At 73.7% G+C, this 54111-nt stretch carries 53 protein-coding genes and 1 tRNA gene (2 of these 54 running past the window's edge); 31 read left to right on the top strand and 23 right to left on the bottom strand.

Features of this window, described 5'->3' with window-relative positions:
- The 3 genes from ACE3UN_RS04535 to ACE3UN_RS04545 all read right to left on the bottom strand — a co-directional run.
- Positions 1-719, bottom strand: the 5' portion of a protein-coding gene (locus ACE3UN_RS04535) for an exodeoxyribonuclease III (RefSeq protein ID WP_374673729.1). The gene continues 94 nt to the left of window position 1, outside the view; only the first 719 of its 813 coding nucleotides appear in the window; the start codon lies at positions 717-719; the stop codon falls past the left edge of the window.
- A 4-nt stretch (positions 720-723) separates the two neighbouring features.
- Positions 724-909, bottom strand: coding sequence for a DUF3606 domain-containing protein (locus ACE3UN_RS04540; protein ID WP_374673730.1), 186 nt, complete (start codon positions 907-909; stop codon positions 724-726).
- 188 nt (positions 910-1097) lie between these two features.
- A tRNA-Ala gene (locus tag ACE3UN_RS04545) sits at positions 1098-1173 on the bottom strand.
- Between the two features lie 101 nt (positions 1174-1274).
- Between ACE3UN_RS04545 and ACE3UN_RS04550 the strand changes: the two genes are divergently transcribed.
- Both ACE3UN_RS04550 and ACE3UN_RS04555 read left to right on the top strand, forming a co-directional pair.
- Complete coding sequence (locus tag ACE3UN_RS04550; RefSeq protein WP_374673731.1) at positions 1275-2123, top strand: alpha/beta hydrolase; 849 nt, start codon at positions 1275-1277, stop codon at positions 2121-2123.
- A 93-nt stretch (positions 2124-2216) separates the two neighbouring features.
- Positions 2217-2801, top strand: a complete 585-nt coding sequence (locus tag ACE3UN_RS04555; RefSeq protein WP_374673732.1) for a DUF3501 family protein — start codon at positions 2217-2219, stop codon at positions 2799-2801.
- Between the two features lie 9 nt (positions 2802-2810).
- On the opposite strand, the gene rarD is transcribed toward ACE3UN_RS04555, so the two are convergent.
- Positions 2811-3701: an EamA family transporter RarD gene (rarD, locus tag ACE3UN_RS04560; RefSeq protein ID WP_374673733.1), complete on the bottom strand. Its 891-nt coding sequence runs from the start codon at positions 3699-3701 to the stop codon at positions 2811-2813.
- A gap of 149 nt (positions 3702-3850) precedes the next feature.
- Here rarD and ACE3UN_RS04565 point away from each other — a divergent pair, with 149 nt between their 5' ends.
- Together ACE3UN_RS04565 and ACE3UN_RS04570 are read left to right on the top strand one after the other, a co-directional pair.
- Positions 3851-4120, top strand: a complete 270-nt coding sequence (locus ACE3UN_RS04565) for a MoaD/ThiS family protein (RefSeq protein WP_374673734.1) — start codon at positions 3851-3853, stop codon at positions 4118-4120.
- Positions 4121-4122: 2 nt separating this feature from the next.
- Positions 4123-5229, top strand: coding sequence for a WD40/YVTN/BNR-like repeat-containing protein (locus ACE3UN_RS04570; RefSeq protein WP_374673735.1), 1107 nt, complete (start codon positions 4123-4125; stop codon positions 5227-5229).
- A gap of 21 nt (positions 5230-5250) precedes the next feature.
- Here ACE3UN_RS04570 and ACE3UN_RS04575 read toward each other — a convergent pair whose 3' ends face one another.
- Positions 5251-5679: a DUF1801 domain-containing protein gene (locus ACE3UN_RS04575; RefSeq protein WP_374673736.1), complete on the bottom strand. Its 429-nt coding sequence runs from the start codon at positions 5677-5679 to the stop codon at positions 5251-5253.
- 192 nt (positions 5680-5871) lie between these two features.
- Between ACE3UN_RS04575 and ACE3UN_RS04580 the strand changes: the two genes are divergently transcribed.
- Positions 5872-6069 carry a hypothetical protein gene (locus tag ACE3UN_RS04580; RefSeq protein ID WP_374673737.1) on the top strand — a complete coding sequence of 66 codons (198 nt, stop codon included), beginning with the start codon at positions 5872-5874 and terminating at the stop codon, positions 6067-6069.
- Between the two features lie 21 nt (positions 6070-6090).
- Here ACE3UN_RS04580 and ACE3UN_RS04585 read toward each other — a convergent pair whose 3' ends face one another.
- Together ACE3UN_RS04585 and ACE3UN_RS04590 are read right to left on the bottom strand one after the other, a co-directional pair.
- Positions 6091-6435: a hypothetical protein gene (locus ACE3UN_RS04585; RefSeq protein ID WP_374673738.1), complete on the bottom strand. Its 345-nt coding sequence runs from the start codon at positions 6433-6435 to the stop codon at positions 6091-6093.
- A gap of 17 nt (positions 6436-6452) precedes the next feature.
- The gene (locus tag ACE3UN_RS04590) at positions 6453-7214 is read right to left on the bottom strand and encodes a pseudouridine synthase (protein ID WP_374673739.1); all 762 of its coding nucleotides are present in this window, start codon (positions 7212-7214) and stop codon (positions 6453-6455) included.
- A gap of 121 nt (positions 7215-7335) precedes the next feature.
- Here ACE3UN_RS04590 and ACE3UN_RS04595 point away from each other — a divergent pair, with 121 nt between their 5' ends.
- Positions 7336-7860 carry a hypothetical protein gene (locus ACE3UN_RS04595; protein WP_374673740.1) on the top strand — a complete coding sequence of 175 codons (525 nt, stop codon included), beginning with the start codon at positions 7336-7338 and terminating at the stop codon, positions 7858-7860.
- Positions 7861-7882: 22 nt separating this feature from the next.
- On the opposite strand, the gene ACE3UN_RS04600 is transcribed toward ACE3UN_RS04595, so the two are convergent.
- Positions 7883-8926 carry a histone deacetylase family protein gene (locus tag ACE3UN_RS04600; protein ID WP_374673741.1) on the bottom strand — a complete coding sequence of 348 codons (1044 nt, stop codon included), beginning with the start codon at positions 8924-8926 and terminating at the stop codon, positions 7883-7885.
- A gap of 7 nt (positions 8927-8933) precedes the next feature.
- Complete coding sequence (locus tag ACE3UN_RS04605; RefSeq protein ID WP_374673742.1) at positions 8934-9419, bottom strand: YchJ family metal-binding protein; 486 nt, start codon at positions 9417-9419, stop codon at positions 8934-8936.
- Between the two features lie 94 nt (positions 9420-9513).
- Between ACE3UN_RS04605 and imuA the strand changes: the two genes are divergently transcribed.
- Together imuA and ACE3UN_RS04615 are read left to right on the top strand one after the other, a co-directional pair.
- Positions 9514-10398, top strand: a complete 885-nt coding sequence (gene imuA, locus ACE3UN_RS04610) for a translesion DNA synthesis-associated protein ImuA (RefSeq protein WP_374673743.1) — start codon at positions 9514-9516, stop codon at positions 10396-10398.
- Positions 10399-10415: 17 nt separating this feature from the next.
- A complete protein-coding gene (locus tag ACE3UN_RS04615; RefSeq protein WP_374673744.1) occupies positions 10416-12008 on the top strand; it encodes a DNA polymerase Y family protein in 1593 nt (530 codons plus the stop codon).
- Between the two features lie 174 nt (positions 12009-12182).
- Here ACE3UN_RS04615 and ACE3UN_RS04620 read toward each other — a convergent pair whose 3' ends face one another.
- Entirely contained in the window at positions 12183-15095 is a 2913-nt protein-coding gene (locus tag ACE3UN_RS04620) for a C1 family peptidase (protein WP_374673745.1), read from the bottom strand.
- A gap of 248 nt (positions 15096-15343) precedes the next feature.
- Between ACE3UN_RS04620 and ACE3UN_RS04625 the strand changes: the two genes are divergently transcribed.
- Genes ACE3UN_RS04625 through ACE3UN_RS04640 form a run of 4 tightly spaced genes read left to right on the top strand, consistent with a single transcriptional unit; the run spans position 15344 to position 18333 of the window.
- Positions 15344-15841, top strand: a complete 498-nt coding sequence (locus tag ACE3UN_RS04625; protein ID WP_374673746.1) for a Spy/CpxP family protein refolding chaperone — start codon at positions 15344-15346, stop codon at positions 15839-15841.
- Between the two features lie 59 nt (positions 15842-15900).
- A complete protein-coding gene (locus tag ACE3UN_RS04630; RefSeq protein ID WP_374673747.1) occupies positions 15901-16224 on the top strand; it encodes a hypothetical protein in 324 nt (107 codons plus the stop codon).
- A gap of 25 nt (positions 16225-16249) precedes the next feature.
- Positions 16250-16960: a response regulator transcription factor gene (locus ACE3UN_RS04635; protein ID WP_374673748.1), complete on the top strand. Its 711-nt coding sequence runs from the start codon at positions 16250-16252 to the stop codon at positions 16958-16960.
- Positions 16957-18333 carry an ATP-binding protein gene (locus ACE3UN_RS04640; protein WP_374673749.1) on the top strand — a complete coding sequence of 459 codons (1377 nt, stop codon included), beginning with the start codon at positions 16957-16959 and terminating at the stop codon, positions 18331-18333. Before ACE3UN_RS04635 ends, ACE3UN_RS04640 begins: the two co-directional genes overlap by 4 nt.
- Here the strand turns inward: ACE3UN_RS04640 and ACE3UN_RS04645 are convergent.
- The gene (locus ACE3UN_RS04645; RefSeq protein WP_374673750.1) at positions 18287-20284 is read right to left on the bottom strand and encodes a PAS domain-containing protein; all 1998 of its coding nucleotides are present in this window, start codon (positions 20282-20284) and stop codon (positions 18287-18289) included. The genes ACE3UN_RS04640 and ACE3UN_RS04645 overlap by 47 nt on opposite strands.
- A gap of 104 nt (positions 20285-20388) precedes the next feature.
- On the opposite strand from ACE3UN_RS04645, the gene ACE3UN_RS04650 reads away from it, so the two are divergent.
- The 5 genes from ACE3UN_RS04650 to ACE3UN_RS04670 all read left to right on the top strand — a co-directional run bounded on the left by ACE3UN_RS04650 (position 20389) and on the right by ACE3UN_RS04670 (position 26723).
- Complete coding sequence (locus ACE3UN_RS04650; RefSeq protein ID WP_374673751.1) at positions 20389-22218, top strand: carboxyl transferase domain-containing protein; 1830 nt, start codon at positions 20389-20391, stop codon at positions 22216-22218.
- A gap of 57 nt (positions 22219-22275) precedes the next feature.
- On the top strand, positions 22276-23019 hold the full coding sequence (locus tag ACE3UN_RS04655; RefSeq protein WP_374673752.1) for a 2OG-Fe dioxygenase family protein: 744 nt from the start codon (positions 22276-22278) through the stop codon (positions 23017-23019).
- Positions 23020-23039: 20 nt separating this feature from the next.
- The gene (locus ACE3UN_RS04660) at positions 23040-24590 is read left to right on the top strand and encodes a S10 family peptidase (RefSeq protein ID WP_374673753.1); all 1551 of its coding nucleotides are present in this window, start codon (positions 23040-23042) and stop codon (positions 24588-24590) included.
- A gap of 26 nt (positions 24591-24616) precedes the next feature.
- Complete coding sequence (locus ACE3UN_RS04665; protein ID WP_374673754.1) at positions 24617-25687, top strand: 6-phosphofructokinase; 1071 nt, start codon at positions 24617-24619, stop codon at positions 25685-25687.
- A gap of 316 nt (positions 25688-26003) precedes the next feature.
- Positions 26004-26723, top strand: a complete 720-nt coding sequence (locus ACE3UN_RS04670) for a LuxR C-terminal-related transcriptional regulator (protein ID WP_374673755.1) — start codon at positions 26004-26006, stop codon at positions 26721-26723.
- A gap of 424 nt (positions 26724-27147) precedes the next feature.
- On the opposite strand, the gene ACE3UN_RS04675 is transcribed toward ACE3UN_RS04670, so the two are convergent.
- Both ACE3UN_RS04675 and ACE3UN_RS04680 read right to left on the bottom strand, forming a co-directional pair.
- Positions 27148-28989 carry an ABC transporter ATP-binding protein gene (locus ACE3UN_RS04675; protein WP_374673756.1) on the bottom strand — a complete coding sequence of 614 codons (1842 nt, stop codon included), beginning with the start codon at positions 28987-28989 and terminating at the stop codon, positions 27148-27150.
- Entirely contained in the window at positions 28976-30727 is a 1752-nt protein-coding gene (locus ACE3UN_RS04680; RefSeq protein ID WP_374673757.1) for an ABC transporter ATP-binding protein, read from the bottom strand. Before ACE3UN_RS04680 ends, ACE3UN_RS04675 begins: the two co-directional genes overlap by 14 nt.
- A 116-nt stretch (positions 30728-30843) precedes the next feature.
- Here ACE3UN_RS04680 and ACE3UN_RS04685 point away from each other — a divergent pair, with 116 nt between their 5' ends.
- From ACE3UN_RS04685 to ACE3UN_RS04700, 4 genes are all read left to right on the top strand, one after another.
- A complete protein-coding gene (locus ACE3UN_RS04685) occupies positions 30844-32769 on the top strand; it encodes a PhoX family phosphatase (RefSeq protein ID WP_374673908.1) in 1926 nt (641 codons plus the stop codon).
- Positions 32770-32897: 128 nt separating this feature from the next.
- Positions 32898-33356 (top strand): Hsp20/alpha crystallin family protein, encoded by a 459-nt coding sequence (locus ACE3UN_RS04690; RefSeq protein ID WP_374673758.1) that lies wholly within the window; start codon positions 32898-32900, stop codon positions 33354-33356.
- Between the two features lie 68 nt (positions 33357-33424).
- Positions 33425-33841 (top strand): Hsp20/alpha crystallin family protein, encoded by a 417-nt coding sequence (locus ACE3UN_RS04695; RefSeq protein WP_374673759.1) that lies wholly within the window; start codon positions 33425-33427, stop codon positions 33839-33841.
- The gene (locus ACE3UN_RS04700; RefSeq protein WP_374673760.1) at positions 33841-34968 is read left to right on the top strand and encodes a S1C family serine protease; all 1128 of its coding nucleotides are present in this window, start codon (positions 33841-33843) and stop codon (positions 34966-34968) included. Before ACE3UN_RS04695 ends, ACE3UN_RS04700 begins: the two co-directional genes overlap by 1 nt.
- 42 nt (positions 34969-35010) lie before the next feature.
- On the opposite strand, the gene ACE3UN_RS04705 is transcribed toward ACE3UN_RS04700, so the two are convergent.
- The gene (locus tag ACE3UN_RS04705; RefSeq protein ID WP_374673761.1) at positions 35011-36696 is read right to left on the bottom strand and encodes a 4Fe-4S dicluster domain-containing protein; all 1686 of its coding nucleotides are present in this window, start codon (positions 36694-36696) and stop codon (positions 35011-35013) included.
- A 257-nt stretch (positions 36697-36953) separates the two neighbouring features.
- On the opposite strand from ACE3UN_RS04705, the gene ACE3UN_RS04710 reads away from it, so the two are divergent.
- The 3 genes from ACE3UN_RS04710 to ACE3UN_RS04720 all read left to right on the top strand — a co-directional run bounded on the left by ACE3UN_RS04710 (position 36954) and on the right by ACE3UN_RS04720 (position 38932).
- A complete protein-coding gene (locus ACE3UN_RS04710; protein WP_374673762.1) occupies positions 36954-37736 on the top strand; it encodes an SDR family oxidoreductase in 783 nt (260 codons plus the stop codon).
- Positions 37737-37862: 126 nt separating this feature from the next.
- Positions 37863-38510, top strand: coding sequence for a YceH family protein (locus ACE3UN_RS04715; protein WP_374673763.1), 648 nt, complete (start codon positions 37863-37865; stop codon positions 38508-38510).
- A gap of 2 nt (positions 38511-38512) precedes the next feature.
- On the top strand, positions 38513-38932 hold the full coding sequence (locus ACE3UN_RS04720) for an acyl-CoA thioesterase (protein WP_374673764.1): 420 nt from the start codon (positions 38513-38515) through the stop codon (positions 38930-38932).
- Here the strand turns inward: ACE3UN_RS04720 and ACE3UN_RS04725 are convergent.
- Positions 38922-39848 (bottom strand): LytTR family DNA-binding domain-containing protein, encoded by a 927-nt coding sequence (locus ACE3UN_RS04725; protein ID WP_374673765.1) that lies wholly within the window; start codon positions 39846-39848, stop codon positions 38922-38924. The two genes, ACE3UN_RS04720 and ACE3UN_RS04725, sit on opposite strands and share 11 nt — an antisense overlap.
- Positions 39849-39963: 115 nt before the next feature.
- Between ACE3UN_RS04725 and ACE3UN_RS04730 the strand changes: the two genes are divergently transcribed.
- Positions 39964-41238, top strand: coding sequence for a hypothetical protein (locus ACE3UN_RS04730; RefSeq protein WP_374673766.1), 1275 nt, complete (start codon positions 39964-39966; stop codon positions 41236-41238).
- Here ACE3UN_RS04730 and ACE3UN_RS04735 read toward each other — a convergent pair.
- Positions 41141-41692: a LuxR C-terminal-related transcriptional regulator gene (locus tag ACE3UN_RS04735; protein WP_374673767.1), complete on the bottom strand. Its 552-nt coding sequence runs from the start codon at positions 41690-41692 to the stop codon at positions 41141-41143. The two genes, ACE3UN_RS04730 and ACE3UN_RS04735, sit on opposite strands and share 98 nt — an antisense overlap.
- 7 nt (positions 41693-41699) lie before the next feature.
- A complete protein-coding gene (locus ACE3UN_RS04740) occupies positions 41700-42137 on the bottom strand; it encodes a PaaI family thioesterase (RefSeq protein ID WP_374673768.1) in 438 nt (145 codons plus the stop codon).
- Between the two features lie 93 nt (positions 42138-42230).
- On the opposite strand from ACE3UN_RS04740, the gene ACE3UN_RS04745 reads away from it, so the two are divergent.
- Together ACE3UN_RS04745 and ACE3UN_RS04750 are read left to right on the top strand one after the other, a co-directional pair.
- Entirely contained in the window at positions 42231-42929 is a 699-nt protein-coding gene (locus tag ACE3UN_RS04745) for a CoA transferase subunit A (protein ID WP_374673769.1), read from the top strand.
- Between the two features lie 17 nt (positions 42930-42946).
- A complete protein-coding gene (locus tag ACE3UN_RS04750) occupies positions 42947-43585 on the top strand; it encodes a CoA transferase subunit B (protein WP_374673770.1) in 639 nt (212 codons plus the stop codon).
- 9 nt (positions 43586-43594) lie between these two features.
- Here ACE3UN_RS04750 and ACE3UN_RS04755 read toward each other — a convergent pair whose 3' ends face one another.
- Both ACE3UN_RS04755 and ACE3UN_RS04760 read right to left on the bottom strand, forming a co-directional pair.
- Positions 43595-44248, bottom strand: coding sequence for a mechanosensitive ion channel family protein (locus ACE3UN_RS04755; RefSeq protein ID WP_374673909.1), 654 nt, complete (start codon positions 44246-44248; stop codon positions 43595-43597).
- Between the two features lie 29 nt (positions 44249-44277).
- Entirely contained in the window at positions 44278-45129 is an 852-nt protein-coding gene (locus ACE3UN_RS04760; protein ID WP_374673771.1) for a hypothetical protein, read from the bottom strand.
- 321 nt (positions 45130-45450) lie between these two features.
- Here ACE3UN_RS04760 and ACE3UN_RS04765 point away from each other — a divergent pair, with 321 nt between their 5' ends.
- The gene (locus ACE3UN_RS04765) at positions 45451-47307 is read left to right on the top strand and encodes a gamma-glutamyltransferase family protein (RefSeq protein WP_374673772.1); all 1857 of its coding nucleotides are present in this window, start codon (positions 45451-45453) and stop codon (positions 47305-47307) included.
- On the opposite strand, the gene ACE3UN_RS04770 is transcribed toward ACE3UN_RS04765, so the two are convergent.
- A complete protein-coding gene (locus ACE3UN_RS04770; protein ID WP_374673773.1) occupies positions 47253-48293 on the bottom strand; it encodes a quinone-dependent dihydroorotate dehydrogenase in 1041 nt (346 codons plus the stop codon). The genes ACE3UN_RS04765 and ACE3UN_RS04770 overlap by 55 nt on opposite strands.
- Positions 48294-48346: 53 nt before the next feature.
- Here ACE3UN_RS04770 and rpiA point away from each other — a divergent pair, with 53 nt between their 5' ends.
- Both rpiA and ACE3UN_RS04780 read left to right on the top strand, forming a co-directional pair.
- Positions 48347-49009 carry a ribose-5-phosphate isomerase RpiA gene (rpiA, locus tag ACE3UN_RS04775; protein ID WP_374673774.1) on the top strand — a complete coding sequence of 221 codons (663 nt, stop codon included), beginning with the start codon at positions 48347-48349 and terminating at the stop codon, positions 49007-49009.
- A 99-nt stretch (positions 49010-49108) separates the two neighbouring features.
- A complete protein-coding gene (locus tag ACE3UN_RS04780) occupies positions 49109-49321 on the top strand; it encodes a hypothetical protein (protein WP_374673775.1) in 213 nt (70 codons plus the stop codon).
- A 30-nt stretch (positions 49322-49351) separates the two neighbouring features.
- Here the strand turns inward: ACE3UN_RS04780 and mnmC are convergent, their stop codons facing one another.
- The 3 genes from mnmC to earP form a co-directional block, all read right to left on the bottom strand.
- Positions 49352-51343 carry an FAD-dependent 5-carboxymethylaminomethyl-2-thiouridine(34) oxidoreductase MnmC gene (gene mnmC, locus ACE3UN_RS04785; RefSeq protein ID WP_374673776.1) on the bottom strand — a complete coding sequence of 664 codons (1992 nt, stop codon included), beginning with the start codon at positions 51341-51343 and terminating at the stop codon, positions 49352-49354.
- Positions 51344-51466: 123 nt separating this feature from the next.
- On the bottom strand, positions 51467-52021 hold the full coding sequence (gene efp / locus ACE3UN_RS04790) for an elongation factor P (RefSeq protein WP_374673777.1): 555 nt from the start codon (positions 52019-52021) through the stop codon (positions 51467-51469).
- A 113-nt stretch (positions 52022-52134) separates the two neighbouring features.
- A complete protein-coding gene (gene earP / locus ACE3UN_RS04795) occupies positions 52135-53250 on the bottom strand; it encodes an elongation factor P maturation arginine rhamnosyltransferase EarP (RefSeq protein ID WP_374673778.1) in 1116 nt (371 codons plus the stop codon).
- 35 nt (positions 53251-53285) lie between these two features.
- Between earP and uvrC the strand changes: the two genes are divergently transcribed.
- On the top strand, positions 53286-54111 hold the start of the coding sequence (gene uvrC / locus ACE3UN_RS04800) for an excinuclease ABC subunit UvrC (protein WP_374673779.1). The gene runs 1187 nt beyond the window's last position; only the first 826 of its 2013 coding nucleotides appear in the window; it begins with the start codon at positions 53286-53288; the stop codon falls past the right edge of the window.

A 54111-nucleotide genomic window follows, 5' to 3' on the forward strand; every position in this document is an offset into this window, starting at 1 on the left:
CGTCCCCGCTCGTCGCGGTCCACGCCCGCGTCGCGCAGGCGCAGGGCACGGCTCAGCAGGATGTGGTCGATGCGCAGGCCGGCGTCGCGCTCCCAGCGCTGGCGGCGGTAGTCCCAGAACGTGAAAGGTGGCCGCCCCGGATGGGCGGCTCGCAGCGCGTCGGTCCAGCCCTGGGCGAGGAGGTCGGCAAATGCCTGGCGCACGGCCGGCTGCAGCAGGGCGTCGTCTCGCCAGCTGTCCGGGCGGTAGATGTCGGTGTCGGTGGGCACCACGTTCCAGTCGCCCAGCAGCACCACCGGGTGCCCCGTGGCCCACAGCTGGGCGCTGCGTTGGCGCAGGCGTTCGAACCAGCGCAGCTTGTGGTCGAACTTCGGCCCCGGCTGCGGGTTGCCGTTGGGCAGGTACAGGCAGGCGCACAGCACGCCCTGGATGGCCGCCTCGACATAACGCGCCTCGCGGTCCTGGTCGTCGCCCGGCAGGGCAGTCAGCACCGGAAGGGGCGCATGGCCGCGCGCGAGCAGGGCAACGCCGTTCCAGGTGCGCTGCCCCACGACGAGGCTGTCGTAGCCCGCCTGCTTCAGCGCAGCGGCGGGGAAATCCGCGGTCGGGGTCTTGAGCTCCTGCAGCGCCAGCACGTCGGGGCGACGGCGGTCCAGCCAGTCGAGCAGCCGGTCCAGCCGCTTGCCGATGTGGTTGATGTTCCAGGTGGCGACGCGCACGCCGTCACCGCTTGCCGCCCTTCAGGTGCGCCTCGACCGCCGCCGCGTCGTTGCCCACCGCCTCGACCGCGCGCTTCAGCTCCTCGGGCGAGACTCCGAACTTGCGGCTCCAGTCACGCACCTCGTAGTCCTCGCCGAGGTTGATGCGGGCGCGGTCCTGGCCGCCGGTCTGGGCCTTGTTGTCTGCCATGTCCGTCTCCTGGGGTGGCGATGGGCGCGGATCGGCAGCTTTCGTGCCGGCGGGCAGACGGATGCGATGACAGAAATGAACAGGGCCTTGACGCATCAAGGCCCCGCGCGAATGAAAAAGGGCCTTGACGCATCAAGGCCCGGCGACAAAGAAAAAGGGCCTTGATGAATCAAGGCCCTTCTTGGGATTGGTGGAGACGAGGAGGATCGAACTCCCGACCTTCGCATTGCGAACGCGACGCTCTCCCAGCTGAGCTACGTCCCCGAAAGCTGGCATTCTAGCAGCATAAAACCGGCTTCTGCGGTGCGTGCCACGGGCACGAGAATCGCCGGCGTGGCGCCGCTGCCACGACAGGAGACCGCCGCATGGCCCTCGCCGACCCCGCCTGGCTGGACGCCGAGTACAACGCCCGCGCCGCCATCGCCGACCACCCGGCCATCTTCGAGCGCTGGCGTGCGGCATCCGGGCTGGCGCGTTCGCAGTTGCCGTGTGAGCTGGACGTGGCCTACGGCGCCGACCCGGCGGAGCGGCTCGACGTGTTTCCCGCGGGTGACGGCGCGCCGGTGCTGGTGTTCGTGCACGGCGGCTACTGGCGGTCGCTGGACAAGGCGGACCACCGCTTCATCGCACCGTCCTTCGTGGCCGACGGGGCGGCCGTGGTGCTGCCCAACTACAGCCTGTGCCCGGCGGCCAGCATCGAGCAGATCGCCGTGCAGACGGCCCGCGCGGTGGCCTGGGTGCTGCAGCACATCCGCGAGTTCGGCGGGGACCCGTCGCGTGTGGCGCTGGCCGGGCACTCGGCGGGGGCCCACCTCGTGGCCATGCTGCTGTGCTGCCGCTGGAAGGATGTGGCGCCCGGCCTGCCCCTGCAGCCGCTGCAGGGCGGGCTCGGCATTTCCGGCCTGTACGACCTGGAGCCGGTGCGCCAGGCGCCATTCCTCGCGGACGACCTGCGGCTCACCCCGGCCAGCGTGCGTCGCCTGTCGCCCGCCTTCTTCCCCCGACCCCGGCGGCCGCTGTACGCGGTGGTCGGTGGCGACGAGAGCAGCGAGTTCCATCGGCAGACGCAGCTCATCCGCGACCAGTGGGGCCCCACCTCGGTGCCCGTGTGCGAGACGCTGGTGGGCCAGCACCACCTGTCCATCCTCACTTCGCTGGCCGACCCCGCGGGGCGCCTGCACGACCTGGCGCTGCGTCTGCTGACCCTGCGCTGAGCAAGGACACGGCACGGCGATTGCCCCTTCTGTCGTCATGGCCGCCGCCTGCCTTGGCTGGGCGCCGCGGCGCCCCCCAGGAGAGCCTTGCCGATGCCCATCACGCCCGACAGCCTGCTGCCCCCGGAGGCCTACGCCCGCATCCGCCACGCCGAGCGCACCGCCGCCATCGCGCACCGGCGCACGCGCACCGTGACGCTGGGCGAGCACATGACGCTGCAGTTCGAGGACGAGCGCACCGTGCGGCGCCAGATCCAGGAACTGCTGCACGCCGGCCGCGGGCGCGATGCCCGGGCCCTGCAGGCGGAGATCGCCGCCTACTCTCCCCTGGTGCCGGACGGCAGCAACTGGAAGGCCACGCTGCTGCTGGACTACCCCGATCCCGACGAGCGCCAGCGCGCGCTGGTGCGGCTGCTGGGCGTGGAGCGCCACATGTACGTGGCGGTGGAAGGCAGGCCGCGGCTGTATGCCATTGCCGACGAGGACCTGGACCGCAGCGACTGCGGCGGCCGGACCTGCTCGGTGCATTTCCTGCGGTTCGAATGGCCGACCGCCGGCCGCCTGGCGGTGCGCGCCGGGGCGGCCGTGGTCCTGGGCTGCGACCATCCCCACTGCGTGCTGGAGGTGGCGATCGGACCGGCCACCCTGGCCAGCCTGGCGGGCGACCTCGTCGCCTGAGTGCCCGCCTCAGCGGCCGGTGGCGGCCGCGGCCGGGCCCTGCCGCAGGCGCCACAGCGATTCGGCGCTGTAGATGGCCAGGCCCGTCCAGATCAGCGCGAAGCCCGCCAGGCGCGCGGGCTGCAGCGGCTCGCCGAACAGCCACACCGCCAGGAAGAACTGGATGGTCGGCGCCAGGTACTGCAGCAGGCCCATCGTGGCCAGCGTCACCTGGCGGGCGCCCACGGCGAACAGCAGCAGCGGCACGGCGGTGAGCGGGCCGGCGAACAGCAGCCAGCCCCAGGTGGACGCACTGGCGCCGCTCAGGGCGCCGCCGTGGAAGCTGGTCCACAGCAGGGCGGGAATGGCCAGCGGGGCGAGCAGGGCGGTTTCCAGCGCCAGGCCCTCCAGTGCGCCGATGGGGGCCGTCTTGCGCAGCAGGCCATAGATGCCGAAGCTGAACGCCAGCGCCAGCGCGATCCAGGGCGGCACACCCGCCGTCCAGGTGAGCCACGCCACGCCTGCGGCGGCAAAGGCGAGGGCGCCGCGTTGCGCGCCGCGCAGCCGTTCGCGCAAGAAGATCACACCCAGCGCGACGTTGACCAGCGGGTTGATGAAGTAGCCCAGGCTGGCTTCCAGCACCCGGCCGTGGTTCACCGCCCACACGTACACGAGCCAGTTGGTGGTGAGCAGCAGCGCGCAGGCCGCGCCCACGGCCAGCGTGCGTGGCTGGCGCAGCACCGGGCCGATCCAGGCCCAGCGTCGCTGGGCCAGCAGGAGCAGCGCCACGAAGGCCAGCGACCACACCGACCGGTGCAGCACGATCTCGAGCGCCGGCACGTCGGCCACCTGGCGGAAGTACAGCGGGAACAGGCCCCACAGGGCGTAGGACAGGGCGGCGGCGAGCAGGCCGGTGGACATGAGGGGAGCGGCCCCGGCACCTGGCGGGCCAGGTGCCGGGCGATGCGCGGTGACGGGAAGGGCGCCGATTGTCGGCGCTGCTCGAATGGCCCCAGTTCTGGGGGGCGCCCGCCCTTGCGGTACCCGGGGCGGCATCTGATGATCGGCCCATGCCCACGGTCGAGTTCACGCCGCAGCTGCGCCGCTTCACCGACACGCCCCGCGTGGCGAGCCCCGCCGCCACCCTGCGCGCGGCGCTGGAAGACGCCTTTCAGGCCAACCCCCGCCTGCGCGGTTATGTGCTGGACGACCAGGGCGCCCTGCGCGCCAATGTCGTGGTGTTCATCGACGGCGAGCGTTGCCGCGAGCGCCTGCGCCTGGACCAGGCCCTGCAGCCCGCCAGCACGGTGCATGTGCTGCAAGCCCTGTCCGGAGGATGACCATGCCCGCTGCCGACACCCGGCCCGCCGCCGCCACCGACCGCGCCTGGGTCGCCACGCGAAAGGGCCTGTTCGAGCTGCGTCGCGGCGCCACCGGCGCCTGGCGGATCGAGCGCGTGAGCTTCCTCGGCGAGCCGGTGTCGGCCGTGCTGCCGCCTGACGACCGCGGCCACATGCTGGCCGCGCTCAACCTGGGCCACTTCGGCGTCAAGCTGCACGCCAGCGCGGATGCCGGCGCCACCTGGACCGAGACCAGCACGCCGTCCTTTCCACCGCAGCCCGAGGGCGCCCCCGGGCCGGCCTGGAACCTGGTGCAGGTGTGGGTGATGGAACGCGCCGGTGGCCGCGTGCTGGCCGGCACCCTGCCGGGCGGCCTGTTCGTGTCGGACGACGGCGGCGCCAGCTGGGCCCTGAACCGCCCGCTGTGGGACGAGCCTGGCCGCGCGGAGTGGTTCGGCGGCGGCTACGACGTGCCGGGCATCCACTCCATCAGCCCGCATCCCGACCGGCCGGACGAGTGGCTGCTGGCCGTGAGCTGCGGCGGCGTGTGGCACACCGCCGACGCCGGCGCCCACTGGACGCTGCGCTGCCGGGGCATGCGCGCCGCCTACATGCCACCCGAGCGGGCCGAGGACCCGCAGGTGCAGGACCCGCACCGCGTCGAACGCTGCGCCGCCGCCCCGGAGGTGCTCTGGTGCCAGCACCACAACGGCATCTGGCGCTCCACCGACGACGGCCGGCAGTGGCAGGAGCTGACCAGCGCGCCGCTGTCGAACTTCGGTTTCGCCGTGGCGGCGCACCCCGCCGACCCGCTCACCGCCTGGTTCGTCCCCGGCGTGGCCGACCAGCAGCGCGTGCCGGTGGGGGCCGCCCTGGCCGTGCAGCGCACGCGCGACGGCGGCCGCAGCATGGAGGTGCTGCGCGAGGGCCTGCCGCCCTCGCATTGCTACGACCTGGTGTACCGCCACGGCCTGGCGGTGGCGGCCGACGGACAGCAGCTGCTCATGGCCAGCACCACCGGGCGGTTGTGGGCCAGCGCCGACGGCGGAGAGGTGTGGGCGGCCAGCGTCGCCCACCTGCCGCCGGTGTACGCGGTGCGGTTCGGCTGACGCGCACGGCGCCTGCGCCACTCAGCCGCCCGGGCTGGCGTGGCGGGCGCGCAGCGCCTGCACGGAGCCCTTGACAAGGCGCTCCAGCACCTGCCCATCCACGTCGGCCAGCCTGCGGATGGTCAGGCATGCCTTGCCCATGCGGTGCCGCCCCAGCCGGCCCAGCCACTCGGCCTGCTCCGGCGCCTCGGCCATGAGGTAGATCGCGATCCCGGTCTTGCGCGCCGCGAAGCCGGTGGCGCAGGACACGCCCTCCCGTCCGCTGTCGTGGCGGTAGTGGTACGCGCCGAAGCCCACGATCGACGGGCCCCACATGGTGGGCTGCTCGCCTGTCCACGCGCTCATCCAGTCCACCAAGGTGAGGCAGTCGTCGCGCAGGGACGCGTTCTCGATGGTGCCCAGATGGCCCGCCACGCTGGCCGACGTGGCGGCTGTCTTGTTCTGACCCATGGCAGGCGCTGTCCTTGAAGGGGGAGGAAGGCGCCACGGCGGGCCGTCCGGCCGGGTGGCGCCACTGGCCGCCCATTCTGCGTCTGCTGCGGCCGATCGCGCGCACCTGCGGCCTGTCGCATGGCGCTGGGCGCACGCGCGGCGGGGTCCTAGAGTGCACCCATCCCCACCCACCGCCCACCGGAGACCCCCATGACCCGCTTCCAGCCCGCCGCCTTCGTCCTCGCCGCCCTGACCACCCTCGGGATCCTCGGCGGCGTGGGTGCCCTGGCCGACACCGAATACCGGCAGGTCGTGGCGCAATCCGCCCCGGGCGCCGGCGCCGTGGCCATGGCCGACGCGCCCTCGGGCCCCGTCCTGGTCGTCGCCGGCCAGCGCGTGTCCCTGTGATGCCGTGGGCGCGGACGCCGGTCAGCCGGCCTGCGGTGGCGGACCCGGTGTGTCCGTCCGGCGCAGCGCGGCCAGCAGCCGCGCCGGCTCGTCGACGCCGAGCACGATCTCGCTGACGACACGTTCGCCAAAGGGCGTGCCCAGCCGGGTGCCGGGACGCAGGCGGATGAGGACGTTGGCCCTGCCCACGCCCGTCAGGCGCAGGCGCTGGCGGCCGCGGCGCGGCCGCACCGCCGTGGCCTCGGCGGCCAGGATGGCCGAGCGGGGCACCCAGTGGTCGCCCAGGACGCCGCTGCGCAGGTGCAGGCCCTCATTGGTGAGGGTGATCGGGCCGGGGGCACTCAGGCGGGGAACGGTTCGGTGCATGGCGGCGGGGGGCCGTATCAGCCATCCTGCCACTCGCCCCGCACGCGCAGCGCCGCCCATTCCCACCCCGGCCGTGCCTCCCAGCGCATGGGCTCACCGGTGCGGGGGTGGGCGACCTCCAGCGACACCGCATGCAGCCACATGCGGGAGACGCCCAGCCAGGCCGCCACGGCGCGGTTGTGCGGGCCCTTGCCGTGCGTGCTGTCGCCCACCAGCGGGTGCGCCAGGTGCTTCAGGTGCCGGCGGATCTGGTGGCGCCGGCCGGTGAGCGGCTCGGCCTGCACCAGCGCGTAGCGGCTCGTCGGATGCCGGGCATCCACCGCGAACGGCCACTCGACCCGCGCCATGCGGGTGAAGCGCGTGCGGGCGGGCAGGCGGGGCTGGCCGGCGCTGGGCAGCTCGGGGTCGCGCGCCAGCGGGTGGTCCAGGTCGATGGCCGGGGCCGGCCAGCCGCGCACCAGCCCCAGGTAGCGTTTGGCCACGGCGCCCGATTCGAAGGCCTCGCCCAGCGCGCGCGCCGCCGCGGGATGGCAGGCCAGCACCAGCACGCCCGAGGTGCCCTTGTCCAGCCGGTGCGCCGGGGCCAGGCCAGCGGCGGCCGAGCCGCCGAGCTGGGCGCGCAGGCGGTCCAGCACCGTGTCGTGCTCGTGCGCGTCCAGGGCACTGCGGTGCACCAGCAGGCCGGCCGGCTTGTGCACGACGAGCAGGTCCTCGTCCTGGTACAGCAGGTCCAGGGGGCCGGGCTCGGGCCAGGAAGGCGGGGCGGTCGTCGCGTGCATGCAACGTGCATCCTATGTCCTGGGGGCCTCACCCCACTTCAGAGGGAATGACAGGCCGCGCCTGCCTCCGAACAATGGCGGCATCCTCAGCGGTGATGAATGCCGCTGACAGGAGACCTCCATGCCCACCGTCTACTACCTCGGCTACCGCTCGCTGTTCGTCACCCTCACCGCCTGGGCCGCCATCGTGCTGGCCGCCGTCGCCTGCAGCGTGGGGGTCATCCAGCAGGCGGCACTGGCATCCTGGGCGCCCGGGCTGGACGCGGCCGTGCAGGCCGAGCCGGTGTCCGCCGCCGGCGGGTGGCTGCTGGAATCGCTGCCCTGGGTGGTGGGGGCCGGCCTGATGGCCTCGGTGGCGCTGCTGGTGTCGGCCGTGGGCCTGCTGATGCGCCTGGAGTGGGCGCGCCGCGCCTTCATCGTGCTGCTGGGCGTGGCCATGGTGGCGCAGCTGGCCAGCGTGTGGCTGCAGCATCGGTTCCTGCAGTCGCTGGTGGATGCCGCGGAGGTGCCGGCGGTGCTGCCCGGCGGCGCGGTCACGGCGGCGGCGCTGTTGACTGGCGCGGGCGCGCTGCTCGCCTGTGGCGGCCTGGGCTGGGTGATCGTCCGGCTGATGTCGCCCAAGGTGCGGCGCGAGTTCGTCGCCTGAGTCGGGGCCGGGCCAGCGCTGCTCATCCCTGCTCGAACCCCTCGAGCACGTTCACCAGGTTCACCCCCATCGCTTCCACCGCGTAGCCACCTTCCATGGTGAACACGGTGGGCAGGCGCATGGCCGCCAGGTCCCGGCCGATGGTGAGGTAGTCCGCGCTGGCCAGGCGGAAGCGCGAGATCGGGTCGCCCTCGTAGGTGTCCACGCCCAGCGCCACCACCAGGGCGTCGGCCCGGTGCTCCGTCACCCGCTTCAGGGCCTGCTGCAGGGCGACACGCCAGTCGGCGAACACCGTGCCGGCCGGCAGCGGCAGGTTCAGGTTGTGGCCGAAGCCCTCGCCCTCGCCGCGCTCGTCGGCATGGCCCAGGTAGAAGGGGTACTCGGTGCGCGGGTCGCCGTGGATCGACACGGTGAGCACGTCGGCCCGGTCGTAGAACAGGCTCTGGGTGCCGTTGCCGTGGTGGTAGTCCACGTCCACCACGGCCACCTTCTGCGCGCCCTGGTCGCGCAGTGCCTGGGCGGCGAGGGCGGCGTTGTTCAGGAAGCAGTAGCCGCCGAAGAAATCCGCCCCGGCGTGGTGGCCGGGCGGGCGGGTCAGCGCCGCGGCGCTGCGCGTGGCGCCCGCCGCCACCCCATGGGCCGCCGCCACGGCGCAGGCCGCGCCGGCCTCGGCCGCCGCCCAGGTGCCGGCGGTCAGCGGGGTGCCGGCGTCGTACGAGTACAGCCCCAGCCGGGCGGCGAAGTTCTCGGGCTCCACGTCGTGGCGGAAGCCGCGCACCGGCCAGGTGGAAGGCAGCGCGTCCAGCGCGGCGTTGGCCGGGTCCAGCGCCACCCATTCGTCCCAGGCCCCTTGCAGGAAATCCAGGTAGCGCGGTGCATGCACACGCTCCAGCGCGGCACGCGGCACCGGCGGTGGTTCCCGGCGCTCGCCCACGGGGCGGCGGCCGAGTTCGGCCAGCACATGGTCGAGCCGGGCCGGGGTTTCGTGGCAGGGCACGAGGCGGCCGCGGAACATCTCGTGGCGGCCGTCATGCAGCGTGTGGTGCGGGTTGGCGTAGATGAGCATGGGCGGGTCAGGATGAGGGTGGGGCGGGGAGGGGGGCGTTCGCGGCGGCTCCGTGCAGGTCGCCGTCCACGTACAGCCAGCGGCCGGTGGCCGGGTCGCGCTCGAAGCGGCTGGTCTCGTGCAGGCGGTGGGCGCGGCCGCCCAGCTTGCTGCGGGCGACGAATTCCACCACGGCATGGTCGGCATCCTGCGGCACGTGGCGTCGCACCTCCAGGCCCAGCCAGCGCAGGGCGGGCTCGTCCGGCCCCAGATCGACGGGGCAGGTGCGTGGGTGCCAGGTGGCGCGCAGGTGGTCGTGCAGGCCGAGCACGTAGGCGCTGTAGCGTGAGCGCATGAGGGCCTCGGCGTCGGGCGCGGGTGCGCCGGCGTGCCAGGGGCCGCAGCAGCGGCCGTAGGGCAGGGGCCGACGGTCGGCGCCGGGCCGCCCGCAGGGGCAGGGTGCCTCGGAGGCCAGGGCCGGGTGGGCAGGGGGAAGGGCGGGGTCGGACGGCATGCGTGCATCTTGCACGAGCCGGCTGGCGGGTCTTTCCTGGCGAGGTGGAGGACGCCGGACAGGCCGCTAAGATACTGTATAAAACAACAGTACCATGGGCGCCTCCTTTTCCCTCTCGTCCACCTTGCCGCTGGCCTTCGAGCCGCCCGCGGTGCCGCCCCAGCGTCCGGAACAGCCCGATTGGCTGGCCGAGCCCAGCCGCCTGCACCCGGCCTTGTGGCGGGTGCGTGGCGGCCCGGCCGTGGCCTCGGGCCCGGCGGCCGATGGGGCGGTGCCCACCGGGTTCGCCGCGCTCGATGCCGAGCTGCCCGGCGGCGGCTGGCCGGTGCGGGTGCTCACCGAGCTGCTGCTGCCGGCTCCCGGGTTGGGCGAGATGCGCCTGCTCGCGCCGCTGCTGCAGCGCCTGGCGGCGCAGGGCCGCGGCGTGCTGTGGTTCGATCCGCCTGCCGAGCTGCATGCCCCGGCGCTGCAGGAGATGGGGTGCGCCCCGGAGGCCTGCCTGGTGGTGCGGCCGCCGGCCGCGCCGGCGCCCCCCGCCGGCCGTGCCGGGCGTCGTGCACCCCCGGGGGCCGCGCTGTGCTGGGCCCTGGAGCAGGCCTTGCGCAGCGGGCAGGCCGGCGCGGTGCTGGCCTGGCCCGGTGCCGCCGCCCGGCCCGAGGCCCTGCGCCGGCTGCAGCTGGCGGCCCAGTCCCATGAAGGCCCGGCGTTCCTGCTGCGCGAGTGGGGGGCCGCTGCGCAATCCAGCCCCGCCCCCCTGCGGCTGCGCCTGGCGCCGGCGGGGCCGGACGAACTGGCCCTGCACATCCTCAAGCGCCGCGGCCCGGCCCTGGACACGCCCGTGCACCTCCCCTTGCAGCCGGTGCTGTCCGAGCGGGCGCGGCCGCGGGCGCAGCGACTGGCCGATGCCCAGGCCCGGGCCGTGGGGGCGGGCAGCCGCACACCCGGCCGCCCCGGGGAGGCCCAGGCCGTTCCCGCCTGACGCCCGAGAGGCTGGCGATGTTGTGGATCGGGCTGCACCTGCCCCGCCTGTCGCTGGAGGCGTTCTGCGCCCTGCGCGGCGCCGCCGGGGCCGACGAGCCGGTGGCGCTGCAGGCGCAGCACCAGATCGTGGCCGTCAATGCGGCCGCCGCGGCGCGCGGGGTGGCGCCGGGCATGAAGCGCGCCACCGCGCTGGCGCTGGCACCCGAGCTGGTGCTGGGCAGCGCCGACGACACGCGCGACGCGGCGGCGCTGCAGGCGGTGGCCCATGCGCTGCTGGCCTTCACGCCCACGGTGGTGCCGGTGCCGCCGCAGGCGGTGCTGGCCGAGGTGCAGCCCAGCCTGCGCTACCTCGGCGGGCCGGTTCGCCTGTGGGACCGCCTGGCCGCCGCGCTGGCGCCGCTGGGGCACCGGGTGCAGCGCGCCCACGCACCCACGGCGCTCGGCGCCTGGCTGCTGTCCCGGGCGCACGACGACGGCCTGCCGCCGCGGGCGCTGGCGCGCCACCCCCTGTGCCCGCCGGCCGGCACCACGCCCGCTGCCGAGATGGCGGCCTGGCAGGCGCTGCACGAGCGCCTGCAGGGCCTGCCCGCGGCCTGGCTGCTGCAGGCAGCCGGGGAGGCCGGCGACACCCCGCTGTCCCAGCTGGAGGCCATGGGGCTGCACACCGTGGCCGACCTGCGGCGCCAGCCGCGGGCGGGCCTGGCGCGGCGCTTCGGGCCGGCCGTGCTGCAGGCGCTGGACCGCGCCTGGGGCAGCGCGCCGCATCCGCTGCAGCCCATCGAGCCGCCCCTGCGCTTTGCCAGCCAGGTGGAGCTGTGGGCCCGTGCCGAGCACGCCGAGGCGCTGCTGGCGGGCGCGCAGGTGCTGCTGGGGCGGCTGCTGGCCTGGGCGGCCGCCCGCCATGCGCGCGTGCAGTCCTTCTGCCTGCACCTGCACCATGAGAGCGGGCTGCGCGACAGCAGCCGCGGCACGGCCGGCCCCCAGGTGAGCCGGCTGGAGATCACCCTGGGCGAGCCCACCGGCGACACGCGCCACCTGCAGGCCGTGCTGCAGGAGCGGCTGGCGCGCGAGGCACTGGTGGCGCCGGTGCTGGCCATGGACCTGGTGTGCGACACGCCGGTGCTGGGCCCGCCGCCCGATGGCGAGCTCTTTCCCAGCCAGGCCGGGCAGCGCGAGGGCCTGCTGCGCCTGGTGGAGCGGCTGCAGGCCCGGCTGGGCACCGACGCCGTGCAGACCCTGGCTCCCTGGCCCGACCACCGCCCCGAGCGCGCCACCGTCTGCCAGCCGGCCGGGGGCCGCCTGCCCGGCATGGCGCCCGGTGCGGGGGCCACGCGCCCGCCCGCGGCCCGCATGACCCGCCCCACCTGGCTGCTGGCCGCGCCGCGGGCGCTGCCAGAACGCCGGTCCCGCCCCTGGCTGGACGGCCGGCCCCTGCACCTGCTGGCCGGCCCCGAGCGCATCGAGACCGGCTGGTGGGACGGCGACCCGGTGTGCCGCGACTACTTCGTGGCCCAGCAGGCGGGCGGGCCGCTGCTGTGGGTGTACCGCCTGCGCCCGCCGCCCGCCGACGGCTCGCCCGGCTGGTTCCTGCACGGGCGCTTCGGCTAGGAGGTGCGGCGGCTTCTGCCGCCCCATCTCCCAGCCTGCGGCCGAATGTCCCGCTCCCCCGGGCCCCCTCCAGGAGGGGGCTCCCGCATGACGGGGCGCACCCTCCAGCCTCCCGCCGGGCGGGAGGCTCCAGCAAGTCTGTCGACACGCCATGCCGCCCTTGGCGCGTCTCCCCTAGAACCCGCGCAGGTCGTCCACTGGCGTGGCCAGCGGGCCGCCGGTGATGCGCTCGAGCGTGCGGCTCACCACGGCCAGGTCATTGTCGAAGCTGCCGTGCGCGGCCGCCTGGCGCACCACCTCGCCACCGTCCACCCGCGCCACCTCGATCCGCTCCTGGTCCAGCACCCGGCGGCGCGACGCGAGCCCGGCCGCCTGCGCCGCCTGGCGCCACGCCGCGAGCGCCTCGCCGGTGTCCGAGGTGCCGTCCCAGCCGGCGTAGGACGCGTCGTCCACCTTCTCCATGCCCAGGATGGGCGTGCGCAGGTCCGCCTCCAGGCAGTTGGAGACGAAATACAGCAGCGACTTGCGGTAGACCGACGCCACCAGGTCCTCGCGCTCGCGGCGGTCGGACAGCACGTCCAGGTGCAGCCGCTCCATCACCGCGCCGTGGGCGGCGTAGTGCCGGTTGGCGAAGGCCACGCTGCAGGCGGGCGCATACAGATGCACCGAGCGCAGCCGGCCCGTCAGCCCGTCGTCGCGCCCGGCCCGCTGGCGGCCGACCAGCGTGCTGACCAGGTGGCCCAGCGCGATCGAGCCGGCCGAGTGGCCCACCAGGTGCAGCTCGAAGCGCTCGCCCCAGGTGCCGGCCAGCGCCTGCAGCGCGTCGACCAGCAGCTCGCCGCCATGGCGCGGCAGGAACGCAAGCTCGGCGTTCTCCTTCATCTCGCTCCACAGCGGGCGGGCGATCGGCCGGCCGATGGTCTTCTCCACCAGCAGGTCGGTGCGGTCGCTGAGCCAGCCGCCGGCGAGCCCGGCGCGCTCGGGCGGCCGCTTCAGGGCTTCGCCCAGCACGTTGCCCAGCGACTCGAGCAGCCCGGTCTTCCACACCAGGAACAGCGGGTAGCAGCCGTTGCCGACGAAGTAGCGCCCCATGGCGCTGGCGCGGCCGATGGCGTCCTGCTCGCTGTTCAGCCCGCCATGCACGTAGACCACCACGCGCTTGGGCTCGTCGGCCGGCCGCTGGCGGAACCACTGGTCGGGCAGCACGTAGGCCTGCTGCTGCAGCTTGCGCGGCTGCTCGTCCTCCGTCAGGTAGCGGGCCACGCGGCCATCGTTGCCCAGCACCACGCTGTGGCGGTAGGCCAGTCCCGTGTCCCACCAGCGGCTGCGGTCGGCGCCGCCGGGGCGGCCGCCGTCGCCGCGCGCCCGCGAGGTGTCGGCGCTGTCGCGCCCGCTGGCCAGGCGGCCCGCCACCACGCCCGGCACGCCCAGCGCCACCACCCACGCGTCCATGGCATTGGCCAGCCAGTCCAGGTAGCCGATGACGGCGAAGCCGCCCGCGCCCCAGTCGCGGCCCCAGGAGTTCTGGACGATGAAGCCCTGGGCGTTGTAGCCCACGAGGGCGAAGGCATGGCCACCGCTGCGCGAGGGCCGGCCGTCGAAGCGGATCAGCGGCAGATCGGCCTGGCGCCGGGCGGTGCGGCGGGCCGCGGGCACGTCGTCCCAGCCGCCGTGGGTGTAGGCCGACACGAAGACCGCGCGGTGCTGGGCCAGCGCGGCCTGCAGGTCGGTGATGCTGCGCGTGTCCACGCGGTAGTACACGCCCAGCGTGTGCTGGGTGGCACGGTCGGCGAAGCCGTAGCGCGCCGGGTGCGAGGTATCGGGCGCATAGGGCCAGTCGGACTCCAGGCACACGCCGTGGTGGAACCAGCCCTTGAGTGCGCCGCGGCAGGTGGAGCCGTCGTAGTCCTCGCCCTCGTACTCGTCATGCCGGCGTGCCAGGGTGTAGAGCATGCGCGGGCTGACCGACTCGAAGCGCGCGGGCACGCCCGCCTTCAGCCAGCGCAGGTAGTTCACGACGCAAGCCAGGCCGAAGCCGGTGCAGGCACCCTCGCGGCCCTGGTCGAGGATGAGCCCGGCGCGCGTGTAGCGCGGCAGGAAGTCCTTCATCTCCGACTCCGGCGGAAAGGCCTCCGGCAGGCTCAGTGGCGGAGGCATGTACAGGCGGTCGCGCAGGTCGGCGGCGTCCTTGCGCGTCTTGCCGCGCGCGGCCGTGGCGGAGCGGCCGGCGCGGGCGGGCGCTCCGGCGCGGGCCGGGGCCCCCGCGGCGTCCTGCGGCCACACCTCGGCCGCGAGACGGACCACGTCCTTGAAGCGGTCCAGCCCATGGCTGCCGCCATTGACGGCGCGCCGGGCGGCCGGCCAGTCGGCGCGGTCGAAGGCCGCACGCAGCCGCTCGGCCTGGCCGGCCAGGTAGGCGGCCAGCAACACCGCGGCCACCTCCGGCGCGTTGGCCAGGTCGGGCGCGTCGGCCAGCGGCAACCCCAGGTGCTCGCCCAGGCGCGTGTAGTTGCCGCGGCCGGTGAGCTGCACGAAGCCCCGGCCGCGGAAGCGGGCGCCGTCGCCGGGCTGGGTGTTGCCGAGCGCCCGGCGGCCCTCGTAGGTCGAGAACGTCGCGCCGCCGGGCAGGGTGTTGAACTTCGACGGCAGCTCGGCGATGGGCACGAAGCCCTCGGTTTCCGCGCGCACCGTGGCGAGCGCCGTGACCACCATCGCCCGGTCGGTGAGGCCGGCCTCGGCCAGCGCTGCCTCGATGTAGGGCAGGTAACGGGCCACGTTGGCGGGCTTGGTGGCCGGGAACAGGCGCGTCACCGCGGAGACCGACAGCGGCGTCTGCCGGAGCTGCTCGCCCGGCGGCGGCGCCAGGCCCAGCAGCACCCGGCCGCGCGGTCCCACCAGGCCGTCGGCGATGAGCCCCACCCCGGCCTGCCAGCGGCGGATGGCGGCGTCGAAGCCGTCGTCGATGGGGCCGCCCGGGCGAGACAGCGCCGGAAAGTCCTCGGCGTCCTGCCCGAGGGCCTGCCGCAGCGCAGCGGCGAGTCGGTCGACTTCGGGGCCCTGGTCGCCCCGGCGGAGGATGGCTGGCATGGTGAGGGTCTCCTGGCGCTGCGCACACGGTGGGCCGGCGCGGTACCGGCCGTGGCCCGCGCAGATGCCCCGTCCAGTATCCGGCCGGCGTGCGACGTGCGCAGCACCCGCTTCAGGGGAGCGCACCCGGCCATCCTGGGGGGCTGACAAAAAACGAAACACAGCGAGACGCCGCGGAAAGGACGGCGCCCCGGCCCGCCGGCACGATGCAGGGCATCGACGATTTCACGCCCCGGAAGGAGCCGCCCATGCGAACCTGGATCAAGAACTCGCTCATCGCCTTGCTCGGCGCCAGCACGGTGCTGGGCGGCCTGGCTGTCGCCCATGGCGCCCGTGGCGGCTGCGGACATGGCCACGGCGCCTTCAGCGGCCCCATGAACGAGGCCGACGCCGCCCGCTGGCGCGAGCGCATGCTCGACCGTGCGAGCCGGGAGCTGGCGCTGGATGCGACGCAGCGCGATCGCCTGTCGGCCCTGATGGACGCGTGGCGCCAGCAGCGGCAGGCGCTGGCGCCGGCCGGGGCCGACCCGCGTGCGGCGCTGGCCGGCTTCATCGCCGGCGAGCGTTTCGACGCCGCCGGGGCGCAGGCCTGGGCGCTGGACAAGCTGGACAGCGTGCGGGAGGGCAGCCCCGCGCTGATCGCCGCGACCGCGGCGTTCTACGACAGCCTGCGGCCCGAGCAGCAGCAGCAGCTGCGTGGGCTGCTGGCACACGGCCCGCGCGCGGCCCGTGCCTGGGGCGGGTGATGGTGCCGCTGGCCCGTGTCGCGCCGAGGTGGCGCCACCTGCCTCTCGGCCGCGGCCTGATGAGCGCGGCGCTGGCCCTGCTGGCCGGCACCGCGCTGTGGCTGGATGCCGCCTCCGGGGCGGCCGCCACGGGCGCGTCCGCCCGGCTGCTGGCCTGGCACGCGGTGAGCGTGCTGGTGCTGGCGGCGCTGGGGTGGAGCGCCCTGTGGTCGGCGCACTGGCCCGCCCGGGCCGGACGCACCGTGGCCGGGCTGGCCGGCCTGCTGATCGCCGGGGGCATGCTGATGACCGCCGGCACGGGCGCCGCCGTGGTGGTGCCGGGTGCCGCCGCGGCGCTGTTCCTGCTCGGCCGCCGTTGGGCTCGGCACGAGATACGCTGGTGAGCGGTGGCTGTGCCACCATGCGCGCATGCCTCGACTGCTGCTGATCGACGACGACGAGCACCTGGCCCTGCCGCTGGGCGCCTACCTGGCCCGCTTCGGCTTCGAGCTGGCCTGGGCCGGCCGGCCCAGCCAGGGCCTGGCCCGGCTGCGCGCCGAGCCGTTCGACGCCGCCATCCTCGACGTGATGCTGCCGGAGATGGACGGCTTCGAGCTGCTGCGCACGCTGCGCCGCGAGGGCGGGGCGGTGGGGGCGCTGCCCGTGGTCATGCTCACGGCGCGTGGCGAGCTGCCGGACAAGGTGGCCGGCCTGGAGCTGGGTGCCGACGACTACCTGCCCAAGCCCTTCGAGCCGCGTGAGCTGGCCGCGCGCCTGCAGACCGTGCTGCGGCGGCACCGCGCCGCGCCGGCCGCGGCCGCGCCGGCCGTGGCGATCGACCGCCTGTGCTTCGACGGGCTGACCGTGGACCTGGCGCGGCGCGAGGTGCAGCGCCATGGCCAGGTGGTGGAGCTGACGGGCACCGAGTTCGCGTTGCTGGCCCTGCTGGCGGGCGAGCCGCGCAAGGTGTTCGGCCGCGACGAGATCCTCAACCGCCTGCGCGGCCACGACGCCGACCTCGCGACCCGCGCGGTGGACATCCTGGTGTCCCGCCTGCGCCGCAAGCTGGAGCCGCTGGACTGCATCAAGACGCTGCGCAACGCGGGTTATGCCTTCGCCGGCGCCCCGGTGGTGGCATGAAGGCGCACGCCGCGACCGGCTCCGGCGCGTCCGCCCCCGCGGCCACGGACCCCGCCACCTGGCGCCACTGCAGCGACCCGCGCTGGCACCGCCGCTGGCACCACCGCTGGCGCCATTCGCTGTGGCTGCGCCTGATGGCGCTGTTCCTGGCGCTGGCCCTGGCCATCGCCTTCACCTTCATGATCGGCATGCAGCGCGCCTTCGGCAGTGGCTGGCGCGATGTCATCCGTCCGCTGGTGGCCGACTACGTCGACCGCCTGGCCGCCGACATCGGCAGCCCGCCGGACCTGGCGAGGGCGCAGGCCCTGGCCGAGCGCCTGCCGGTGGCCATCGAGATCACCGGCCCGGCGGTGAACTGGCGCTCGGCGGCGCGCTGGCCCGATGCGGTGCAGGACCACCCGCTCGAGATGCTGGTGCGCCAGACGGCGGACGGCCACCGCATCCGCTTCGGCGTGGATGCCCAGTCCTGGATGGCCCGGCCGCGCGGCGTGGCCTGGGTGACACTGGGCGTGCTGCTGGCGCTGTGCGCCGTGGCGTGGAAGCTGGCGCACCACCTGTTCCGCCCCCTGCAGGCCATCGGCGCGGGGGTGGAGCGCTTCGGCCGGGGGGAGTTCACGGCGCCCATCCCTGTGCACCGGCACGACGAGCTCGGCGCGCTGGCCGAGCAGGTGAACACCATGGCGGCCGACCTGTCCGGACTGCTCGATGCCAAGCGGGCGCTGCTGCTGGCCATCAGCCACGAGCTGCGCTCCCCGCTGACGCGTGCCCGGCTGAACGCCGAACTGGTGGCCGAGGGCCCCGAGCGCGACGCGCTGCTGCGCGACCTGGCCGAGATGCGCGACCTGATCACCAGCCTGCTGGAAAGCGAGCGCCTGTCCCAGCCCCATGTGGCGCTGCACCGCGAGCCCACCGACCTGGCGGCGCTGGTGCACGGCCTGCTGGCCGCGCCGCCCCTGGCCCAGGGCGGCGTGCGGGTCGCGCTGCCTGCGGGCCTGCCGGCCGCGCCGGTGGACCGCACACGGCTCAGCCTGCTGCTGCGCAACCTGCTGGACAACGCGGTGCGGCACGGCGCCACCGGCGCCGCCTCCCCCGAGCTGACGGGCCAGTGGGACGGGCACACCCTGACGCTGACCGTGCGCGACCACGGCCCCGGCGTGCCGCCCGACCTGCTGGACCGCCTGGCCGAGCCCTTCTTCCGGGCGGATGCCGCGCGCGAGCGCCGCACCGGCGGCGTCGGCCTGGGGCTCACGCTGTGCCGGCTGATCGCCCAGGCGCACGGCGGCAGCCTGCGCTTCGAGAGCGCCGGGCCCGGGCTGCGCGCGGTGCTCAGCCTGCCATGGGCGGCTGCAGCAGGGCATCCATCGCCCGGTTGAACAGCTCGAAGTCCAGGGGCTTGGTCCAGTAGTCGACGAAGCCGGCGGCCAGCGCCGCCTGGATGTCCTCGCGCATGGCGTTGGCCGACAGCGCGATGCAGGGGATGCGGGCGGTGCGCGGGTCGGACCGCAGGCGCGCCATCACCTCGGTGCCCGGCATGTCGGGCAGCTGCATGTCCAGCAGCACCAGCGCAGGGGCCAGCTCGGCGGCCATCCGCAGGCCGGTGCGGCCGTCGGGGGCGGCGGCGAAGCGCAGGCCGGGCCGGCGCTCGGCCAGCTCCTGCACGATCATCACGTTCACCTCGTTGTCCTCGACGTACAGCAACAGGGGCTTCGCCGTGGGGGCAGGGCCCACGGTGCTGCGCGTGCCGCCCGCCCCGCTGGGCGGCCCTTCGTCCAGCGGGATGAAGCCGCTCGGGCCGAGCAGCGGCTCGCCCTCGTCGGCCCGGCGCAGCCACAGCTCGAACTCGCTGCCCTGGCCCAGCACGCTGCGGGCGGTCACCTCGCCGCCCATGCGCTGCATCAGCGTGCGCACCACGGCCAGCCCGATGCCCACGCCGGGCACGCCGGGGTGGCGCTGCGCGGCGCGCTGGAAGGGCTCGAAGGCTCGCTCCAGCGCCTCCTGTGTCATGCCGTGGCCGCTGTCGCGCACGGTGACCAGCAGCCGTGCGTCGGACGTGGCGCGGGCGGTGACCTGCACCCAGCCGCCGCGGCGGTTGTACTTGATGGCGTTGGTGAGCAGGTTGAGCAGGACCTGCCGGATCCACAGGGCGTCGCCATGGGCGGCCAGGTCGGGCGGCTCCACCACCGGCGGATGCAGCCGGATCTGGCGCTCCGCCGCCGGGCCCTCCACCAGGGGCAGGGTGTCGGCCAGCAGCGGCCCGAGCGGCACCGCGCCCAGGGGGTGCGCCGCCTCCGCCCCCGGGCGCGCCAGCTCCAGCACGTCGTTGATGAGCGCCAGCAGGTGGCGGCCCGCCGACTGGATGTGCTCCAGCCGCGCGCGCCGGGCCGGCTCGTCCAGGCGGTCGCCCGCGGCCAGCATGAGCTCGGTGAAGCCGAGGATCGCGTTCAGCGGCGTGCGCAGCTCGTGGCTCATGCGTGCCAGCAGCTCGGACTTGGCCTCGCTCTCCCGCTGCGCCAGGGCGGCGGCCTGGCGCTCGTGTTCGGCGGCGCGGGCGGCGGTGATGTCCCAGTTGACGCCGATGCGCCGCACCACGCGGCCGTGCTCGTCCAGCACCGGCATGGAGCGCGACGCCAGCCAGCGCACGCCGCCGTCGGGCAGCAGCACCCGGAACTCGTACTGGGTGGTCTCCTCGCCCGCCGAGGCGCGCAGGATGTGCTGGCTCACGCGGTCGCGGTCCTCGGGGTGCACGAGCCGGGTCATCTGCTCCAGCGAGGGCGCGCGCGGCTCGGGTGCCAGGCCACGCAGCAGGAACATCTGCTCGTCCCAGCGGCTGTGGCCGTCGGGCAGGTCCCATTCCCAGGTGCCAATGCCGGCCGTGCGCGCGATGAGGGCGATGCGCTGGTTCGCGTCGCGCAGGCGCTGCTCGTCGCGCAGGCGCTCGGTCACGTCGAGCAGCATGCCGAAGAAGCTGACGAGGTGACCCTGCGCATCGCGGATCGGCATGCGGCGCGACAGCACGTGGCGCCAGCGTCCGTCGCGGTGGCGGAAACGGGAGACGCGCTCGACGGCCTGGTTCAGCTGGCGCGAGCGGTGGGCGGCTTCCTCGATCCCGGCCCGGTCCTCGGGGTGGATGAGCGACATGATCGCGTCCACCGACAGGCCGCTGACACGCGGCTGCAGGCCCAGCAGGCGGAACGACGCGGCATTTGCATGGACGACCTGCCGGCCGATGTCCATGCGCCAGATGCCCACGCCCGACATGTCGAGCGCCAGGTGCAGCTGGTCGAGATCGAAGCTCGGATCCTGCGGTGACTCGATGGACGGCATCGGGCGGGATCGTCGCACGAAAGGCGCCGCCGGGTGAGCCTCGTATCCAGTGGTGACACCTGCGCGACGCCGCGCCGCTGGCTGGCTCGCCAGAATCGGCGCCCATGCAGAAGACGACGCTGAACGCGCCCGTGCAGGGCCAGGTGCGGATGCTGGCGGTGCAGCCGGGCGACACGGTGGCGGCCGGCCAGGTGCTGGTGGTGCTGGAGTCCATGAAGATGGAGGTGCCGGTGGAGGCCCCCGTGGCCGGCCAGGTCCAGGCGGTCTGGGTGCAGCTGGGCGACGTGGTGGCAGAGGGCGAGGCGATGCTGTCCTGCGTGGCCGTGGCGGCCGGCCAGTCGGCATGGCCGCCCGCAGCGCCCGCGCCCGCCCCGGCGGCCGCCCTCGCCGAGCACCCCCAGGCGGAGGAACTGCGGCGGCGGCGGCATGCGCTGACCGACGCCGCCCGCCCCGAGGCCGCGGCCCGGCGGCATGCGGCGGGCGGACGCACGGTGCGCGAGAACCTGGCGGCGCTGCTCGACCCGGGCAGCTTCACCGAGTACGGCGGCCTGGCGGTGGCCGCGCAGCGCAGCCGCCGGCCGCTGGACGAGCTGATCGCCCAGACGCCGGCCGACGGCCTGGTCACCGGTGTCGGCACCGTGGGCGCGCCGGTGCTCGGCACCGAGCGCGCGCGCTGTGCCGTGCTGGCCTACGACTACTCGGTGCTGGCCGGCACGCAGGGCGTGTTCAACCACCGCAAGGCCGACCGCCTGCTGGAGGTGGCCGAGCGCCTGCAGCTGCCCGTGGTGCTGTTCGCCGAAGGCGGCGGCGGGCGCCCGGGCGACGTGGACTGGCCCATCGTCGCGGGCCTGGACTGCCCCACCTTCGCGCGCTGGGCGGGGCTGGCCGGCCGGGTGCCGCGCGTCGCCGTGGTGGCGGGGCGCTGCTTCGCGGGCAACGCCGCCCTGGCCGGCAGCGCCGACGTGCTGATCGCCACCGAATCGGCCAGCCTGGGCATGGGTGGCCCGGCGATGATCGAAGGCGGCGGCCTGGGCCGGGTGGCGGCCGAGGACGTGGGCCCGGTGCATGTGCTGGCGCCGGCGGGCGTGGTGGACGTGCGCGTGCCCGACGAGGCCGCGGCGGTGGAGGCGGCCCGGCGCTACCTCGGCTATTTCCAGGGCCCGCTGCCCGCCGGCCCGGCAGCGGACCAGCGGCCCCTGCGCCAGGCCGTGCCGGCCCATCGGCAGGCCATCTACGACCCGCGGCCCATCCTGGCCACGCTGGCCGATGCCGGCTCGGTGATGGAACTGCGCGCCGACTTCGGCCCCGGCGTGGTGACGGCGCTGGCGCGCATCGACGGCCTCGCCGTGGCCGTGGCCGCCAGCCACCCGCGGCACCTGGGCGGCGCGCTGGACGCCGCGGCCTGCGACAAGCTGGCCCGCTTCATGCAGCTGGCCGATGCCTTCGGCCTGCCGCTGGTGACGCTGGTGGACACGCCCGGCTTCATGGTGGGCCCGGCCGCCGAGGCCACCGGGCTGGTGCGGCATGCCGGGCGCCTGTTCGTGCAGGCCGCGGCCCTGCGGGTGCCCGTGTTCAGCGTGGTGCTGCGCCGCGGCTACGGCCTGGGGGCCATGGCCCTGACGGCCGGGCACTTCCACGCCCCGGTGGCCACCGTGGCGTGGCCGGGCGCCGAGTTCGGCGCCATGGGCATCGAGGGTGCCGTGCGGCTGGGCTTCCGCAAGGAGCTGGAAGCGGCCGGGGCCGGCCGGGAGGCGCTGTTCGAGCGCCTGGTGGCCGAGCACGTGGCACGCGGGCGGGCCATCAACCTGGCCAGCCACCTGGAGATCGACGACGTGATCGACCCGGCCGAGACGCGCGACTGGCTGCTGCGCGGCCTGCGCACCGCGGCGGCCACGCCGCTGCCGCCGCGGCGCGCGACGCTGGACACCTGGTAGTCCGGCGCCGGGCGGGCGCTGCGCACGGCATGCACCTGGCGCCACAATCGGCGCACCATGCTGCTTGCTCCCGCGCTGACCGCCCCCGATCTGCTGGACACCACCCTGGCCCGCGACGGCTTCGCCGTGCTGGGTGCCGACGACCTGCCTGCGCTGCTGGGGCAGGGCGCCGAGGCGCTCGTGCACTGGCTGCCCCTGTGGGAATCGCTGCCGCCCGACCGCTACCTGAAGGACGGCGGGCGCTACCGGCGCCGGCGCCACGGCAGCTTCATCGTCGACGGCGAGCGCGTCATCCAGCAGCCGCACCGCCCGCATTGGCAACCGGTGGAATACAACGCGCTGCACGGCGGCATCGAGCGGCACTTCGAGCCGCTGCCGCCCGCGCTCGTGGACGACCCGCTGTGGCAGCGTTTCCTGGCCATGGGCGCCGCACGGGCGTCGGCCCTGAAGGGCGCACGCCCCTGGTACGTGGAGGCGCACCTGTTCCGCATCGACACCGCCGACGGCATCGGCCGCCCCACGCCCGAGGGCGCGCACCGCGACGGGGTCGATCTGGTGTCGGTCACGCTCATCGCGCGCGAGGGCATCAAGGGCGGCGAGACGCGGGTCTTCGCCGCGCAAGGCCGCGAGGGCCTGCGCTTCACCCTCACCCAGCCCTTCGCCACACTGTGGCTGGACGACGAGCGGGTGATCCACGAATCCACCCCCATCCAGCCGGCGCAGCCCGGGGCCGTCGGCCACCGCGACACGCTGGTGCTGACCTTCCGCGCCGGGGGCTTCCAGGGCCCGACGGCCACCTGAGCACCAAGGAGCCCTTTCCGATGACCGACACGACCCGCCCCGTCCCGTCCCCCGTCGCCGCACCCGCCGGCGAGGCCGACCGCCGGCAGCGTGCCGCGGTGGAGCGCGCCCTGGCCGAGCCGACGGCCCGCCGCACCGGGCGCGTGGTGCTCGGCGGCCAGACCCTGGCCTACCGCGTGGACGCCGGCTTCGTGCCGGTGCGCTCGTCGACGCTGGGCGAAACCTACGGCGAACCGGACGCGGCCGTGTTCACCACGGCCTATCAGCTGCAGGCGCAAGCCGAGGAGGCCGCGCCGACTCAGCGCGCCGTGTGCTTCGCCTTCAACGGCGGACCGGGCTCGGCGTCGGTCTTCCTGCACCTGGGCGCGCTGGGGCCCAAGCGGGTGCGCGTGCGCGACGACGGCGGCATGCCCGTGGCGCCCTACCGGGTGGAGGACAACCCGGTGTCGTGGTTCCGGCATTTCGACCTGGTGTTCATCGACCCGCCGCACACCGGCTACTCGCTCACCGCCAGCGAGGCCGCGCGCCGGCGCGCCTTCAGCGTGGACGGCGACGTGGAGATGCTGTGCGAGGCGATGCGCGCCTGGCTCACCCGCCACGGCCGCTGGGGATCGCCCGTGTACCTGTGCGGCGAGAGCTACGGCACCACACGCGCCGCCGCCATGGCCGACAAGCTGTGCGACCAGGGCGTGGCGCTGGCCGGCCTGATCCTCGTGTCGTGCGCCATGGACATCCAGGTGCTGGAGTTCTCCCCGCGCAACCTGCTCAGCCACGCCGTGTTCCTGCCGGCCTTCGCCGGCACGGCGCAGTACCACGGCTGCCTGAAGGGCGCGGTCGCCGAATCGCCCGATGCCGCGCGTGCCGCCGCGCTGGAATTCGCCCAAGGTGACTACCTGCGTGCGCTGTACCGCGGCGCCTCGCTGGGCGCGGCCGAGCAGGGCCGCATCGCGGCACGCCTTGCCGAGCTCACCGGGCTGCCCCGCCCGCTGGTGGAGCAGTGCAACCTGCGCATCTCCGACATGCGCTTCTTCTCCGAGCTGCTGCGCGAGCGGGGCCAGGTGCTGGGCCGGCTCGACGCCCGCGTCGCGGGCCCGCTGGGCACCGACCGGCGGCGTGACTGGGAGTTCGACCCGTCCATCGACGCCCTCGTGGCACCGTACACGATGGCGGCCATGGCCTACTTCGGCGGCGAGCTGGGCCTGGGCGGCGGCGGCGCGGCGGACGCGTGCGAACGCGTGTACGTGCCCATGTCGTCGGACGCGCACAAGGCCTGGAACTGGAACCGCGGCGAGGCGCAGGGCAACGGCTACACCTGCACCAGCCCCGACCTGGCGCGTGCCATGCGGCGCCTGCCGCACCTGCGCGTGTTCGTGGCCAGCGGCCACTACGACCTGGGCACGCCCTCGAGCGCCACGGACTGGAGCCTGGACCAGCTCGAGGTGGATGCCTCGGTGCGCGAGCGGCTGACCCACCGCTACTACGACGCCGGGCACATGATGTACACCCGCGAGCAGGACATGCTGCGCCTGCAGGCCGACCTGGCCGAGTGGATCGCGGCGCTGCCGCACTGAGCCATCGTCCGTCGAGGAATGCTGACATGCACATCGGCCTGCTCACCGGCGGCGGCGACTGCCCCGGCCTGAACGCCGTCATCCGCGCCGTCACCCTGGCGCTGGCCAACGAATGCGGGGCGCGGGTGACCGGCATCGAACGCGGCTTCTGGGGCCTGCTGCACGGGCGCGCGCGGCCGCTGGAGCCGGCCACGGTGCACGGCATCCTCGCCGAGGGCGGCACGATCCTCGGCACCCACAACCGCTGCGACCCCTTCCACGACACCGACGGGGCCGACCGCTCCGCGCAGGCGCTGGCTTTCGCGCGCGAGGACCTGCGGCTCGACGGCCTGGTGGCCATCGGCGGCGATGGCACGATGCAGATCGCGGAGCGCTTCCACCGCCTGGGGCTGCCGGTGGTGGGCGTGCCCAAGACCATCGACAACGACCTGCCGCGCAACGACCGCAGCTTCGGCTTCGACAGCGCCGTGGCCGTGGTGGCCGACGCGCTCGACCGCCTGGCCACCACCGCGCGCAGCCATGGCCGGGTGATGATCGCCGAGACCATGGGGCGCTATGCGGGCTGGATCGCGCTGGAGGGCGGCCTGGCCGGCGGCGCCGACGCGATCCTCATCCCCGAGCGGCCCTTCGACGTGGCGGCGCTGGCGCGCTGGTGCCGCGAGCGCGAGGCGACGGTGGGCCACACGCTGATCTGCATCGCCGAGGGCGCCCGCGCGCATGGCCAGGGCCTCACCGTGCAGGCCCGCCTGGCCGACAGCCCCGACCCCATCCGCCTGGGCGGTGTGGGCGCCTGGCTGCAGCAGCAGCTGCAGCCCGCGCTGACGAGCGAGGTGCGCACCACGCTGCTCGGCCATGTGCAGCGCGGCGGCACCCCCACGCCGTTCGACCGCGTGCTGGCCACCCGCTTCGGCTACCACGCGGCGCAACTGGTGCGCGGGGGGCGGTGGGGGCGGATGGTGGTGCTGGCCGGCGCCGAGTGCGACAGCGTGGATCTGCTGGAGGTGGCAGGCCAGAGCCGCCCGGTGCCCGCCACGGATGGGCGGCTGCGTGCCGCCCTGGGGTTGGGGGTGTGGATGGGTGACGGCGCTGGCACGTGAGCCTGTGCGCGCCCCGGGGCAGCGGCGCCTTGTGCCGGAGTGCGGCCCCACCACTTGATGCATGCTGCCCCGGGGTTCTGCCGAGGCCGCGTCGTCTGGTCATATGACGGTGGGTCTGGCGGCCGACGGGGTGCGACGCAGATGGCGCCAGGGGACTCCACGCAGGCCCGCCGCCGGCTCGATTCACCAACGCATCTGTGACCGGGTGCCAATGCGGAAGCAGCGCCGACACGGGGCCTTTCAAGTTTGCATGCTGCCTCGCTTGCGATAGGCTCAACTTCGTCCGTCACGATCTTCCGATCCCCATGACTCTCCGATGAAACTGCAGCGCTACCTTGATATTGGCCAGTCGGCCGACTCCGCAGCGTTCAAGCGGCAACTCGTTGGCTTCGCGCACGAGATGGACTTCCCGTTGGTCAGTGCCAGCTTGGTACTCGAGCGGCCGGGCAACGACCCGCAGTTCTCATACATTGGCAACCGACCGTCGAACTTCAAGGCCAGCAGCGATCCAAGCCTTGCCATGCAGGATCCAGTTCTCAACCGCCTGCGCCGGCACGGCCTACCGTTCATGTACGACCAGAAGTTCTACGTGGATGCCGGTGCGCCGGAGCTCTGGGAGTGGGCGGCGCCGTACGGTTTTCGAACCGGCGTCTGCGTGGCAGTGCGGCTATCACGCCGGCAGCAGTTCATCGTCGGGCTGGATCGAGAGCAGCCCCTGCCACGCAGTGAAGCGAAGCTGACCCGGCTGCTGGCAAATCTCACGCTACTGGCTGTGCATTGCCAAGAGGCGGCGCTGCGCTTCCTGGCAGAGCCTCGACGCTCGGCCGACGCTGTCCTGGGGCCCCTGTCGGCTCGCGAGATCGACGTCCTGCGCTGGACGCGTGAGGGCAAGACTGCCTGGGAGACCGCCCAGCTTCTGTGCATCAGCGAGCCGACGGTGAAGTATCACCTCAAGAATGCGGCAACCAAGCTCGATGCGACGTCCAAGCATGCGGCGGTGCTCAAGGCCATATCGCTGGGCCTGCTGGAGCCTTGACATCTTTGCTGCACTTCCGCCGAGCCACGGGGCCGTGCGTTCACCAAAACTATCCGAACGGATAGGTGGCGTGCACGCTTCATTCTGCTGAAATGACAGGCATGGAAGGACGTCGTTGGCACCACATGCTCAGGGAGAACAATATTCGATCCCTCCACAACCAGGTCTGGGGTTAGCGCTCCGGTTTGGTTGACCTTTAGATGCTGGCGGGTTCCCCGCCAGCATCCTTTTTTGGCAAGCAAGAGCGATCGGTTCCGTGCCGGAAGAAGCAGGTGGACGTTCAATGGCGTGATTGGCGCGGCGTAGCCTCCAACTGGAGCGCGCCGTCTTGTGCCGACCCTCCGCCGGCCCACTTCACAGGGTTTGGCTGACGGCATGCGGGCTGTGGCGCGAATACGAGCCGACGGCCGTGTCCTGTTTCCGCTCAGCCAGTCGTGCCGGCCACATCGGACTGGCCCGCAGCATCCTCGCTGCTGAGCTGCTGCAGCTCCACCAGTCGGCGGTACAGGCCGCCGTCGATCGCCATCAGTGCCTCGTGCGGGCCGGCTTCGGCGATGCGGCCATGGTTCAGCACCACGATGCGGTCCGCATCGCGGATGGTGGACAGCCGGTGCGCGATGGAAATCAGCGTGAGCCGGCCGCGCAGGGCGGCCAGCGCCCGCTGCACCACCGCCTCGGTCTCGCTGTCCACGTGGGAGGTGGCTTCGTCCAGCAGCAGGATCTTCGGCTGGCCGGCCAGGGCGCGGGCGATGGCGATGAGCTGCTTCTCGCCCACGGCCAGGCGCGCGCCGCCTTCGCCGAGCCGGGTCTGGTAGCCGTGCTCCAGCCGCTCGATGAACTCGTGCGCGCCGGCGGCCCGGGCAGCCTGATGCACCTGCGCCTCGCTCAGGGGGCGGCCCATGGCGATGTTCTCGTGCACCGTGGTGGCCAGCAGGAACGGCTCCTGCGGCACCAGGCCCACCGCGTCACGGAAGGCCTCCTCGTCCAGGCTGGCGATGGGCTGGCCGTCCACCAGCAGCTGCCCGCCGGTGGGCACATAGAAGCGCAGCAGCAGCGACAGCAGGCTGGACTTGCCGCTGCCCGTGGGCCCGACGATGCCGATGAACTCGCCCGGCGCGATGTCCAGGCTCACCTGCCGCAGCACCGGCACGCCGGGCGTGTAGGCGAAGTCCAGCGCGTCCGCGCGCACCGCGCCGGCCGTCACCCGCCCGGTGGCGGCCGGCCGGTCGGCTTCCGCCTCGTCCAGCAGCGTGTTCACCCGCGCGGCGGCGATGATGGCCTGCTGCAGCTGCGAGAACTGCATCGTGAGCTGGATCAGCGGTTCGGTGACCCGGCCCACGTAGCTCACGAAGGCGTAGAGCACGCCGACCTCGATGGCGCTGAGTGCGCCGCCCGCTTCGCGCAGGCCGAACACCGCGATCACCACCGCCAGCATGGCCACGTTGAGCAGGTCCAGCGCCGGACGCAGCAGCCAGGCGTTGGCCTTCAGCTCCGTGCGCCGCGAGTCGTAGTGCGAGCGGTTGATGAGGGCGTAGCGCTCGCCGTAGCGTTGCGTGGCCCCGGTGGCCTGCAGCACGGCCATGCCGCTGATCGACTCGGCCGTCTGCGCGTTCAGCTCGCTGCGCAGCTCGCGCGTGCGCGCCACCGCGGGGGCCGACAGGCGCTGGTACAGGAAGACGATGCCGAAGACCGCTGGCACCAGGGCGGTGACGATGAGCATCAGCCGCCAGTCCAGGAAGGCCATGGTGACGAGCAGGCTGGCCAGCATGATCAGCGCGTCCAGCATGACGAACAGCACCTGCACGTACAGCTGCTTCACCGCCTCGGTGTCGTTGGTGACGCGGCTGACGAGCTGGCCGGTGATGGCCTTGTCGAAGAAGGCCATGGGCAGGCGCAGCACATGGCCGTACACCGATTCGCGGATGCGCCGCACCGAGCGCATGGCCACGCCGGCCAGCCGGCTGAGCTGGCGGTAGCGCACCCAGCTGGCCACCCAGCCGGCCACCAGGGCGCCCAGCAGCAGGCCGGCCATGGCGCCGATCGCGGGGTCGCGGGGCAGCAGGTAGCGGTCGATGAAGGCCTTGCCCAGCACCGGGCCGAGCGCGTCCAGGCCGGCCGCCAATGCCAGCCAGGCCAGGCCCGCCCACAGGTGGGCGGATTCCGGACGCGCGGCGCGCCACAGCAGCGCCGCGGCGCGGCGGGTGGGCGTGCCGTCGGCCGCGGCCAGGGCGGGGGGGGTCGACGGGGCCGTGTCAGTCCTGCTCAAGCGAGGCCTCCAGTTGCTGGATGCGCCACTGCTGTGCGTACCAGCCGTGTGCGGGTCCCTTGGCCACCAGCTGGGCATGGGTGCCGAGCTCGGCCAGGTGGCCATGGCGGAGCACGGCGATGCGGTCTGCGTCGGCCACGGCGGACAGCCGGTGGGTCACGACGATCACCGTGCGGCCGGCGCGCTGGTCGCGCAGGTGGCTGAGGATGCGGTGCTCGGTCTCGGTGTCCACGGCCGACAGCGCGTCGTCCAGCAGCAGCAGTGGTGCGTCCGCCAGCAGGGCGCGCGCGATGGCCACGCGCTGGCGCTGGCCGCCCGACAGCGTGACCCCACGCTCGCCCACCGGCGTGTCGTAGCCCTGGGGCAGGCGCAGGATGTCGTCGTGCACGGCAGCCAGCTCGGCCACGGCCTCGACCTGCGCGCGCGACGCCTCCGGCCGGCCCAGCGCGATGTTCTCGGCCACCGTGGCGGAGAACAGGATCGGCTCCTGTGGCACCCAGGCGATGCCGGCGCGCAGTGCGTCCAGCGTGTAGTCGGGCAGGGGGACGTCGCCCCAGCGGATCTCGCCGCCCTGCGGCATCCATTGGCGCAGCAGCAGGCGCAGCACCGTGCTCTTGCCCGACCCCGTGGGGCCCACCAGGCCCAGCGTGCTGCCGGCGGGCACATGCAGGGACAGGCCGTCCAGTGCCGGGTGGGCGGTGCCGGGGTAGGCGAAGTGCAGGTCGCGCAGGACGATCTCGCCGGCGCGCACGCTGTCCACCCGGCCGTCGTCGTCGATGGCCAGCGGCTCGTCCAGCACGGTGTGCAGGCGCGTCCAGGCGGCGCGCCCGCGCTGCCACAGGGCCAGCACCCAGCCGGCGGCGAACATGGGCCAGATCAGCTGGGTGAGGTACAGGCCGAAGCTGGTGAGCTGGCCGATGGTGAGCTCGCCGTGCCAGACCAGCCAGCCGCCCAGCGCCAGCGACAGGCTGATCGACGTGGCCAGCGTGATGCCCACCGCGGGCTCGTACCGGGCCTCCCAGCGCTGCGACCAGTAGGCCGCGTCCGCGGCCTGGCCGGCCAGCTCGGAGAAGCTCCTGCTGCTGCGCGCCTCCAGGCCCAGCGCGCGCAAGGTGCGCACGCCGGCCAGCGTTTCCTGCACGTGGTCGTTGAGCGCGCCGAAGCGCTCGAGCGCCTCCCGGGACCGGTCGTGCAGGTGGCGCGAGATCCAGGCGAAGCTCCACGCCATGAAGGGGAAGGGCAGCAGGGCGATCGCGGCCAGCCGCCAGTCCACGCCGATGGCCATGGTGGCCACCACCAGCACCAGCGTGAGGGTGCCGTCGAAGCCGGCCAGCAGCGCCTCGCCCGCGGCCAGCTCGACCGCGTCCACGTCGTTGGTGGCCAGCGCCATCAGGTCGCCGGTGCGGCGGGTCTGGAAGAAGCGCGGGCCCTGCGCCGCCAGGCGCGCGTACAGCCGCTGGCGCAGCTCCACGCCCATCTGGTAGGCCGCGGCGTACAGGCGGATGCGCCAGCCCACGCGCAGCAGGTAGATGGCCACCCCGGCGGCCAGCAGCAGCCCCAGCTCGCGCCACAGGGCCGGGCCCGCCAGCTGGCGGGCCACCAGCGCGTCCACCAGGTGGCCGATCTGGCGCGGCAGCCACACGGTGAGCAAGGCGATGCCCAGCAGCATGACGGCCGCGGCGCCGTAGGCCGCGGCATGGCGGCGCACGAAGGTGCGGATGAGGGCGGCGAGGGTCATGGTGCGGTCGGCGAAGCGCGCGATTCTAGTGACGGGCCATGACCGCTGCTGACACCGCCACAATGCCGTTTTTGCCCCTGACGCGCTGCCCACCCATGGCCAAGGATTTCGACCGCATGGAGGACTCCAACCGGAGCGCCAACCCGAGCATCCACGACGTGTCCAGCCCGGGGCGGCGACACTGGCTGCGCGGCGGGGCGGCGGCGCTGGGTGCGCTGGCGGCACCCGGCTGGCTCGCCGGGTGCGTGCCGCTGGCGCCGGCCGGGGGCGGCCCCGGCGCCTGGGCCGCGGCGGCACCTGGCGCCCCGGCGTTCCGCCTGGGCTTCTCCGCGGTGGCCATGGCCGCGGTGGATGCGGTGGTGGTGCCGCCGGGCTACCGGGCGGACGTGCTGTTCCGCTGGGGCGACCCGGTGGGCGTGCCCGGGCGCATGCCCGCGTTCCGGTCCGATGCCAGCAACACGGCCGAGGACCAGGCGCTGCAGGCCGGCATGCACCATGACGGCATGGCGTACTTCCCGCTGGACGGCGCGCGGCGCGGCCTGCTGGCCATCAACCACGAGTACACCGACGAGGGGCTGCTGCATCCCGGCGGCCGGGCGGGCTGGTCGGTCGAGAAGGCGCGCAAGTCCATGGCGGCGCACGGCGTGTCCATCATCGAGGTGGAGCGGGCGGCCGACGGCTGGCGGGTGGTGCGGCCCTCGCGCCATGCCCGCCGCCTCACCGCCACCACGCCCATGCGGCTGTCGGGGCCAGCGGCAGGCCACCCGATGCTGCGCACGGCGGCCGACAGCACCGGCCGCCGCGTACTGGGCACCTTCAACAACTGCGCCAACGGCCAGACCCCGTGGGGCACCTACCTCACCTGCGAGGAGAACTGGGCCGGCTACTTCGAGGGCCCGGCCGAGCCCGACGCGCACCAGCGCCGCTGGGGCATCGGTGCCGGCCACGGCAGCTGGTATCGCTGGCACGAGGCCGACGAGCGCTTCGACGCCCGCCTGCAGCCGAACGAGCCCAACCGCTTCGGCTGGGTGGTGGAGATCGACCCCGCCGACCCGGCCAGCACGCCCGTCAAGCGCACGGCGCTGGGCCGCGCGGCGCACGAGGGCGCGGCCACCGCGCTCACGGCCGACGGCCGGGCGGTGGTCTACATGGGCGAGGACGCCCGCTTCGAGTACATCTACAAGTTCGTTAGCCGCCAGCGCATGCGCCCGGGGGGCGCCGCCGCCAACCGCGAGCTGCTCGACCACGGCACGCTCTACGTGGCGCGTTTCGACCCCGACGGGCGCGGGCAGTGGCTGCCGCTGGTGCACGGGCAGGGCCCGCTGACCGCCGCCCACGGCTTTGCCGACCAGGGCCAGGTGCTCATCCAGTCGCGCCAGGCCAGCGACCTGCTGGGTGCGACGAAGATGGACCGTCCGGAATGGACCGCGGTGGACCCGGTGACGCGCACCGTGTACTGCACGCTCACCAACAACAGCGCCCGCGGCCGGCCGGGCCAGCCCGGGCCCGATGCGGCCAACCCGCGCACAGCCAACACCATGGGCCAGATCATCCGCTGGCGCGAGGACGGTGACCTGGACGCCACCACCTTCACCTGGGACCACCTGGTGCTGGCGGGCGACCCCCAGTCCCACCGGCCCCAGGCACGCGGCAACGTGCATGGCGACATCTTCGGCAGCCCCGACGGCCTGTGGGTGGACCCGCGCGGCGTGCTGTGGGTGCAGACCGATGCCTCCTCGTCGGTGATGGGCCAGGGCGACTACGCCCGCCTGCCCAACAACCAGATGCTGGCGGGCGACCCGGCCACCGGCGAGTTCCGGCGCTTCCTGGTGGGCCCGCGTGGCTGCGAAGTCACGGGCATCGCCATGGCGCCGGACCTGTGCACGCTGTTCGTCAACATCCAGCACCCAGGTGAATCGCCCAGCGACGAAAGCGATCCGGCGCAGCCCTTGCGCCACTCGAGCTGGCCCGATGGGCACGGCCGGCCGCGCTCGGCCACGGTGGTGATCACCCGCGAGGACGGCGGGCCCATCGGCAGCTGACGCGCGCCGCGCGCGGGGGTCTTGAAACCCGCGGGACGCGTCCTCACGTCGTGAACTGACCGGCAGCGCCGGGCCCCGCGCCCCGTGCCTCCCCCCGCCGCCGGCGCGACCTGAAAGGAGCGAACCCCATGTACGAATCCCTCTGGAGCTTCCCGGGCGGCCTGATGGGCGAATTCGATCGCCTGCGCCGCGAACTCGACGACGTCTTCGGTGCCGGTGCCCCCGCCAGCATCCGCTCGGCCGCGCCGGGCGCCTTCCCGGCCATCAACGTGGGCCACACGCCCTCGTCGGTGGAGGTCTACGCCTTCGCGCCGGGCATCGACCCGGCCAGGATCGACGTGGTGCTGGACCGCGGCGTGCTCACCATTTCGGGCGAGCGGCCCGCCGCCGCGCCTGCGCCGAGCGAAGGCGAGGGCAAGGCCAACGTCTACAGCCGCGAGCGTTTCGCCGGCAGCTTCAAGCGCGCCATCAGCCTGCCCGACGATGCCGACCCGGCGCGCGTGAGCGCCACCTACCGCGACGGCGTGCTGCAGGTCAGCATCGCGCGCCGCGAAGAGGCCCAGCCCAAGCGCATCACCGTGCAGTGACGGCCGCTGCGGCGGCCCCCACGGAAAGACACGGAAGGACATGGAAGGACATGGAAGGAGCACATGACATGACCGAGACCCCACGCCAGGAACTGCAGAACACCCCCGCGCCAGCCGGCCAGGCCGCGCGCCCGGCCGCTGCGCCCGCCGACACCCGCGCCATGCTGCCCCGGGTGGACGTGTTCGAGGACGAGCGCGGCATCACGCTGCTGGCCGACCTGCCGGGCGTGGCCCGTGAGCAGCTCGACATCCGCGTCGACGGCGAGACCCTCACCATCGAAGGCAGCGTGAGCCCCGCCGCGCCCACCGCGCTGCAGCCGGCCTACGTGGAGCTGCGCGTGCCGCGTTACCGACGGGCGTTCACCCTCAGCCGCGAGCTCGACGCCGCCCACATCGAGGCCAACCTGAAGGACGGCGTGCTGAACCTGCGCATCCCCAAGCTGGCGCACGCGCAGCCGCGCCGCATCAGCGTCAACGTGGCCTGATGGGCCCGGCGCTGACCCCGGGCCGCCGCCTGCTGCTGGCGGGCGGCACGGCGGCGCTGCTGGCCGGGCTGGGTGCGGCGCTCGGGCCCGTGGTCGCGCGCACGCAGGCGCGCGCGGAGGCCGTGCCGCGCCCGGTGGCGCCGCGCGGCGCCCTGGCGGCCGACGAGCTGGCCACGGTGGCGGTCTTCAAGGCCGCCTCGCCGTCGGTGGTGCACATCACGGCCCTGTCGGCCGAGCGCGACGTCTTCTCGCTCGACGTGCAGCAGGTGCCGCGCGGCACCGGCACCGGCTTCGTCTGGGACGAGCGCGGCCACATCGTCACCAACTTCCATGTCATCCAGGGCGCGAGTGCGGCGCGTGTGACGCTGGCCGACCAGTCCAGCCACCAGGCGCAGTTGGTCGGGGCCTTCCCCGACCGCGACCTGGCCGTGCTGCGCATCGAGGCCCCGACGTCCCGGCTGCCTGCGCTGCCCCTGGGCACCAGCCGCGATCTGCAGGTGGGCCAGCGGGTGCTGGCCATCGGCAACCCCTTCGGCCTGGACCAGACGCTCACCACCGGCATCGTCAGCGCGCTGGGCCGCGAGATCGAGTCGGTCACCCGCCGCACCATCCGCGGCGTGATCCAGACCGACGCGGCCATCAACCCGGGCAACTCCGGCGGCCCGCTGCTGGATTCGGCGGGCCGGCTCATCGGCGTCAACACCGCCATCTACAGCCCCTCGGGCGCCAGCTCCGGCATCGGCTTCGCCATTCCCGTGGATGAGGTGAACCGCATCGTGCCGCGGCTCATCCGCGACGGGCGGTTCGTGCGCCCGGCACTCGGCGTCAGCGGCGGGCCGGCGGGCTTGAGCCGGGCGCTCGACCTGCCCGCGGGGGTGCCGCTGGTGGGCGTGACACCCGGCGGCCCGGCCCACCAGGCCGGCCTGCAGCCCTTCAAGCGGGGGCGCGATGGCCGCATCGTGGCGGGCGACGTGATCACCGCCGTGGGAGACGAGCCGGTGCAGGATTTCGACGACCTGCTCACCGCGCTGGAGCGCTACCGGCCGGGCGACAAGGTCACGCTCAGCCTGTGGCGCGCCGGCCAGACGCGCCGGCAGGCGGTGGCGCTCGACGCATCGAGCGACTGACCTGCAGCGGCAGGACCGAGGGCAGCGCGGCCCTCGGCGGCTTCACATGCCCACGTAGTTGGGGCCGCCGCCGCCCTCAGGCGTGACCCAGACGATGTTCTGCGTGGGGTCCTTGATGTCGCAGGTCTTGCAGTGCACGCAGTTCTGCGCGTTGATCTGCAGGCGGTCGCTGCCGTCCTCGTTCTTGACGAACTCGTACACGCCGGCCGGGCAGTAGCGGCTCTCCGGCCCGGCGTAGGTGGACAGGTTCACCTGCACCGGCACGGCAGCGTTCTTCAGCGTCAGGTGGGCCGGCTGGTTCTCCTCATGGTTGGTGTTGCTGATGAACACCGAGGACAGGCGGTCGAAGCTCAGCTTGCCGTCCGGCTTGGGGTAGGCGATGGGCTGGCACTCGGACGCCGGCTTGAGGGACTCGTGGTCGCGCCGGGTGGCGTGCAGCGTCCAGGGCGGGCTGGCCACGCCGATCTTCGGCAGCAGCCACTGCTCGATGCCGGTCATCAGGTTGCCCACCGTCTTGCCCTTCTTGAACCAGAGCTTGAAGTTGCGGGTCTGGTCGAGCTCTTCCTTCAGCCAGCTCTGCTCGAAGGCCACCGGGTAGGCGGCCAGCAGGTCGTGCGAGCGGCCGGCGGCCAGGGCCTCGGCGATGGCGTCGGCGCACAGCATGCCGCTCTTGATGGCGGCGTGGCTGCCCTTGATGCGCGCTGCGTTCAGGTAGCCGGCGTCGCAGCCGACCAGTGCCCCGCCCGGGAACACGGTGGTGGGCAGGGCTTGCGGCGTGCCGTTGTTGATGGCACGGGCGCCATAGCCGATGCGCTTGCCGCCTTCGATGTGGGCGCGGATGGCCGGGTGGGTCTTCCATCGCTGCATCTCCTCGAAGGGGCTCATGTACGGGTTCTGGTAGTCCAGCCCGATCACGAAGCCCAGCGTCACCTGGTTGCCGTCGAGGTGGTAGAGGAAGCCGCCGCCGAAGGTGTCGTCGGTCATGGGCCAGCCGGCGGTGTGCACCACCAGGCCCGGCTTCGCTTTCTCGGCGGGGATCTCCCACAGCTCCTTGATGCCGATGGCGAAGCTCTGCGGGTCCTTGCCCTTGTCGAGCTCGTACTTCGCAATGAGCTGCTTGCCCAGGTGCCCGCGGGCACCCTCGGCAAACACCGTGTACTTGCCCAGCAGCTCCATGCCGAGCTGGAAGTGGTCGCTCGGCTGGCCGTCCTTGCCGACGCCCATGTCGCCGGTGGCCACGCCGCGCACGCGGCCCTGCTCGTCGTACAGCACCTCGGCGGCGGCGAATCCGGGGAAGATCTCCACGCCCAGCGCCTCGGCCTGGCCGGCGAGCCACTTCACCACGTTGGACAGCGAGATGACGTAGCAGCCGTCGTTGTGCAGGTTGCGCGGCACGAGCCAGTCGGGCGTGCGCGTGGTGCCGGTCTCGGACAGGAACAGGATGTCGTCGCCGGTGACGGGCTGGTTCAGCGGGGCGCCGAGCGCCTTCCAGTCAGGCAGCAGCTCGCCGAGGGCGCGCGGGTCCATCACCGCGCCGGACAGGATGTGGGCGCCCGGCTCGGAGCCCTTTTCCAGCACCACGACGTTGATCTCCTGGCCCTTGTCGGCCGCCAGCTGCTTCAGGCGGATGGCCGTGGCCAATCCGGCCGGGCCGCCGCCGACGATCACCACGTCGTATTCCATGGATTCGCGGGGGCCGAATTGGGCGAGCAGGTCGGGGGAGGTCATGGTGGGCGGGCAAGGGGTGGGTCGTCGGCCGGGCAGGCAGGACACGCGCTGGTGTGCCGGCCCGGGGCGAGGCGGGGGGATTCTAGCCGCCGGCGTCGAAAATCGAACGATCGTGCTTTTTGTGCGACACCGGGCTGTCGCCGGCGTGACGCGGACAATGCGGGCCTCCATGCCACGCTGCGTGCTACGCTGAACTTTTCCAACGCCGGCCGCCGCGCAGCCCATGTGTCGCGGGCCCGGCCATCCGACTGCCTTCCATGAGCTATTCCATCGATCTTTCCGGCCGCGTCGCGCTCGTCACCGGCGCCTCCAGCGGCCTGGGCGCCCAGTTCGCCCGCACGCTGGCCAAGGCCGGCGCCGCCGTCGTGCTGTCGGCCCGCCGCGTGGAGCGGCTGAAGACCCTGCGTGCCGAGATCGAGGGCGCCGGGGGCGACGCCCACGTGGTGGCCATGGACGTGGCCGACCCGCACAGCGTTCGCGCCGGCGTGGCCCACGCCGAGACGGAAGTCGGCACGCTCGACATCCTCGTCAACAACGCCGGCGTCAGCACCACGCAGAAGCTGCTCGACGTGACGCCCGACGACTACGACTACGTCATGGACACGAACGTGCGGGGCGCGTTCTTCGTGGCGCAGGAGGTGGCCAAGCGCATGGTGGCCCGCGCGCGGGGCGCGGCGCCCGGCACCTTCACCGGTGGCCGCATCGTGAACATCGCGTCCATGGCGGGCCTGCGCGTGCTCAGCCAGATCGGCGTCTACGCCATGAGCAAGGCGGCCGTGGTGCACATGACGCGCGCCCAGGCGCTGGAGTGGGGCCGCTACGGCATCAACGTGAACGCCATCTGCCCCGGCTACATCGACACCGAGATCAACCACCACCACTGGCAGACCGAAGGTGGCCAGAAGCTCATCGACATGCTGCCGCGCAAGCGCATCGGCAAGCCGGAGGACCTGGACCTGGCGCTGCTGATGCTGTGCGCCAAGGAAAGCCACTTCATCAACGGCGCCGTGCTCCAGGCGGACGATGGCTTCGGTGTTTGAGCCCCCACGCTCCCTCCGGTCGCTGCCCCCCGAGGGGGCTCGCGCAGCGGACCGGCGGAGCCGGATCCGCGCACGCCACTTGATGACGGCGGCGCTGCGCGCGCCGGTTTCACGCGGAGCCGGGTCATGCTGAATCGGTCTTTGACCGCCCTGGAGGCGCGGGTGCTGGGGGTGCTGGTGGAGAAGCAGCACACGGTGCCCGACACCTACCCGCTGTCGCTCAATGCCCTGGTCGCGGGGTGCAATCAGAAGACGGCGCGCGCCCCCGTGATGGAGGCGAGCGAGGCCGAGGTGCTGCAGGCGCTGGACGAGCTGAAGGCACTGCACCTGGTGGTGGAGGTCAGCGGCAGCCGGGTGGTGCGCTTCGAGCACAACATGGCTCGCGTGCTGGGCGTGCCCAGCCAGTCGGTGGCACTGCTCGCCGTGCTGATGCTGCGCGGCCCGCAGACGGCCGCCGAGCTGCGCCTGAACAGCGAGCGGCTGCACCGCTTCGCCGACATCTCCTCGGTGGAGGGCTTCCTCGACGAGCTGGCCACCAAGCCGCCGGTGCGGGTGCTGAAGCTGGCGCGTGCGCCGGGCGAGCGCGAGGCGCGCTGGGCACACCTGCTGTGCGGTGAGCCGGCGATGCCAGCGGCGGTGGCGCCCGCCGACGGGGGGGCGCCCTCGGGCGGAGAACTGGCCGCGCTGCGCGCGGACGTGCAGCGCCTGCTCACCGAGGTGGCGGGCCTGCGTGACGAACTGGCCCGCGTGAAGGGCGAACTGGGGCTGCACTGAGCATGCGATTCGAGCTGCCTGCCGACAAGAAGCTGGTCTACGAGATGACCATCCCCATCCGCTGGGGCGACATGGACGCCATGGGCCATGTCAACAACACCGTCTACTTCCGCTACCTCGAGATCGTGCGGGTGGACTGGCTGCGCACGCTCGGCGGGCCGCCCGATCCGTCGGGGCAGGGGCCGGTGATCGTCAACGCCTTCTGCAACTTCCTCAAGCAGCTGGAGTACCCCGGCGACATCCTCGCCCGGCACTACGTGGCCAACCTCGGCCGCACCAGCTTCGACACCTTCATCACGCTGGAGCGCACCGACCAGCCGGGCGTCGTCTACGCCGAGGGCGGCGCCACCACCGTGTGGGTGGATTTCCCCGCGGGCAAGTCGGTGCCGGTGCCGGGCTGGCTGCGCGAGCTCATCGGCTGAGCCGCGCCCGCAGCGGCTCCAGGTAGGTGCGGCTGCAGGGCACGCTGGCGCCGTCGGCCATGCGCAGGCGCGCGTCGCCCGCTTCGGTGGGCTCGATCACGGCCACGCAGGCCAGGTTCACCAGGAAGCTGCGGTGCACGCGCACGAAGCCTTGAGGACCGAGGCGCCGCTCCATGGCGGCCAGCGTGGCGCGCAGCGGGTAGTCGTGCTGGCGCCGGTGCAGGTTCACATAGTTGCCGCAGGCCTGCACCCATTCGATCTCGGCGACGGGCAGCAGGAACTCCTTGCCGAGCTTGCGCACCAGGAACCGGTCGGCCGGCTCCGCGTCGACGGGTGAGGGGGGCGGCGCGGGCGGCGCGGCGGTGGCCACGCTGGCGGCCACCGTGGCCGGGGGCGCCGCGTCGTCAGGCGCCTGCAGCACGCTGGCCTCCCCCTGCCAGCGCCACAGCAGCAGGCGGTAGCCCAGCATGATGCCCACGATCATGGCGTAGCTGCGCACGTCCTTCAGCGCCTCGTAGGCCAGCTCGGTGGGCCAGTGGCCGAAGTCGTAACGGCCGCCGAACGCGCGGTAGACGAGCTGGCGCGTGACGACCATGCCGAGGACGTGCAGCACGCTGACCCCCAGGCTGGCCAGCAGGTGCCGCGGCAGGTGGGCCCGGAGCACCCCGATGTGCAGTGGCCATCGGCGCAGCAGCGCCAGGATGAGCGGCACCAGCGCCAGCCAGGTGAGGTTGCTGCTGGCCTCCCACGTGACCACTTCCCAAAGCCGGAACGGCAGGCCCAGCCGGCGGATTTCCATGGCCACGGTGATGGAGTTGGCCACGATTTGCACGGCGAACATGGCGCACCAGAGCGCCGGTTCCAGCCAGCGGCGGTGGGCCAGGTAGCGGTGCAGCAGGTCGGTGCGGGGCGGCATGGGGCCGGCAGTGTAGGGCCGGGCGGCCACCGGGGGGCCGCGGCTCGTCACCGCGGCGGGGCGGTTCGTCACTTCGTGATCCCGGACGGGCGCCGTGCCGTCACGCTGATGGCCCATGACACCTTCCACCTCTTCCCCGGGCGGCCGGCTCGTCGAGCTCGACTGGCTGCGCATCGGCGCCTTCGGCCTGCTGATTCTGTACCACGTGGGCATGTTCTACGTGAGCTGGGACTGGCACGTGAAGTCGCCGCGCCTTATTCCCGCGCTCGAAGTGCCCATGCGCCTGATGAGCCCCTGGCGCATGTCCCTGCTGTTCGTGGTGTCGGGCGCGGCCACGGCGCTGCTGGCGGCCGGCGGCCGGCCGCTGGCCGGCCCGCGCACGCGCCGCCTGCTGTGGCCATTGCTGTTCGGCATGGCCGTCGTGGTGCCGCCGCAGGCTTACCTCGAAGTCGTCGAGAAGGTCGGCTACGCGGGCAGCTACCTCGACTTCCTGGCGCTGTACTACACGGGCTACGGCGGCTTCTGCCGGGGTGACGACTGCCTGGACCTGCCCACCTGGAACCACCTGTGGTTCGTGGCCTACCTGTGGGTCTACACGCTGGCCTGGGCGGCGGGGCGGGGCGCGTGGCGGCGCCTGGGTGGGCGCGGGCCGTTCACCTGGCCCGCCTGGCTGGCCGGCGGTGCCCGGCTGATCTGGGCGCCCTGGCTGCTGTTCGCGGCGGCGCGCATCGGCCTGGTGCAGCGCTTTCCGACCACCCACGACCTGCTGCACGACCACTACATGCATGTGCTGTACGGCAGCATGTTCGCGCTGGGCGCGATGCTGTTCGGCCACCGGGACGACCGGCACGGCGCCTGGGCGGCGGCGGTGCGCCTGCGCTGGTGGGCGCTGGGCCTGGCCGTCGCGGCCTCGGCGCTGTCCGAGCTGGGCGCCCGTTGGCTGGGCGACGGTGGCCCGCCGCCCGCCGACGGCTGGCTGGCGGCGCTGCGCGCCAACAATGCCTTGCGCCAGTGGGCGCCCATCGTCGCGTTGCTGGGGTTCGCGCGGCGCCACCTGGCCGGGCGCGACCACCCGTGGCGGGCGTGGGTCGGCGGTGGCGTCTTCGCCTTCTACATCGTGCACCAGACGGTCACGGTGGTGGCCGGCCACGCCCTGGCGCCGCTGGGCTGGCCGCTGTGGGTGGAGGCACCGGCGCTGGTGGCGCTGACGGTGGCCGGTGGCGTGCTCGCCTATGAGGCGGCGCGTCGCGTGGCCTGGCTGCAGCCGGTGATGGGCGTGGCGCCCCGGGCCATCAGCTCGACAGCAGCCGGTGCACCAGCTCGGGCGTCGTGTTCGCGCCCACCTTGCGCATCAGCCGCGCCCGGTACACGTCCACCGTCCGGGGGCTGATGGCGAGCTTCTTGCCGATCTGCTTGCTCGTCGCGCCGTCGATCAGCAGGGCGGCGATCTCCCGCTCGCGGGCGGTGAAATCCACCTTCAGCACCCGCCGCGCGGACAGGTCCTCGAAGCTCCAGATGCCGGCGGCGTGCGGGTCGGCCGCGTCGAGCGCGCGGCCGGACACATGGCACCAGAACAGCTCGCCGTCCATGCGCTTCATCACCCGGTCGTCGGCGTAGTGGCCGTCGGCACCGAGGCTGGCGACGATGCGGGCGCCCGTGCGCTCGTACTCGTCGGTACTGGGATAGAGCACCTCGAAGGACCGGCCCACCAGCTCGTCGCGCTGGGCGCGGAACATCTCCAGCACGCGGCGGTTGCAGTCCACCATCAACCGGTGGCGCGAGAGCACCATGCCGATGGGCGCGAGGTCGAACGCGGTGCGGTAGTCGAGGTCGGGGGCGCTCACGGGCGGCTCAGAGCAGGGCGTAGGTGGTGGTGGCGTGGGCGGCCAGCTTGCCGTCGGGCAGCAGGCACTCCACCTCGCCGAAGACCAGCTGGCGGCCGGGCTTGAGCACGCGGGCCACCACGGTGACCTCGGCGGCGTCCTGGGGCACGGGGCGCAGGAAGCTGGTCTGCAATTGCACCGTCGTCATGGGGCGGAAGCCGCCCAGCTGGGCGCTGACCGCCAGCACCATGGCGGTGTCGGCGGCCGACATGAGGGTCTGGCCGCACATGACGCCGCCGCCGTGCACATGGCGCGCATCCACCGGCAGGCGCAGCATCACGCCGTCGGGCTCGACGGCCTGCACCTGCAGCCGCAGTTCCTGCACCCAGGGGGCGAAGACGGCGGCCAGCAGCTGCTGCAGGTCGGCCACGGTGACGGGGGGCGGGGCAGGGTGGGGAGCGCTCATGCTTAGTCAAATCTACGTAACGACTACTTAATGTCTTAGGTAGTACGCTTGCGGCCCATCCGAAATGACCCGGATAACCAGGAGACCAGGCGAATGAACAAGGTGTACCCGAGCGCCGCCGCGGCGCTGGAAGGCGTCGTGCGCGACGGCCAGCTCATGGCCGTGGGCGGCTTCGGCCTGTGCGGCATCCCCGAGGCGCTGATCGACGCCCTGCAGGCCAGCGGGGCCAAGGACCTCACCGTCATCTCCAACAACGCGGGGGTGGACGGCTTCGGCCTGGGCAAGCTGCTGGCCACGCGCCAGATCAGGAAGATGATCAGCAGCTACGTGGGCGAGAACAAGGAGTTCGAGCGCCAGTACCTCTCGGGCGAGCTGGAGCTGGAGTTCACGCCCCAGGGCACGCTGGCCGAGAAGCTGCGCGCCGGTGGCGCCGGCATCCCGGCCTTCTTCACCAAGACGGGCGTGGGCACCGTGGTGGCCGACGGCAAGGAAGTGCGCGAGTTCGACGGCGAGACCTACGTGATGGAGCGTGCGCTGGTGCCCGAGGTGTCGCTGGTCAAGGCCTACATGGCCGACAAGAGCGGCAACCTGCGCTTCCGCCGCACGGCGCGCAACTTCAACCCCAACGTCGCGATGGCGGGCCGGCTGACCATCGTCGAGGTGGAGAAGATCGTCGAGACGGGCGAGATGGACCCCGACGACGTGCACCTGCCCGGCATCTTCGTGCACCGCATCGTGCTGAATGCGGCGCCCGAGAAGCGCATCGAACAACGCACCACCCGCAAGGCCTGAGGCAAGGAGCACACGACATGGCATGGACCCGCGATGAAATGGCCGCCCGCGCCGCCAAGGAACTGGCCGACGGCTTCTACGTAAACCTGGGCATCGGCCTGCCGACGCTGGTGGCCAACCACGTGCCGGCCGGCATGGAGGTGTGGCTGCAGAGCGAGAACGGCCTGCTGGGCATCGGCCCCTTCCCCACCGAGGAGGAGGTGGACGCCGACATGATCAACGCCGGCAAGCAGACCGTGACCACGCTGCCCGGCTCGTCCATCTTCAGCAGCGCGGACAGCTTCGGCATGATCCGCGGCGGCAAGATCAACCTGGCCATCCTGGGCGCGATGCAGGTCAGCGAGAAGGGCGACCTGGCCAACTGGATGATCCCCGGCAAGATGGTCAAGGGCATGGGCGGCGCGATGGACCTGGTGGCCGGCGTGAAGAACGTCGTGGTGCTCATGGAGCACGTGGCCACCAAGAAGGACGGCAGCACCGACCTGAAGATCCTGCCGCACTGCACCCTGCCGCTCACCGGCGTGGGTGTGGTCGACCGCATCATCACCGACCTGTGCGTGCTGGACGTGACGCCGCACGGCCTGAAGATCGTGGAACTCGCCCCGGGCGTGAGCCGCGAGGAAGTGCAGGCCAAGACCGGCGTGCCGGTGCACTGAGCCGCGCGCTCAGCCCCGCGGCGGCTCCACCGCCGCCGCGGGCGGCACCTTGGCCTGGGCGGGGTCGCCCAGGTAGTGCGGTGACATGATCTGCACGCCGGCCTCGGCGAACACGTCCTGGATGTGGGCGTGCAACATCGCCAGCACCTCGGCGCGCGGCCGCGGCTCACGCGGCACCGCCTGGCAGACCAGCCGGTACTCGGGGTAGAAGTCGGTCAGGGCCGTCTGGAAGACCTGCGGCGCCGGATCGACCAGCACGCCGGGCGTGCGCCGCGCGGCCTCCACGAGCAGCGCATGCACCTGGCGCCAGGGCGTGTCGTAGCCGATGGTCACGGTGGTGTCCAGCACATAGCCCTCTCCCCGCACGGCACGCGAGCAGTTGCGTGTCACGTGCGCCAGGATCAGCGCGTTGGGCAGCGTGAGCTCCTCGCCCAGGCCCGTGCGCATGCGCGTGGCGAACACGCCCACCTCCATCACCGTGCCCTCGTGCTCGGCGATGCGCACGTACTCGCCGCGCCGCAGCACGCGGGTGTAGGTCAGGATCATGCCCGCCGCCGCCTGCCCCACCAGGTTGGACGCGCCCAGCGTCACCATCAGGCCGGCCAGCACGGTCACGCCCTTGAAGGCCTCGGTCTGGGCGCCCGGCAGGTAGGGGTAGGCCATCGCCAGGGCGAACAGCCACACCAGCACGGTCACCAGCCGGCGCGTGGGCGGCACCAGGTCGGCGTCCAGCCAGCCCAGCTGCAGCTGGCCGCGCTGCACGCTGTCGAACAGGCTGCCCAGCACGCGCAGGGCGGCCCGCGCGAGCAGCACGACGAGCGCCGCCACCAGCAGGCCAGGCAGGGCGCGCACCACAGCGCCGCCCAGCTGCACCAGCAGGCCCAGCAGGTGGTGGTCCAGCTCCTCGCCCCACCGCCTGGCGATGGGCACCGGGCGAGGCTGAAGCTGAGCCAGGCGTAGCCCACGGCCAGCACGGCCAGCCAGAAGGGCGCCCAGGCGGCGCGGGCACCGGCGGCCGCCACGCGCTCGCGCATGAGCAGCGGGGCGCCGGCCACCTGCAGGCGGTCGGCGTGCCGCCGGGCCAGGCGGGCCGCATGGCGTGACGCCACCCGGCGCAGCCGCGCGGCCGCCCACAGCAGGGCCGCGGCCACGGCCGTGGCCACCGCGATCGCTGCCGCGGCGGCGGCCCAGCGCCGCGGGTCGCGGCTGTCGTGCCACACGCCGATGGCGGCCTGCAGGCGCTCGGTCGCCTCCGCTGCGGCCTGGTCCAGGGTCTCGCCGTGCGTGAGGTCGGCATCTGCCGGTGTCAGCACGAAGGCCGTGGCGCCATCGACCTGCAGCAGGCGGCCCTCCGCCGCGGGCACCGCGGCCGCGCGGTGCGGGCCGGGGCGGCTGAGCAGCTCGTCCAGCCGGCGCTGGGCGCGCTGCGCCCGGTCGTCCGGCGTGATGCCCACCCAGGTGCTGCGGAAGGTGGCCACCGGCTGCTGGGCCAGCCGCAGCTCCACCGCGCGGGGCGCCGTGTCCTGCGCGCTGGCGGGCGCCACGGCCAGCAGGGCGGCAGCCAGCAGGCCGCGCGCCGCCCATCCGGCGGGCCGTGTCCGGGGGCGACGACCGACGGCGGTCACACGTGGCATGGCGCGTCTCCTCCTCGCGCCCGTCGTAGGGCGGCTGCGGCGCCCGATGATGCCGCAAGCGCCCTGCGGCATGATGCGCGGCCCATGAGCTGCCGCACCCGCCCGACCGCCGCGCCACCTGCCCGAGGGCCGGCAGGACCATGCGCGCGCTGGCCGGCCTGGGGGGTGATGGCGCTGCTGGCGGCCTGCGCCGGGCTACCCGGGCCGCCCGGGCCACCCGGGCCGTCCCCCATGCCGCGGCAGGCACCGCCGGATTCGCGGCAGGACGCGCCGGGCGGCGTGCCCGCGCTGCCCGAGCCGCCCGAGCCGCCCGTGGTGCTGCCGGGTGACCGGACGGCCGCCCCCGCGCTGCCCGTGCCGTGGGCGGTGGCGACGGCGCACCCGCTGGCCACCGAGGCCGGCCGCGACCTCATCGCCGCGGGCGGCAGCGCCATCGACGCCGCCGTCGCGGCGCAGGCCGTCCTGGCGCTGGTGGAGCCGCAGTCCAGCGGCATCGGGGGTGGCGCGTTCCTGATGCACTGGGACGGCCAGGCGGTGCAGGCCTGGGACGGCCGCGAGACGGCGCCGGCGGCCGCGCACGGGCGGCAGTTCCTGCGCGAGGACGGCCGCCCCATCGCGTTCGACGACGCCACCGGCAGCGGCCTGGCGGTGGGGGTGCCGGGCGCACTGCGCATGCTCGAGGCCGCACACCGCCAGCACGGGCGCCTGCCGTGGCCGCGCCTGTTCGAGCCCGCGGTCCGGCTGGCGGAGCAGGGCTTCGCCGTGTCGCCCCGGCTGGCGGGCCTGTTGCGCAGCCCGGCCGGCAAGCGGCTGGCCGAGGATGCACAGGCGCGCGCCCTGTACTTTCCGGGGGGGCAGCCCCTGCGGGCCGGCGAGACGCTGCGCAACCCCGCCCTCGGTGTGGTGCTGAGGCGTATCGGGGCGCAGGGCGCCCGGGCGCTGCACGAGGGCCCGGTGGCGCAGGCCATCGTGCGCCGCGTCGCATCACCGCCCCACCCGGGCGCGATGACGCCGGCGGACCTGGCGGGCTACCAGCCCCTGCAGCGCGAGCCGCTGTGCAACCCGTGGCGCCAGTGGATGCTGTGCGGCTTTCCGCCGCCCGCCTCCGGCCACCTGGCGACGATGCAGATCCTGGGCCTGCTGGATCGCGTGGACGCGGCTCGGCCCGGGATCGACGCACCGCCCGGTCTGGCCGAACACCGCTACGCCGAGGCCGCCCGGCTGGCCTTCGCGGACCGTGCCGCGTACGTGGGCGACCCCGCGTTCGTGGCCCCGCCGACGGGCGGGTGGGCGGCGCTGGTATCGCCCGCCTACCTCGACGCGCGCGCCCGCCGCATCGACGACACGCGCAGCCAGGGCCTGGCACCACCAGGACGGCCGGAGGCGCCTGCCGACGACGGCGCGCCGCCCGGCGACGAGGGCGGCCCGCCCGAACGCGGCACCAGCCATCTCAGCATCGTGGACGCGCAGGGCCGGGCGGTGGCGCTCACGACCACCATCGAAGCCGCCTTCGGCAGCCGCCGGCTCACCGATGGCGGTACCGGCCTGCCGGGCGGCTTCCTGCTCAACAACCAGCTCACCGACTTCTCGTTCACGCCCGTGGACGCCGCCGGACGCCCCGCCCCCAACCGGGTCCAGCCTGGCAAGCGTCCTCGCTCCAGCATGGCCCCCACGCTGGTGTTCGACGCCGGCCCGGCAGGCACGCTGGGGCCGCTGCGGGCGGTGACGGGCTCACCGGGCGGCGCCGCCATCATCCACTTCAATGCCCGCGTGCTGCACGGCCTGCTCGCGCACGGCCTGACGCCGCAGCAGGCGGTGAACCGGCCGCACCTGGCCAACGACAACGGCGCGACGCGGCTGGAGCGGGGCCGCTTCACGGCGGCGGTGGCCGAGGCACTGCGGCGGCGCGGCCACACCGTGGTGGAGCAGGACCTCACCAGCGGCACGCAGCTGCTGTGGCACACGCCGGCAGGCTGGCTGGGCGCCGCCGACCCGCGCCGCGAGGGCGTGGTGCTTGGGCCGCCCGGGCCCGTTCAGCCGGCGGCCAGCGCCGCGGCGGCCTCTGGCACCAGCGCCGGCCCGCGGTAGATCAGGCCGGTGTAGACCTGCACGAGGTCGGCGCCCGCCTCGCGCTTGGCGCGGGCGTCGGCCGCGCTCATCACGCCGCCCACGCCAATGATGGGAAAGCCGGGGCCCAGGCGCGCGCGCAGGGCGCGAATCACCCGGTTGCTCGCCTCGCGCACCGGCGCGCCCGACAGGCCGCCCGTCTCGTCGGCATGGGGCAGGCCCTGCACCGCGTCGCGCGCGATCGTGGTGTTGGTGGCCACCACGCCGTCGAGGCCATGGCGCTGCAGCGTGGCGGCGATGACGCCGATCTGCGCCTCGTCCAGGTCGGGCGCGATCTTCAGGAACATCGGCACCTGGCGGCCATGGCGCTGCACCAGCTCGGCCTTGCGCCGCACCAGGGCGCCGAGCAGGGCGTCGAGCGCCTCGTCGCTCTGCAGCGCGCGCAGGTTCTTGGTGTTGGGGCTGGAGATGTTCACCGTCACGTAGTCGGCGTGGGGGAACACGCCGTCCAGGCCGATGAGGTAGTCGTCCACCGCCTGCTCGATGGGCGTGGCGGCGTTCTTGCCGATGTTCAGGCCCAGGATGCCACCGGCCGCGCGGAAGCTGCGCGCGCGACGCACGTTGGCCAGGAAGACGTCCAGCCCCTCGTTGTTAAAGCCCAGGCGGTTGATCAGCGCGTCGGCCTGCGGCAGGCGGAACATGCGCGGCTTGGGGTTGCCGGGCTGGCCCTTGGGCGTGACGGTGCCCACCTCGATGAAGCCGAAGCCCATGGCGCCCAGGCCGTCGATGCAGCGGCCGTTCTTGTCGAGCCCGGCGGCCAGGCCCACCCGGTTGGGAAAGCGCAGGCCGGCGAGCGTGACCGGGTCGTCCACCCGGCGCTGCGCCCACAGGCATTGCGCGGGCGTGTCCTGCAGGCGGGCGATGCTGCCCAGCGTCAGCTCGTGGGCGGCTTCCGCGTCGAGGCCGAAGAGAAAGGGGCGGGCCAGGCCGTAGGGAACGAGGGACATGGGGCGGGATTGTCTCAGGCCGCACCCCGACCGCCGCGGGATAATCCGCCGCCATGACGCAAGACGAACTCAAGGCCCTGGTGGGCCAGGCGGCCCTGGCCGAGGTGGTGCCCGGCACCGTGGTGGGCGTGGGCACCGGCTCCACGGTGAACCGCTTCATCGATGCCCTGGCCACCATGAAGGACCGCATCGCCGGGGCGGTGTCCAGCTCCGTGCAGAGCACCGAGCGCCTGCGCGCGCTCGGCATCCCGGTGCTCGACGCCTCGCAGATCGAGCGCATCCCCGTCTACATCGATGGCGCGGACGAAATCGATCACCGCGGCCACATGGTCAAGGGCGGCGGCGCGGCGCTCACGCGCGAGAAGATCGTCGCCGACCTGGCCGAGCGCTTCGTGTGCATTGCAGACGAATCCAAGCTGGTGGACACGCTGGGCGCCTTTCCGCTGCCGGTGGAGGTGATTCCCATGGCGGCCGCCCAGGTGGCACGGCGCTTCCGCCACACCTACGGCGGCGACGCCCAGCTGCGTGCCGGCGTGGTCACGGACAACGGCAACCCGATCCTGGACGTGCGGGGCCTGGCCATCACCGACCCGCTGGCCATGGAGACCGAGGTCAACCAGTGGCCTGGCGTCGTCACGGTGGGCATCTTCGCCCGCCACAAGGCCAGCGTCTGCCTGCTGGGCACGGCGGCCGGCGTGAAGACGCTGCGCTTCTAGGCAAGACCCTGCGCCGCCGACCGGGGCGGTGACCCCGGTGTATCGTTGGCCCGGTATGACGCCGCCGTCCCGGCGGTGTCACTGAAGCAAAGGACGCCTGTGGCCACACCGAACTATTCCTACGAAAAGCGCCAGCGGGAACTCGCCAAGAAGAAGAAGAAGGCCGAGAAGGACGCGGAAAAGGCCGCGCGCCGCGCCCACGGCGGCACGACGAACGCCGACCCCTCCGGCGGCGGCAGCGACGTGGCCGACCTGCCGCGCGACGAGCCGCCCCCCACCTCCGACGCGCCCACGGGCGGCCTGCCCGGCTGAGCGCCGCCGACGCGGTTCAGGTGCAGCGGTTCAGGGGCGCCCCTGCCGCATCGCCCGGCTCACGAACCGCGCCGGGTCCACCGCGTCCAGCAGGCTGCCCGCCACGGGCAGCGGCGAGCCTTGCACACAGGCCGCCAGCACGTCCCCGGCCAGGGCGGCCCAGGTGATGCCCCGAGAGCCCAGCCCGGTCATCACATACAGCCCCGGCACCCGCGGCACATGGCGCGGATGGTCGAGCCGTGGCTGGCCCGCCAGCCCGGCCAGCGGCTGCGGCACGGGTCCCACCACCGGCAGCCGGTCGTCCGTGCCCAGGCGCCAGCCCACCCGGCCTTCGGCCTGGGCCGCCAGCGCGGCCAGGCGGTCAGGCGACACCCCCTCCGCACTGGTCAGCCGGGCGATCTGCGCCAGGTTGGCCAGGTGATCCGCCGGGCGCAGCGCTGCGCCGTCGTCGCCCGCTTGCGAGGTGGCGCCACAGAGCAGGCCGCCACCCAGTCGCGGGTGCAAGGCCTCCGGTAGGGCGATCAGATAACCCCCGCTCGCCAGTGGCAGGCGCGGCCGTGGCAGGCCCGCGGCGGCGGCCGGCGGCAGCAAGGTGACCTGCCCGCGCGTGCGTCGCCATGGCCATTGGGCCGCGTCGCTGTGCGGCGCCAGCAGGTCCACCGCGCCCGCGGCGGCACACACCACCACCACGTCCCAGGGCGCGGCCCCCCCCAGCGGACTGCCATCGGCATCGACGGCGCGCCAGCCGGCCTCTGAGCGCCGCAGCGCGGCCACCGGCGTGTCGGTGAGGCAGCGCACGCCCGGCGTGGCCAGCCAATGCCGGGCGAGGGCGCCAGGCTGCAGCCAGCCGCCGCCCGTGAAACACCACGCCGCCCCGGCCACGGGGCAGCCGGCCATCGCCGCGGCCTCGTCGCGCGAGAGGGGCCGGGCATAGCCCGCCGGCACCTGGCTGCCCAGCCGCGACAGGGTGTCCCACGGCGTGTCGGCGGCGCCGCGCAGCAGGCCAGTCGCCTGGCCCGGCACCGTGCCGCCGGCCAGCAGGGGCCCGTACACCTGGGTCGCCCGCAGGGCCGCGGCGCGCAGCCATTGCGCGTGCGCGCCATCGTCCGCATGCACCACGCCGTGGAACAGCCCGGCGAGGTTGCCCGAGCCGGCGTCGGCGGGGCGGGTGCCGGCTTCCAGCACCGTGACCTCCAGCCCCTCACGCGCCAGCGCCTGCGCGGCCGCCGCGCCGGCCAGCCCGGCACCGACCACCAGCGCGCGCCGGGCGGCCGGGTGAGGCCGGCGCCCCGCGGGTGCGCCGTGCCGCCGGGCCACCGCCTGCCCATCCACCTCGGCCACGGTCATGTCGCGCTTGCCGGCGAAGCCGGGCACGCGCTGCACGCGAAAGCCGGCCGCCGAGAGGCCGTCACGCACGCTGCGGGCCGCGCTCCAGGTGGCGGCCGTGCACCCCGGCGCCGCCAGGCGCGCGAGGCCGCGCAGCAGGTGCGTGTCCCACATCGGCGCGTTGCGTGCCGGCGCGAAGCCGTCGAGGTAGGCCGCGTCGGCCTGCAGCTGCAGCTCGGGCAGCCAGGCGGCCACGTCGCCGAGCGCGAGCAGCAAGCGCACCCGACCACCGTCGAACTCGAGCACATGCAGGCCCGGGGTGGCCGGCGGCCAGGCAGACACCAGGGACGCGGCCAACGCCGGTGCCGGGCTCTGCGCATGCGCGCGGGACAGGTCGTCCGCCGTGGCAGGGTGCTTCTCGATGGAGACGAACACCAGCTGGCCGCTGCGTGCCGGATCGTCGCGCCAGGCCGACCAGGTGGCGAGGAAGTTGTTGCCCAGCCCGAAGCCGGTCTCCAGCACCACGAAGCGCTCGCGCCCGCGCCAGCGGCCCGGCAGGCCGTTGCCGGCCAGGAAGACCTGCTGCGCCTGCGCGAAGGCGCCGGCCCGCGCGTGGTACACGTCGCCGAAGTCCGGCGCGAACGGCACCCCGTCGCGCCATTCGATGCGGGCGGGGACAATGGGCTGCGTCTTCATGCGCGGAAGTGAAAAAGCCGACCCCGGAGGGTCGGCTTCGTCATTCTGGCTGGAGCCCCCGCTCGGAGGGGGCTCGGGGGAGCGGAACGTTCAGTGCGGGCACGCACGGGGACCGCAAACGCGTTACACGCGTTTGCGGTACTCGTGCGTCCGCGTGTCGATTTCGATCTTGTCGCCGTTCTCCACGAAAAGCGGCACGGCGATCTCGAAGCCGGTGCCGACGATCTTGGCGGGCTTCATGACCTTGCCGGAGGTGTCGCCCTTGACGGCGGGCTCGGTCTCGATCTCGCGCACGACGCTCGTGGGCAGTTCCACGGAGATGGCCTTGCCGTCGTAGAACACCACCTCGACGGGCATGCCGTCTTCCAGGTAGTTGATGGCGTCGCCCATGTTCTCGGCCTCGACCTCGAACTGGTTGTATTCGGCGTCCATGAACGCGTACATCGGGTCGGCGAAGTAGGAGTAGGTGCACTCCTTCTTGTCGAGGATGATCTGGTCCATCTTGTCGTCGGCCTTGAACACCACTTCGGCGCCGGCGCCGTTGAGCAGGTTCTTCATCTTCATGCGGACCGTGGCGGCGCCGCGGCCGCCGCGGCTGTATTCGGTCTTGAGCACGACCATCGGGTCCTTGCCCTGCATGATGACGTTGCCGGCGCGGATTTCCTGAGCGAGTTTCATGGGTGTGTGTCCGAGGTGCCGCGGGCAGCCCCGCGAACGTGGCGGCTGCCGTTGACTGCGCGCTTGCTGTGCGCTGTCGACTCCGACCGCCGGGATGTGCAAAGCCTTGAATTTTAACGCTTTTGGTCGACGAAGGCGATGAGCTGGCTCAAGAGCTCGCCTTGGGCGAGCAGCTGTTCGCGCCAGCGGCCGGCCAGGTCGGACCACGCGGCGGCGTCCGGCAGGGCGGCCGGCCAGGGCCCGAGCCCGTTCCAGGCGAGAAAGGCCGCGCGCACGCCGGCGGCCACGCCGGGTGCCGCGCCCGCGACGTGCCGGTCCACGAAGGCCTGCAGCTTGGTGGCGTGGGCGCCGTCGTCCTGGGCGTAGATGTGCCACAGGAACGGGCGGCCCGCCCACTGCGCCCGCACGAAGGAATCCTCGCCCCGCACGAGGTTGAGGTCGCAGCTCCACAGCAGGTGGTCGTACTCCGGCTGGCTGAGCCAGGGCAGGGCCTGGTGGCGCACTCCCGCCGGCCAGTGGGTGGCAGCGGCGAGCGCCGTGGCCGGGCCCGGCGCGGTGAGCACCAGCGTGGGCCGCCCGGCCAGGCGGGCGAGGCAGGGTGCCAAGGGCGCGTGCCCGTAGCAAAACAGGCTCACCACCCGCTCCCCGGGCGCCGGCGCGATGCCGTGCGTGGCGCGCCAGGCGGGTGCGTCGAATCGTGCCTGGTCGGCCACCAGGGCGGCCTCGCGCAGCAGGCCGCCGGTGCGGGCGGTGAAACCCGGGTAGAAGAACCACTTGACCAGGCCGGCGCCGGGCCCGCTGGCCTGCGGCGAGGGCAGTGCGTGGCTGCGCTCCACGTAGCCCTCGGCGCTCAGGTACTCCAGGTTCACCCACACGGGGGGGCGGCCGGCGGCCGCGCGCGCGGCCATGGCCGCGACGAAGTCGCCCGGCGGGTCGCAGCCGAAGGCCTCGACCACCACGTCGCCGGGCGGGGGCGACGGTGTGGCCGGCGTCCAGGGGACCACCGCCACGCCGGGGGCGCCCTGCGGCGCCATCCAGGCCAGGGCGCCCGGCTCGTCGATCCACAGGCGCACCCGGTGGCCCCGGCGGCCGAGCTCGGCGGCCAGGCGCCAGCACACGCCCAGGTCGCCGTGGTTGTCGATGACACGGCAGAACACGTCCCAGAGCCAGGCATCGGCGGGGACGGGCGAAGGGGCCGCGGAGAGGGCCTGGGAGGGGGCGTGGGACACCCGGGCATTATCGAAGCGGCCACAATCGCGCTCCCATGCCTGACGCCGTGCCTTCCCCCGACGACCTCCCCGCGGGCCGTGCGCCCGCCGCGCCGGCCCCCGATGCCGCTGCCACGCGCGAGCGCCTGCTGGCGGAGGTGGCCGCGCTGCCCGGGCTGCCCGGCGTCTACCGCTACTTCGACGCAGCAGGGCAGGTGCTGTACGTGGGCAAGGCGCGCGACCTGAAGAAGCGCGTCTCCAGCTATTTCCACAAGGACCTGGGCGGCACCCGCATCGGCGTGATGGTCTCGCGCATCGCACGGCTGGAGACCACGGTGGTGCGCACCGAGGCCGAGGCGCTGCTGCTCGAGAACAACCTCATCAAGGCGCTGAACCCGCGGTTCAACATCCTGTTCCGCGACGACAAGAGCTACCCCTACCTGAAGCTGGTGACGCACCGCTTCCCGCGCGTGGCCTACTACCGCGGCGCCGTGGACCGCAAGCACCGCTACTTTGGGCCCTACCCGGGCGCCTGGGCGGTCAAGGAGACGATCCAGCTCATCCAGAAGGTGTTCCGCCTGCGCACCTGCGAGGACACGGTGTTCGCGAACCGATCGCGGCCCTGCCTGCTGTACCAGATCCGGCGCTGCTCCGGCCCGTGTGTGGGCCTGATCTCGCCCGACGACTACGCGCGCGACGTGCACGACACCGAGCGTTTCCTGCTGGGCGAGCAGCAGCAGGTGATCGACGAGCTGCAGGCGCAGATGCTGGCCCACGCCGAGGTGCTGGAGTTCGAGAAGGCGGCCGAGGCGCGCAACCGCATCGCGGCGCTGGCGCGCGTGCTGCACCAGCAGTCGGTGGACGAGAGCAGCCTGTCGGCCG

Origin of the sequence: Ideonella sp., from assembly GCF_041918995.1 — a bacterium.
In the GTDB taxonomy this organism is placed as follows: Bacteria; Pseudomonadota; Gammaproteobacteria; order Burkholderiales; family Burkholderiaceae_C; genus Ideonella.

Bases quoted from the DNA above. Each gene is read 5' to 3' on its own strand.
- ACE3UN_RS04615 (WP_374673744.1), top strand. From the start codon at position 10,416: ATGTTGTGGATCGGGCTGCACCTGCCCCGCCTGTCGCTGGAGGCGTTC.
- ACE3UN_RS04605 (WP_374673742.1), bottom strand. From the start codon at position 9,419: ATGCCGTCCGACCCCGCCCTTCCCCCTGCCCACCCGGCCCTGGCCTCC.
- efp (WP_374673777.1), bottom strand. From the start codon at position 52,021: ATGAAACTCGCTCAGGAAATCCGCGCCGGCAACGTCATCATGCAGGGC.
- ACE3UN_RS04570 (WP_374673735.1), top strand. From the start codon at position 4,123: ATGCCCGCTGCCGACACCCGGCCCGCCGCCGCCACCGACCGCGCCTGG.
- ACE3UN_RS04585 (WP_374673738.1), bottom strand. From the start codon at position 6,435: ATGCACCGAACCGTTCCCCGCCTGAGTGCCCCCGGCCCGATCACCCTC.
- ACE3UN_RS04740 (WP_374673768.1), bottom strand. From the start codon at position 42,137: ATGAGCGCTCCCCACCCTGCCCCGCCCCCCGTCACCGTGGCCGACCTG.
- ACE3UN_RS04600 (WP_374673741.1), bottom strand. From the start codon at position 8,926: ATGCTCATCTACGCCAACCCGCACCACACGCTGCATGACGGCCGCCAC.
- ACE3UN_RS04695 (WP_374673759.1), top strand. From the start codon at position 33,425: ATGACCGAGACCCCACGCCAGGAACTGCAGAACACCCCCGCGCCAGCC.
- ACE3UN_RS04730 (WP_374673766.1), top strand. From the start codon at position 39,964: ATGACACCTTCCACCTCTTCCCCGGGCGGCCGGCTCGTCGAGCTCGAC.
- ACE3UN_RS04650 (WP_374673751.1), top strand. From the start codon at position 20,389: ATGCAGAAGACGACGCTGAACGCGCCCGTGCAGGGCCAGGTGCGGATG.
- ACE3UN_RS04710 (WP_374673762.1), top strand. From the start codon at position 36,954: ATGAGCTATTCCATCGATCTTTCCGGCCGCGTCGCGCTCGTCACCGGC.
- ACE3UN_RS04645 (WP_374673750.1), bottom strand. From the start codon at position 20,284: ATGCCGTCCATCGAGTCACCGCAGGATCCGAGCTTCGATCTCGACCAG.
- ACE3UN_RS04540 (WP_374673730.1), bottom strand. From the start codon at position 909: ATGGCAGACAACAAGGCCCAGACCGGCGGCCAGGACCGCGCCCGCATC.
- ACE3UN_RS04575 (WP_374673736.1), bottom strand. From the start codon at position 5,679: ATGGGTCAGAACAAGACAGCCGCCACGTCGGCCAGCGTGGCGGGCCAT.
- ACE3UN_RS04670 (WP_374673755.1), top strand. From the start codon at position 26,004: ATGAAACTGCAGCGCTACCTTGATATTGGCCAGTCGGCCGACTCCGCA.
- ACE3UN_RS04680 (WP_374673757.1), bottom strand. From the start codon at position 30,727: ATGACCCTCGCCGCCCTCATCCGCACCTTCGTGCGCCGCCATGCCGCG.
- rpiA (WP_374673774.1), top strand. From the start codon at position 48,347: ATGACGCAAGACGAACTCAAGGCCCTGGTGGGCCAGGCGGCCCTGGCC.
- ACE3UN_RS04640 (WP_374673749.1), top strand. From the start codon at position 16,957: ATGAAGGCGCACGCCGCGACCGGCTCCGGCGCGTCCGCCCCCGCGGCC.
- ACE3UN_RS04635 (WP_374673748.1), top strand. From the start codon at position 16,250: ATGCCTCGACTGCTGCTGATCGACGACGACGAGCACCTGGCCCTGCCG.
- ACE3UN_RS04725 (WP_374673765.1), bottom strand. From the start codon at position 39,848: ATGCCGCCCCGCACCGACCTGCTGCACCGCTACCTGGCCCACCGCCGC.
- mnmC (WP_374673776.1), bottom strand. From the start codon at position 51,343: ATGAAGACGCAGCCCATTGTCCCCGCCCGCATCGAATGGCGCGACGGG.
- ACE3UN_RS04770 (WP_374673773.1), bottom strand. From the start codon at position 48,293: ATGTCCCTCGTTCCCTACGGCCTGGCCCGCCCCTTTCTCTTCGGCCTC.
- ACE3UN_RS04590 (WP_374673739.1), bottom strand. From the start codon at position 7,214: ATGCACGCGACGACCGCCCCGCCTTCCTGGCCCGAGCCCGGCCCCCTG.
- ACE3UN_RS04555 (WP_374673732.1), top strand. From the start codon at position 2,217: ATGCCCATCACGCCCGACAGCCTGCTGCCCCCGGAGGCCTACGCCCGC.
- ACE3UN_RS04565 (WP_374673734.1), top strand. From the start codon at position 3,851: ATGCCCACGGTCGAGTTCACGCCGCAGCTGCGCCGCTTCACCGACACG.
- ACE3UN_RS04630 (WP_374673747.1), top strand. From the start codon at position 15,901: ATGAGCGCGGCGCTGGCCCTGCTGGCCGGCACCGCGCTGTGGCTGGAT.
- ACE3UN_RS04685 (WP_374673908.1), top strand. From the start codon at position 30,844: ATGGAGGACTCCAACCGGAGCGCCAACCCGAGCATCCACGACGTGTCC.
- imuA (WP_374673743.1), top strand. From the start codon at position 9,514: ATGGGCGCCTCCTTTTCCCTCTCGTCCACCTTGCCGCTGGCCTTCGAG.
- ACE3UN_RS04595 (WP_374673740.1), top strand. From the start codon at position 7,336: ATGCCCACCGTCTACTACCTCGGCTACCGCTCGCTGTTCGTCACCCTC.
- ACE3UN_RS04655 (WP_374673752.1), top strand. From the start codon at position 22,276: ATGCTGCTTGCTCCCGCGCTGACCGCCCCCGATCTGCTGGACACCACC.
- ACE3UN_RS04660 (WP_374673753.1), top strand. From the start codon at position 23,040: ATGACCGACACGACCCGCCCCGTCCCGTCCCCCGTCGCCGCACCCGCC.
- ACE3UN_RS04755 (WP_374673909.1), bottom strand. From the start codon at position 44,248: ATGGCCTACCCCTACCTGCCGGGCGCCCAGACCGAGGCCTTCAAGGGC.
- ACE3UN_RS04705 (WP_374673761.1), bottom strand. From the start codon at position 36,696: ATGACCTCCCCCGACCTGCTCGCCCAATTCGGCCCCCGCGAATCCATG.
- rarD (WP_374673733.1), bottom strand. From the start codon at position 3,701: ATGTCCACCGGCCTGCTCGCCGCCGCCCTGTCCTACGCCCTGTGGGGC.
- ACE3UN_RS04720 (WP_374673764.1), top strand. From the start codon at position 38,513: ATGCGATTCGAGCTGCCTGCCGACAAGAAGCTGGTCTACGAGATGACC.
- ACE3UN_RS04690 (WP_374673758.1), top strand. From the start codon at position 32,898: ATGTACGAATCCCTCTGGAGCTTCCCGGGCGGCCTGATGGGCGAATTC.
- ACE3UN_RS04700 (WP_374673760.1), top strand. From the start codon at position 33,841: ATGGGCCCGGCGCTGACCCCGGGCCGCCGCCTGCTGCTGGCGGGCGGC.
- ACE3UN_RS04580 (WP_374673737.1), top strand. From the start codon at position 5,872: ATGACCCGCTTCCAGCCCGCCGCCTTCGTCCTCGCCGCCCTGACCACC.
- ACE3UN_RS04665 (WP_374673754.1), top strand. From the start codon at position 24,617: ATGCACATCGGCCTGCTCACCGGCGGCGGCGACTGCCCCGGCCTGAAC.
- ACE3UN_RS04620 (WP_374673745.1), bottom strand. From the start codon at position 15,095: ATGCCAGCCATCCTCCGCCGGGGCGACCAGGGCCCCGAAGTCGACCGA.
- ACE3UN_RS04715 (WP_374673763.1), top strand. From the start codon at position 37,863: ATGCTGAATCGGTCTTTGACCGCCCTGGAGGCGCGGGTGCTGGGGGTG.
- ACE3UN_RS04625 (WP_374673746.1), top strand. From the start codon at position 15,344: ATGCGAACCTGGATCAAGAACTCGCTCATCGCCTTGCTCGGCGCCAGC.
- ACE3UN_RS04745 (WP_374673769.1), top strand. From the start codon at position 42,231: ATGAACAAGGTGTACCCGAGCGCCGCCGCGGCGCTGGAAGGCGTCGTG.
- ACE3UN_RS04750 (WP_374673770.1), top strand. From the start codon at position 42,947: ATGGCATGGACCCGCGATGAAATGGCCGCCCGCGCCGCCAAGGAACTG.
- ACE3UN_RS04765 (WP_374673772.1), top strand. From the start codon at position 45,451: ATGCCGCGGCAGGCACCGCCGGATTCGCGGCAGGACGCGCCGGGCGGC.
- ACE3UN_RS04550 (WP_374673731.1), top strand. From the start codon at position 1,275: ATGGCCCTCGCCGACCCCGCCTGGCTGGACGCCGAGTACAACGCCCGC.